This window comes from Marinobacter salarius, from assembly GCF_032922745.1.
GTDB lineage: Bacteria > Pseudomonadota > Gammaproteobacteria > Pseudomonadales > Oleiphilaceae > Marinobacter.
In genome coordinates, this window is record NZ_CP136693.1 from 3328072 (window position 1) to 3385742 (window position 57671).

Genomic DNA, 57671 nt, shown 5'->3' on the forward strand with positions numbered 1-57671 from the left:
GCGCTGCCGGGTTTCACGATCAATCTTGCGTATGGCGTTGTCCAGGGTTTCCAGCGCTTCCATCAGGTCTTCATGCTGACTGTCCAGATAAGTCTTGCGCTCGCTCTGAACCTGGTACTCCTCGATGGCCGCAAGGTTGATGGCACCCAGACGCTGAATCCGGGAGCCGATTTTTTCCAGGTCTTCGGCCCACACTTTCTCGCTGGCATCGTCAGGTAAGGTGGAGAGCACTTCCTGCAGGCGTACATCCAGTTCCTCGAGCTGTTCCAGGTGATTGCTGGCGCGAATCTCCAGCGCCTGGGATTCCATTTTCAGCTTCTCGAGGCTCGCGCGGACGTCCTGGATGGTGTGCTCTATGCGGCTGCGACTTTGCTCCCGATCGCGAACCTCCTGATCAATTTCTTCAAGCGCGTCTCGGGCGGCGCCCAACTTCTCCTCTTCAGCCAAACGCCTGTCCAGAAGGCCTTCCAACTGCATTTGTAAGTCTTCGATGGGCTCTTCGGCGTTTTCGCGGCTTTCACGGAGAATGTCGAGGCGCTCGTCCAGGCGTTCTTTCTGCAGCTGCATTCGGTCAATGGTCTGACGCAAGCCATCACGCTGGCTGTTCAGGGACTGAAGCTGGAGCTGTAGCTGGTGGGCATGGTCGCGATCGTGCCGAGCCTCCTGACGAAGCCGGTCAAGGTTTTCACGCAGCACGTCCCGACGTTCAAGCAGTCGTTCCTTCTCTTCATCACTGTCTTCCGTCGATGCCAGGGCCTGCTGCCACTCCTCCCGGGTTTCCAGCAGTTGCCCCTGCTGCTGCTCAAGATTCATGGACACGTCCGTGAGATCGTCACGAATGCGCTGCAGCCTTGCATCAATCTGTTCCGCACGCGCTTTCAGGCCGCTGATCTTGGACGACAGAGTAGCGAGTTGCCGATCGGCATCCGCCAGCCGGCCCTGGGCATCGTCCCTGGCGGCTTCCGCCCGTTCTGATTGTTCCAGCAATCGGTCAAGATTGTCGGTGGCGACGTCCAGCGAGGCTTCCGCCTGCTCCAGCTCTCCCGCCAATGCAGTGACTTTCTTCTGTCGCTCGATTACGCCAATCTGGGCCGCATCGGAATCGGGCATCAGCACCCAGTCAGCGGACAACCAGGCGCCCTCGGGGGTAATGACGCTTCTGCCCGGCGCCAAACCTTTCTGCCGTTCCAGCGCGTCCTCCATGGACTCCGCGACATCAACAAGCGCCAGTATGGATGCCATGCCCCCGGCGCCGGATACTTTGCTGCCAAGCCCCTCAGATGGGTTATTAGCGCTGGAATCACTATTCACCAGGGCCAAACCTCGGGGAGCACCAGCCATGTTGGAGTGCACAGCCCCCAGCCCCGGTACGCTCAGCCCCTGGCTGAAGCGCCCTATTACTTGCTCTACCGCAAATTCCCAGCCATCGTCGATACGAAGCTGTGTGGCCAGTCGTGGACTGTCGCTGAGGCGGTGTTCGTTGAGCCAGGCCTGCAAGGTGTCGTCCTGGCTGCCCATTTGTTCGCCCAACAGGGCCTGCTGGGATTCAAGCGATGCCCTCAGACTCTGGACCTGCTGGCGTGCGTCCGTGGCGGCCTGCTCTGCGTCCCGCTGATGATGACGTGCTTCCTGGAGTTCGTCCTGGACAACGTTGATTCGCTCCGCGGCTTCTTCCCTCTGCAGCTCCAGGGTTTCCTGCTGTTCCAGCAGGTCGTCCAGTTCCGCCCGATCAACCTGTCCTTCAAGCAGATCCTGTTCTTCTCGAAGCCGTTGTTGACGGGTGCGCAGTTGTTCAATGGCATTTTCCTGGGAACGGATACTGGACTGGGCCAGTTCCGCCTGCCGACGTGCATCCGCCGAACGGGAACTGAAGTCTTCCCAATTGTGCTGCCACTCGCTCATGGCATCCTCGGCACTCTGGAGCTTTTCTCCGGATTCCTCCGACTTCAGGACCAGCGCCTCCTGCTCCGGCTCCAGCATATCCAGTTCTTCCTGGATACCCGCCAGTTTCTCTTCATCCTGTTCCAGTTCCCGAGCCAGTTCGCGCTGATTGGCCATGGCCTGGTCCAGTTCCGCTGCCGTCTGGCGGCTGCGCTCTCGTTGGTGCTCAAGGCTCTGCTCAATGCGGGCGATGTCAGCGCCAGCTTCGTAGTAACGTGCCTGCGCCCGATTGAAATGTTCGTTACGTTCCTGATGGCCGTCCCGCAGGGATTCCAGTGCCGTTTCCAGGCTGACACGTTCAGACAGCTGCTTCTCGAGCTCGAGCTCGGACTCCCGGATGCGAGTGCGCCAGGTCTGAAGATCAGTGTCCAGGGACTGCCAGCGCAGCACCGTCAGCTCGGCCTTTTTCTGGCGCTCTTCCTGCTTGTAGGCCTTGTATTTTTCTGCAGACTGAGCCTGACGCTCAAGGTGTTGCAGCTGCCTGCCCAGCTCGTCCCTAAGATCCGTCAGGCGTTCCAGGTTCTCCTGAGTCCGGCGGATGCGGCTTTCGGTTTCCTTGCGACGCTCCTTATACTTGGAGATACCCGCCGCTTCCTCGATATACACCCGCAACTCTTCCGGCTTGGCCTCAATCAACCGCGAGATCATCCCCTGTTCGATGATGGCGTAGCTCCGGGGACCCAGCCCGGTCCCGAGGAAAAGGTCAGTAATGTCACGCCGCCGGCATTTGGAGCCGTTCAGGAAGTATTCCGACTGCCCCTCGCGTGACACACGGCGGCGTACCGAGATTTCGTTGAAACGCACGAACTCGCCGGGCGCTGAGCCGTCGCTGTTGTCGAACACCAGTTCTATGGAGGCCTGGCCGACGGGTTTGCGCGCACTGGAGCCATTGAAGATAACATCCGACATGGACTCGCCACGCAGATACTTGGCAGAACTTTCACCCATCACCCAGCGCACAGCATCGATGATATTGGACTTGCCACAGCCGTTGGGGCCCACGACCGCCGTCATGTTAGACGGAAACGGCACCGTGGTGGGGTCAACGAACGATTTGAAACCGGATAGTTTGATGGACTTCAGGCGCATATCAGGCGCTCACCTCTTCCCTGAGAATACTCAGTACCTGTTCACGCTGGTGTTCGCCAAACTCACAGATGGCGGTTTCAAGGCCGGCGGCGTCGTCACGCACCGCTGCATCCGCAAGTTGCCGGAAAAAGCGCCCGGTTTCTGCCAGCTCGTCACGAAAGTTTTCCAGGGCCACGAAATAAGTCCGGCTGATGGCGGGGCGGAAATTTTCCAGGGTTTCCTCGAGGAACGGATTCTCCACCAGCCCATAGGCGTAGCGCATTACCCCGAAACCGGCATCAATCACCTGCTCGGCGGCATCTCCGCCGGAGGAATTGAGCGCATCGATGACGGCCTGAAGCTCTCGCACCTGGCCCATCACGCCAGACAGTTCGCTGCCGGACCAGCGTTCCAGCACCTTACGCCCCAGCATGCACAACAAATCGATGTAGATATCGTAGAGGCTATTGACCAGTTCCGGAGTTAAACGGGAAACCACCGCACCACGGCGAGGAAAAATATCAATCAGATGGCGGCGCTGAAGAATCAACAGTGCCTCGCGCACGGAACCACGACTGACATTCAGTTCCCCGGCAACTTTCAGTTCCTGGATTCGCTCGCCCGGCCTCAGGTCGCCGGTCACAATGCGCTGCCCCAGGTGCTGGGCTATCTGTTCGGAAAGACTCTCGGGGGCCTGAAACCTCATAAAACTTGTCGCTCACTCGCTACTGGCAGCAAAGAATAAGCGCAGAAGTTTACCACAGGCACCCGTGAGCCCAATCCCCTTGTCGGACATTTTAACGATCCGGTCATGTCGGCAAACTTATGCCGGAAACTTGACTCACTCAGCGCCAAGGCTGTCCCACTCCCTGAAAAACTATGAGCATAGATGCCATATACAACTGTTATAGCTTGTTATTTCTTTTATTGGCTCAATATATGCTGAGTTAAGGAAAAACAACTTAACAGGCAGCTTTGAGTGAAACAGATTCCGTCAATCAACAAGTCCGGACCACAGCCTCAGAAACTCGCAGCCCTGCGACAAGCGCACCGCGACTGGAACGAATCCCCGGATGTGCTGACAAGGCTGACCCGAAGACTGTCCACGACACTCAGCCTGGAAACGCAACTGGCGATTCTGGCTGACGAGATCGCCAGCGTGGTTCCTTACGACTGTCTGACTTACCGGCACACCATAGCGTCACGGGACTTTGTCTACGTAACTGGTATGGGCGGTCCCCATCGCTGTGACTATCGACTCAATCTTGAAGGTGGCTTTTACGGCACGCTTTCTCTCAGCCGTCGACAGAAATTCACGGAACAGGAACTCGAAGGCATCGAGTTGATGCTTGCGGCCGCCATCTGCCCTGTTCGCAATGCCTGCCAGTTTATTGCCATCGAACAGGCGTCTCTGACGGATTGCCTGACAGGTGTTCCCAACAAGCGTGCTATGGTCGAAGCGCTGTCCCGTGCCAGCTGTCTTGGCGACAGGCATGGAGAGCAGCATTCACTGATCCTGTGCGATCTGGATCATTTCAAACAGGTGAATGACCAATACGGCCATGTCGTGGGGGATCACATACTGAAACTGGCGGCCGCAGAAATTGAAAAGGCCGTCAGGAATTCCGACAGCGTGTACCGCTTTGGTGGAGAAGAGTTTGCTATCCTGCTGGCCCATACCGACGAGGCAAACGCGCGTGACGTTGGCGACCGTATTCGCGAATTCATCAACACCATTGTGGTGAACTGCGGGGATACCAATGTCACGGTTACAGCGAGCTGCGGCGTAGCCATGAGACTGGCAGACGAGACCGCCGACCAGTGGCTCGCCCGCACCGACGAAGCGCTGTACCGGGCGAAAGCCCACGGTCGCAATTGCACACGGGTTTTCGCCGCTATCAGTAACTGATCAGCGTTTTCCAGATTTTGCTGGTGGTTTGCCTGATGATTTCCGGCCCGTCGAAGGGCCAGCACTGTCGACTTGCCATCGCGCGCCACCCGATTTGCGTGGCCCCGTCCCAGACTGTTTGCGGCGCTTACGATCAAGGGTCTTTTGCTCAGACGGCGTTTTCGCCGGAATCTCCACCGGCTTCAAATCCACGGCTTTGCTCAGCGAATCCACGGCCTTCTGGTCCAGCTCTTCCCATTTGCCAACGGTCAGACGGCTTGGCAGGAAAACTGGCCCATAACGCACTCGCTTCAACCGGCTGACCCTCACACCCTGAGACTCCCAAAGCCTACGCACTTCTCGGTTACGGCCTTCCAGTAGCGTCACATGGAACCATTGGTTGATCCCCTTGCCTCCGGCCTCGCTGATGTCCGAAAACTTTGCCATGCCGTCGTCGAGCAGCACCCCTTCAGACAGCCTTTTGATCATCGCTTCATCCACTTCGCCAAAAACCCTGACCGCGTATTCGCGATCAATCTGACGCGACGGGTGCATCAAACGGTTGGCAAGCTCGCCATCGGTGGTGAACAGCACCAGACCGGTGGTATTGATGTCCAGTCGCCCAATGGCGATCCAGCGGTGATCACGGAGCCGGGGAAGGCTGTCAAATACGGTCGGCCGACCTTCCGGGTCGCGGCGAGTGGTGACTTCGCCTTCCGGCTTGTTGTAAATGAGCACCCGCCTGACCACCTCAGCACCGGCTGTTATGTCCAGGCGTTTGCCATCCAGCTCAATGCGATCGTCGACTGTGGCTTTTTGTCCCGGCTCAACGGGTTTCCCATTGATGTTCAGGCGACCGGCCTCGATCCAGGACTCAACTTCCCGACGCGATCCCACGCCGGCACGGGCCAGTAACTTCTGTATGCGCTCCGGGCCGGAAACGGTGGTTTCATCCGCCTGCCGTTGTTCGGGTTTCTTGGGGCGATTGGCCGCCATGGATCTGTCCTTAACGAGTGGCTGACGCCGATGGCATCAGTGAAGTGTTTGTCCTGGCGCGTTGTCGGGATTGGAGTCTTCCCCATCGCCACCAGTGCTCCGGGCCGGAGATTCGAATTCGATCTCGGCCTGCATGTTTTTTTCGATTTCCCGACCGATTTCTTCCAGATCCCGGATTTCTGACAAGGGCGGCATCTGATCCAGACCCTCCAGATTGAAATAGTCCAGAAACTGACGGGTGGTTGCATACATGGCGGGCCTGCCGGGCACATCGCGGTGCCCCACGACCCTCACCCATTCCCGCTCCAGTAGCGTACGAACAATATTGCTGCTGACGGTGACACCCCGAATGTCCTCAATTTCACTACGGGTGATGGGCTGGCGATAGGCAATCAGTGCCAGCGTCTCCAGCAGCGCACGGGAGTACCTTTGGGGCTTTTCCTCAAACAAGCGCCCTACCCACGGAGCAAATTCTTCCCGCACCTGCAGCCGGTAACCACTGGCTATTTTCTTCAGCTCGAATCCCCGCCCCTGGCAAGACTGTTCCAGCAAGACCAGCACATGCTCCATTACCTGGCGAGCCGGGCGTTCACCTTCTTCAAATAGATCCCGCAATTGGTCGACCGATAAGGGTTTGCCGGCTACCAGTAACGCAGCTTCGGTTATCGCCTGTATTTTCCGGAGATGTTCCTCGTTCATACCGCTCTCGCCCTGACATGGATCGGGCCCAGCACCTCGGCCTGGACCACTTCGATCAGTTGCTCCTTGACCAGCTCCAAAGTCGCCAGAAAACTCACCACAACCCCCAATCGTCCCTCCTCCGGCGTAAACAGGCTTTCGAACGTCACGAACTGGTCATCCCGCAGGACCGACAATATTGACGACATGCGTTCACGGGTGGATAAACGCTCACGCTCCACATGGTGGCTGGTAAACAGGTCTGCGCGTTTGAGCACGCCCTGCAGCGCAAACAGAATTTCCCGCAAATCCACGTCGGGATGGGGCTGACTGGAAGGCATCCGGGGCAGCGCAGCAGAGGCAACAAAATTGTCCCGCTCAAGCCGCGGCATATCGTCGATATCCTCGGCAGCCTGCTTGAAGCGCTCATACTGCTGGAGCCTGCGTATCAGCTCCGCCCGTGGATCGATATCCTCTTCATCCTCGGATTCCTGCCTCGGCAGCAGCATCCTGGATTTTATCTCCGCCAGCGTCGCCGCCATAACCAGATACTCTGCCGCCAGTTCGAACCGCATGGCTTCAACGGCGCCAATATAGTCCATGTACTGCTTGGTGATCTCGCTGACATCGATGTTGAGGATGTCCATGTTTTGACGACGGATCAGATACAGCAACAAATCCAACGGCCCTTCAAAGGCCTCAAGGAATACCGCCAGGGCATCGGGGGGAATATACAGGTCACGCGGCAGATCAACCACCGGCTTACCCGAAACACGGGCAAGTGGCGCCTGCTCAGCGGGCGTCCCAGGTGCCTCAACACCCTCATCCGCCGTCGTACTGCCTGTGGTTTCCTCTGTCATGCTCTCTCCAGAGTCGTCAGCGCCAGGGCTCAGCGGTAGTTCAGGCCCATGGCTGTACGAACTTCCTCAAGGGTATCCCTCGCTGCATCCCTGGCTTGCTCGCAGCCCTCTTCAATAATGGCATGAACCAGATCAGGGTTGCCTTCATATTCGCGAGCACGCTCATGCAGAGGGCGCTGCTCTTCAATAATCGAGTCAATCAGCGGTTTCTTGCATTCCAGGCAACCAATGCCCGCCGAACGGCAGCCCGTTTGCACCCATTCCTGGGTATCCGCATCGGAATAAACCTGATGAAGCCCCCAAACTGGACACTTCTCCGGTTCGCCCGGATCGGTGCGACGTACCCGCTGGGGGTCGGTCTGCATGGTACGAATTTTCTGGGCGACGCTGTCAGGCTCTTCGCGCAAGCCGATGTAGTTGTTGTAAGACTTGGACATTTTCTGGCCGTCCAGTCCCGGCATCTTCGATTCCGGTGTCAGCAGGGGCTGGGGTTCAGGAAGGATCACCTTGCCACCACCTTCGATATAGCCGTACAGCCGCTCACGGTCGCCCAGGGAGATGTTCTGTTGCTCTTTGAGCAATGCTCGCGCCGTTTCCAGGGCTTCCATATCGCCTTCTTCCTGATAACGCTTCTTCAGGGTGCGATATAGCTTGGCGTTCTTCTTGCCCATCTTGATGATGGCACCCTCTGCCTGCTCTTCAAATCCCGGCTCACGGCCGTAGATGTGATTGAAGCGGCGAGCGACTTCACGCGTGATTTCCACGTGGGAGACCTGATCCGCACCCACGGGTACACGGCCGGCCCGATACATCAGAATGTCCGCGCTCTGCAACAGCGGATAGCCGAGAAAGCCGTAGGTAGCCAGGTCTTTCTCGCGAAGTTTTTCCTGCTGATCCTTGTAGGTAGGTACACGCTCAAGCCAACCCAATGGGGTAATCATCGACAACAGCAGATGAAGCTCCGCGTGTTCCGGCACCTTGGACTGAATGAACATGGTTGAGGACCCGGGATTGACGCCTGCTGCGAGCCAGTCGATCACCATATCCCAGACGCTATCCTCAATGCCGGTGGGGTCATCATAGTTGGTGGTCAGCGCGTGCCAGTCGGCAACGAAAAAGAAGCATTCGAATTCATGCTGGAGTTTGACCCAGTTCTTCAGAACACCATGATAATGGCCAAGGTGCAACTTGCCGGTGGGACGCATGCCGGACAAAATCCGTTGCTGGGAATCGACAGAACTCAAAGCATGAACTCCTTTTATTTATAGGGAACAGCCATCATATTGCAGGCTGACCGGGCATTATAGTCTTATGTGTGGCCCGCGTTAAGAAGGCATTGAAAAACCTGCGCTGTCGCCAGAAAACAAAAAGCCCCCGACAGTCCGCATGGCAGACCCGGGGGCTTTCCTTCACCGGCGGTATTTTACCAGCCAGTCACTTCCTTCAGCGCCTTGCCGATTTCAGCCAGGCTGCGCACGGTTTTGACACCGGCGTCGTTCAGCGCAGCGAATTTTTCATCCGCCGTGCCCTTACCACCGGAGATAATCGCACCGGCGTGACCCATACGCTTGCCAGGAGGCGCCGTTACACCCGCGATGTAAGACACCACCGGCTTGCTGACGTTGTCCTTGATGAACGCAGCGGCTTCTTCCTCAGCGGTTCCGCCGATTTCGCCGATCATCACAATGGCTTCTGTCTGCGGGTCGTCCTGCAGCAACTGCAGGATATCGATGAAGTTGGAACCCGGAATCGGGTCACCACCGATACCAACACAGGTAGACTGGCCGTAGCCGAAATCGGTGGTTTGCTTGACCGCTTCGTACGTCAGGGTACCTGAGCGGGACACAATGCCCACTTTGCCCGGCTTGTGAATATGGCCCGGCATGATACCGATCTTGCTCTCACCTGGCGTGATCACACCCGGGCAGTTCGGCCCGATCATGCGAACACCCTTGCGATCGACGTACTCTTTTGCGTAGAGCATGTCGATGGTCGGGATGCCTTCGGTAATGCAGACGATTAACTGGATGCCAGCATCCGCTGCTTCAACGATGGCGTCTTTACAGAATGGAGCCGGCACATAGATAACGGTGGCTTCCGCACCCGTCTTCTCTACAGCTTCCCGTACAGTATTGAACACAGGAAGACCCAGATGCTCTGTACCGCCCTTGCCGGGGCTTACGCCACCAACCATTTTGGTGCCGTACTCAATGGCTTGCTCAGAGTGGAACGTACCCTGTGCGCCGGTGAAGCCCTGGCAGATAACCTTGGTGTCTTTGGTGATCAGGATGCTCATTATTTACCCCCTGCGGCTTTAACGACTTGCTCTGCCGCATTCGACAGACTGGTGGCAGCAATGATGTTCAGGCCACTGTCGGCGAGGACCTTTGTGCCAGTTTCGGCGTTGTTGCCCTCAAGACGAACAACCACAGGCACCTTAACACCCACTTCCTTAACGGCACCGATGATGCCTTCTGCGATCATGTCGCAGCGCACAATGCCACCAAAGATGTTGACCAGTACGGCCTTTACGTTGGCATCGGACAGGATAATCTTGAAGGCCTCGGAAACCCGCTCCTTGGTAGCACCGCCACCAACGTCCAGGAAGTTCGCGGGTTGACCACCAGACAGCTTGATGATGTCCATGGTACCCATAGCCAGGCCAGCGCCGTTGACCATACAGCCGATGTTGCCTTCCAGCGCGACATAGTTCAGTTCCCACTTGGCAGCTTCGGCCTCACGGGAATCTTCCTGGGAAGGATCGTGCATTTCGTGGATTTTCTTCTGACGGTACAGCGCGTTGCCGTCTACACCAATCTTTGCGTCCAGACAGTGCAGGTCACCGGCCGGCGTGATAACCAGCGGGTTGATTTCCAGCAACGCCAGATCCCGGTCTTCAAACAGTTTCGCCAGACCCATGAAGATCTTGGTGAACTGACCGATCTGCTTGCCTTCGAGGCCCAATTTGAAAGCAAGCTCACGGCCTTGGTACGGCTGCGCGCCAACCAGCGGATCAACTTCGGCTTTCAGGATCTTTTCCGGCGTTTCTTCGGCAACCTGTTCGATCTCAACACCACCTTCGGTGGAGGCCATGAACACGATGCGGCGAGTACCGCGATCTACAACCGCACCCAGATAGAGTTCCTGGTCGATATCGGTAAGGGACTCAACAAGAATCTTGCTGACTGGCTGGCCGTTTTCATCGGTCTGGTACGTCACCAGGTTCTTGCCGAGCCAGTTTTCAGCAAAGGCACGGATTTCGTCTTTGCTCTTGACCAGCTTTACACCGCCAGCCTTACCGCGGCCACCAGCGTGTACCTGAGCTTTCACAACCCAGGCGTCGCCGCCAATTTCGTCAGCAGCAGCCACTGCTTCCTTGGGGGTATCGCAGGCAATGCCTTTGGATACTGGCAGGCCATATTCAGCGAATAGCTGTTTGCCCTGATATTCATGCAAATTCATAGTTAATGTCCCGCTTTCTGATGGAGGATAACCACATACGGAAATTGAACCCGCGCTGTGCGAATTCGGTTCGATGTGCCGGGGATCACCTCAGCACATCCTTAACGCGACCGAAAACCAGCCGTATTAATAGCAGCGGGGCGCCGTCATTGGCGCCCCCGTTTCCTGGCTCGCGTTACTTCTTTTTGCGACGGTTGGCGATGTGAATCGCTCCGCCGGCAACACCCAGAGCCGCTTCATGCACAGACTCGGACAGAGTCGGATGTGCAAAACAGGTCAGGGCGAGATCTTCGGCACTGGAACCAAACTCCATGGCAATAACGCCCTGGGCTACGATTTCAGAGGCCTGGGGACCCACCACATGGAAACCGACAATGCGGTCCGTTTTCGCGTCGGCGATGATCTTGACCATGCCGGTCGCCGCATTCGCTGCCATGGCTCGACCATTGGCGGCAAACGGGAAAGTACCCACATTGTACTCTTCACCTTCCGCTTTCATCTCCTGCTCGGTCTTACCGACCCAGGCAACTTCCGGCGAGGTATAAATCACGTTCGGGATGCAATCGTAGTTAACCTGAGGCTTGTGCCCGGCAATACGCTCGGCAACCATAACGCCTTCTTCGGACGCCTTGTGGGCCAGCATTGGGCCACGAACCACGTCACCCACCGCCCAGACACCAGGCGCTTCAGTTTTACAGTTATCATCCACGAAGATGAAACCGCGCTCGTCCATCTTTACACCGGAGTCTTCAGACAGCAGGTTATCGGTATATGGGCGACGGCCAACAGCGACGATCAGCTTGTCGAACTTGGCTTCCTGCTTACCCTTGGAATCCTCATAGGTCACGTTAACCAGTTTGCGCTTGACTTCCGCACCGGTCATACGCGCGCCCAGCACAATGTTAAGACCCTGTTTCTGGAACTGTTTCAACGCATCCTTGGCAACCTGCTGGTCAACGACTGGCAGGAAAGTATCAACAGCTTCAAGTACCGTCACCTCTGACCCCAGGCGAGCCCATACGCTGCCCAGTTCCAGGCCGATAACACCGGCACCAATCACGCCGAGACGCTTGGGAACTTCGGTGAACTCGAGAGCGCCCTCAGAGTCCACGATGTGCGTGCCATCGAACGGCGCAGGTGGAATCTGAACAGGACGTGAACCCGTGGCGATAATTACATTTTCCGCCTCGTAGGTTTTGGTCTTGCCATCCTTATCGGTCACTTCCACGTTGCGGTTGGCCAACAGCTTCCCGTGGCCATAGATCGGTGTAACGCCGTTGGACTTGAACAGGCCACCGATACCACCGGTCAGCTGGTCCACGATGCCTTCCTTGCGCTTCATCATCTTGGCGATGTCGAAGCCGACTTCCTTGGCGATAATGCCCTGCTCGGCAAAATCGTGGCTGGCCTCCTCATATTTGTGGGAAATCTCCAGCAACGCCTTGGAAGGAATGCAGCCCACATTCAGGCAGGTACCGCCAAGCCGGTTCTTGCCTTCCTTGTCGGTCCAGGACTCGATACACGCGGTTTTCAGGCCCAGCTGAGCCGCTTTGATGGCGGCAACATAGCCGCCCGGGCCAGCGCCAATGACGATTACGTCGTACTTGTCAGACATGTTTTATCCCGTTATCCAATTCGTTAAGTGTCAGCTCAGACGTCCAGCAGAATACGCGCCGGGTCTTCAAGCATTTCCTTGATAGCCACCAGGAACTGCACTGCTTCCTTGCCATCGATCATGCGGTGGTCGTAGGAAAGCGCCAGATACATCATCGGCTGAATCTCGACCTTGCCGTTCACAGCCATCGGACGCTCCTGAATCTTGTGCATACCCAGGATGGCGGTCTGTGGCGGGTTGAGGATCGGAGTGGATATCAGTGAACCAAAGATACCACCGTTGGTGATGGTAAAGGTGCCACCGGTCATATCCTCGATACCGAGCTTGCCGTCTTTGGCCTTGGTTCCGTACTCGACGATTTTCTTCTCAATGCCGGCCAGGCCGAGCGCATCAGTGTCACGAAGCACAGGCACAACCAGGCCGCGATCGCTTGAAACCGCGATACCGATATCCTGGTAACCATGGTAAACCATGTCGTTGCCGTCGATGGAGGCGTTGACCGCCGGGAATCGCTTCAGGGCTTCGGTCGCCGCCTTGGTAAAGAAGGACATGAAACCGAGCTTGACCCCATGACGCTTCTCGAAGCTTTCCTTGTACTGCTTGCGCAGCTCCATGACCGGCCCCATGTTCACTTCGTTGAACGTGGTAAGCATGGCAGCCGTCTGCTGGGCATTGACCAGTCGCTTGGCGATACTGGCGCGCAGACGAGTCATTGGAACGCGCTTCTCCGGACGCTCGCCGGAACCAACATCCACCTGCGGCATATCGCCGGCTGGCTTCGAAGCCGGGGCTGAAGTAGCACCTGAAGACTTTCCAGTATCTACATGATTCTGAACATCTTCCTTGGTAACTCGTCCGTCTTTGCCTGTGCCCTCTACGGCATCCGGATCAATGTTGTTCTCCTCCGCCAGCTTACGAGCCGCCGGGCTGAGGATGGCATCGCCAGAGCGCTTGGCCGGTGCTTCAGAGGGCTTTTCCGAAGCCTCTTCCGGCTTACTTTCCTCTTTCTTGCTGTCATCCTTGGCAGCAGGCTTGGATTCACCAGCCGCACCTTCCTTGAACTTACCTACGACTTCACCGCTTTCTACGGTGTCGCCTTCGCCCTTGAGTACTTCCTCGATAACACCATCCGCCGGAGCTACCACCTCGAGTACGACCTTGTCGGTTTCAATATCGACAATCAGTTCGTCACGTGAACAGGCTTCACCAGGCTGCTTGTGCCAGGTCGCGACTGTTCCCTCTGCGACCGACTCTGGGAATACGGGGGCTTTTATTTCAGTTGACATCTCGGATCCTTAGTTCGGTAACTCGTCAGATTTCAAACGCGTCGTTAACCAGTTTTTTCTGCTCTTCAATGTGAACCGACATATGGCCACACGCCGGCGCAGCAGAGGCGTCACGACCGGCATACTGAAGATACAGTTTGGGATTATGGCGATGCAGAGCATTACGCATATGATGCTGGCTGCAGTACCAGGCCCCCTGGTTCATGGGCTCTTCCTGGCACCAGACCACGTGCTTGAGTTTGCTGTGCTGGCTCAGGAGCTCGTCCAGATCGTCTCCCGGGAAAGGGTACAGCTGTTCGATACGAACAATCGCAACGTCATCCCGCTCGTCCGCTTTTTTGCGCTCCAACAGGTCGAAATAGACCTTACCGCTACACAGAATCAGACGAGTCACTTTCTTCGGGTCGGAAGGCTCTTTCTCCGGAAGGACCGTCTTGAAAGTCCCCGATGTCAGATCATCCAGGTCCGAGGTGGCTTCCTTATGACGCAACAGGCTTTTAGGCGTAATCGCGACAAGAGGCTTACGCAGCGGCCGCTTGACCTGACGACGCAGCATATGGAACACCTGTGACGGCGTGGTTGGCACGCAAACCTGAATGTTATGTTCCGCGGACAATTGCAGGAAGCGCTCCAGCCTCGCGGAGCTGTGCTCCGGGCCCTGCCCCTCGTATCCATGGGGCAGCAACAGGGTAAGACCGCAGAGGCGGCCCCACTTGTGCTCACCACTGGTCAGGAACTGGTCAATAACCACTTGAGCGCCATTCGCGAAGTCGCCAAACTGGGCTTCCCAGACCACAAGACCGTTGGGCGCCGTGGTGGAATAACCATACTCGAACGCCATCACCGCCTCTTCCGAGAGCAGGGAGTCGTAGATTTCAAACTTCGGCTGGTTCTCGGAAATGTGCTCCAGGGCAATATGATGGGCGCCGTCTTTCTGGTTGTGCAGCACCGCATGGCGATGAGAGAAGGTGCCACGACCAACATCCTGGCCGGTAATCCGGATGGGGTGTCCTTCGTTCAGAAGCGTGGCGTAGGCCATTACTTCACCGTAGCCCCAGTTGATCGGCAGCGCGCCGGCGGTCATTTTTTCCCGGTCGCTGACAATCTTGGACACCTGACGCTGAACACTGAAGCCTTCCGGCACGTGCGTCAGTTTCTTGCCCAGCTTCTGGATTGTCTTAAGGGCAACACTGGATTTGCACTTTGCAGTCCACTCATGGCCCAGATACGGCGTCCAGTCGACATACAGATCCTTGTTAGGCTCCTTGACCAGGGACTTGACCACGTGGTCGCCCTTATCCAGCTCGTCCCGGTAGTCGAGCTCGATCTGCTTGGCTTCTTCTTCACCGATCACACCGTCTGCAACCAGCTTTTCCGCATAGAGGTTGCGGGTGGTTGTCAGCTTGCGGATCTTTTCATACATCACCGGCTGGGTCGCGGCCGGCTCATCCGCTTCGTTGTGTCCGCGACGGCGATAGCACACCAGATCGATCACCACATCGTTCTTGAACTCGTGGCGGTAATCCATGGCCATCTGGGTCACGAACATGACCGCCTCGGGATCGTCCGCATTCACGTGCAGGATCGGGGCCTGGATCATCTTGGCCACATCGGTGCAGTATTCCGTTGAACGGGCGTCCTCCTGCTTGCTGGTGGTAAAACCGACCTGGTTGTTGATGACGATATGAATAGTACCGCCAACACCATAGCCCCGGGTCTGGGACATCTGGAAGGTTTCCATCACCACACCCTGCCCGGCGAACGCTGCGTCACCGTGCATGATGATGGGTACACACTGGGTGCCGTTCGGGTCTTTGCGCCGGGTCTGGCGGGCACGGACAGAGCCTTCAACCACCGGAGACACAATTTCCAGGTGCGACGGGTTAAACGCCAGCGCAAGGTGGATTTCGCCGCCCTCGGTCATGACGTTGGAGGAGAAACCCTGATGGTATTTGACATCACCGGAACCGGAATCCGCGAGTTTCTTGCCTTCGAACTCATCAAACAGTTCTTTCGGGTTCTTGCCGAGCGTATTAACCAGAACGTTCAATCTGCCCCGGTGGGCCATACCCAACACAATTTCCTTGGCGCCGTAACTGCCGGCTCGCTGGATCAGCTCATCCAGACAAGGAATCAGGGTCTCGGCGCCTTCAAGGCCAAATCGTTTCACGCCTGGGTAGCGGGAACCCAGATATTTTTCAAGGCCTTCGGCTGCGGTCAACCGTTCCAGCAAATGCTTGCGGGTTCCGGACTCGTAGTTGGGGCGCGAACGAACCGGTTCCATGCGTTGCTGGAACCAGCGTTTGATACGAGTGTCCACAACGTGCATGTATTCTGCACCAATGCTTTCACAATACGTCTGCCGAAGGCCACCAACGATGTCCCGAAGCTTCATCGTTTCAGAGCCGAAATTCAGTGAACCGGTCTGAAACTCCAGATCGTAGTCGGCTTCCGACAGCTCGTGAAAGGATGGATCAAGATCCTCAACCTGCGGGCGATTCCAGACGCCAAGTGGGTCCAGCTTTGCTTCCTGGTGGCCACGAAAACGGAAGGCGTTGATTAACTGGAGAACACGGATCTGCTTTTTGTCTGCATCAACCGTAGCACTGGCAGGTACACCGCTGCTGGTGAGGAAGCGCTGATTGCGGGATATGTGTTCGAATTGCTGGCGGATGGACGAATGGTCTATATCGCGACCTTTGTAGCCATCCACGCTGGGAAGTTTATCGAAATAGCTGCGCCACTCTTCGGGAACGGCATTGGGGTCTGTCAGGTAGGTTTCGAAAAGCTGTTCAACATAGGCGAGATTCCCCCCTTGTAGGTGGGAAGTCTGCCACAACTGCTCCATTATGCTTTCGTGCATTTTGAATAGCTCACCTTGGGCTGGTGCGGGGAGCTGGCTATGGTCGGCCAGGGGTATGTCTGAGTCAATACGGGTTTTTACGGGATCGACTGTGGCCACCACACCCAACATGGATGTTTTCCGTTCCCCGGTGGTTATTATACTCAGCAAACCGTCAGGAGCCTTTCAAGCTCCCGTCACGGCCTGCGTAGTGTGCACCCTGCTAAGACTTTTGACTATAAGCCTTTGGTTGAAGGGCCCGCATCGTTGCGAGCCCTTCCGGGTGCGAGCCTTGTCAGCACAGTATAGCGTCTGTTTCAGATTCTGCTTATGTAGCCCGCTGTAGCAGAAGGTTCCGAATGTGACCAATCGCCCGTGTCGGATTAAGGCCTTTTGGACAAACGCTGACACAGTTCATGATGCCCCGACAGCGGAATACGCTGAACGGATCATCCAGATTGGCAAGACGCTCCTCCTGTGCGGTATCCCGGCTGTCGGCCAGGAACCGGTAGGCTTGCAGCAATCCGGCCGGACCAACGAACTTGTCCGGATTCCACCAGAATGAGGGGCAGGCCGTGGAACAGCAGGCACAGAGAATACACTCGTACAGGCCGTCCAGCTTTTCCCGGTCTTCCGGTGACTGGTAACGCTCAATAGCAGGCGCCGGATTGTCGTTGACCAGATACGGCATAACCTTCTCGTACTGCTTGTAGAACAGGCTCATGTCTACAACCAGGTCACGAATCACGGGCAGGCCCGGCAGCGGACGAACAACCAGCTTGTTGTTCTTGAGCACTTCCGACAGCGGCGTGATACAGGCAAGACCGTTCTTGCCGTTCATGTTCATACCGTCCGATCCGCACACACCTTCACGGCAGGAGCGACGGTAGGCCATTGAGGGGTCTTGCTCCTTGACCAGGTTCAGAACATCCAGAACCATCAGGTCCTTTCCTTCCGGGACATCCAGCTCAACGTCCTGCATATAGGGCGCATTGTCGGTTTCCGGGTTGTAACGGTACAGGCTTACTAACATTGTTCAGTCTCCCTTAGTAAGTCCGGATCTTCGGCTGGAATGTATCCACCGTTTTCGGAGCGAAGTTTACATCACGCTTTCCAACACGCTTGTCCAGCGGGAAGTACAGCGAATGCTTCAGCCAGTTCTCATCATCGCGCTCGGTAAAGTCGTTACGGGCATGAGCACCACGGCTTTCCTTACGCTCATAGGCTGAAACAGCCGTTGCAAGGGCAACTTCATACAGGTTGTCGAGCTCAAGGGCTTCAATACGCGCTGTGTTGAAAGCATTGCTGGTATCCGCGAGCTTGGTATTGCGCACACGCTTGCCAATCGCCTCCAGCTTTTCAAGACCTTCTTCCATGCTCTTGCCGTCACGGAACACACCGAAATAAAGCTGCATGCAGTTCTGTAGATCCTTACGCACTTCGGCAACGCTCTCACCTTCCGATGCGCTGTTCAGACGGTCAAGGCGCGCCATGGCGTTCTTGATGTCTTCCTCACTGGCGCCATCGACTTCGAAGCCGCCGCGAAGCTGCTCTTCAATGTGCAGACCAGCAGCACGACCAAACACCACCAGATCCAACAACGAGTTGCCACCCAGGCGATTCGCCCCATGCACGGAAACACAAGCGGCTTCACCGCAGGCAAACAACCCGGGAATCGGCGTATCGTTGCCATTTTCATCCTGAGTCAGGGCCTGACCGCCTACGTTGGTCGGAATCCCGCCCATCATGTAGTGACAGGTCGGCACAACCGGTACAGGCTCTTTAACCGGGTCCACATGCGCAAAGGTACGTGAAAGTTCACAGATACCCGGCAGACGTAGGTTCAGCGTTTCTTCCCCGAGGTGGTCCAGCTTCAACAGAACGTGATCCTTCTCCGGGCCACAGCCACGGCCTTCAAGGATCTCAATAACCATTGAGCGGGCAACAACGTCACGTCCAGCCAGATCCTTGGCGTTCGGTGCGTAACGCTCCATGAAGCGCTCACCCTCGGCATTGATCAGGTAACCGCCCTCACCCCGGCAACCTTCGGTCACCAGAGTCCCGGCACCGTGGATGCCCGTAGGATGGAACTGCCACATCTCCATATCCTGCATCGGGAAACCAGCACGGAGCGCCATGCCAATACCGTCGCCGGTGTTGATCAGGGCGTTGGTGGTGGAGGCGTAGATGCGCCCTGCACCGCCGGTCGCCAGTACTGTTGCCTTGCACTTGATGTATGCCACTTCGCCGCTCTCGATTTCGATGGCGACAACACCGACCACTTCGTTTTTACTGTTCTTGACCAGGTCAACGGCGTACCACTCGTTCAGGAAGGTGGTTCCGCCTTTGAGATTGGCCTGATAAAGCGTGTGCAGGAGTGCGTGCCCGGTACGGTCTGCAGCGGCACACGTACGCGCCGCCTGAGCGGGATTGTCCGGCCCTTTGGACTGACCACCAAACGGACGCTGGTAAATACGGCCCTGCTCGGTACGGGAGAACGGCAGCCCCATATGCTCGAGCTCGAAAACCGCCTGGGGACCCACGGAACACATATACTCTATCGCGTCCTGGTCACCGATGTAGTCGGAACCCTTGACGGTGTCATACATGTGCCAGCGCCAGTCATCATTGGGATCAGCGCTGGCGATCGCGCAGGTAATACCACCTTGGGCAGACACCGTATGGGAACGGGTCGGAAATACCTTGGTGATACATGCGGTATTGACGCCAGATTCTGTCAGTTGCAGGGCGGCACGCATACCGGCACCGCCGCCACCGATAACAATCGCGTCATAAGACATGGTCTTGATGTTAGCCATTAATTAAAGCCCCCAAAGAATCTGAATGCCCCAGACCAAATACACAAACATGGCCAGGCCACACAGTGCCTGTACCAGGAAGCGCGGCAAGGTCGCCTTGATGTAATCCGTTGTCACTGTCCAGAGCCCCACCCAGGCGTGCGCGCCAATCGAGAGCAATGCAAGCAAGGTAAAGATACGGAACCAGGTCTGGTCGAAAAGCGCCGACCAGCTGTCGTAATTAACGTCAGTGGTCAGGATGAACCCGAAAAGAAAAACTGTATACAGAGCAAGTACGTAGGCGGTAACACGCTGGATCATCCAGTCGAAAACACCGCTGCGCCCGAGATTCGTTACGCTGTTCACCATACCCAGACTCCTGCCAGAAGGATGAGAATAACGGAGATCACGACTGTGGCCTTCGCCGCGAGCCGGCCACTTTCCAGCTCTTCGCCGATGCCCATGTCCATCAGCAGGTGCTTGATACCCGCAACCAGGTGGTACAGCAAGGCAGACAGAATGCCCCAGGTAATCAGCTTCGCAAGGAAGCTGTCCAGCAAGCCACTAACCCGACTGAAGCCCTCTTCCCCGGAAAGGGAAAGCTGAAGCCCGTACAACATGAAAGCAACACCCACAAATATGATGATGCCACTGACGCGATGCAGTATGGACGTGATGGCTGGCAGCGGAAAATGAAACTTGCCGAGATCGAGATTTACTGGTCGTTTGCTATTCACAGCGCTCTCACACTCTCTCTTGGTTCCGCGGGGCCGGAAAAACCGGATGCGGATGGTTGGTATGTAACGATCGGCATGCTGGACGGATCCGGCACACGATGTGTTCAGGAGGGAGAAAAACCGGCATGCGCTCTTCTAAGATCTGGCGCTGCGGCCTGTTATATCCCCGATTCCGGGCTACGGATTATAAGGAGTACCCCTTTCAATTACAAACGCGCAACTCTGCCAGAGCCCGTAAAATCAGGCTCCAGGACCCGCTATAAAGAGGATTGACAAATTCAATTCGACCTCGAAAGCGGCCGTATTCCGGATTTCCCTGATTTACAGGAACCGTCAAATAATGGGTTTTATTGCCTCCTCCATTGACAAAAAAAGCCAACGCCCTATATTTTGCCGCCAGTTTTGCGATAATACGCGCCTTCTAGCGCTTCCAAATGCTGATAAATAGGAGAGCACCATGACCGACAGGAAAGCCACGCTTTCGGTGGGTGACAAGTCCATTGAGCTACCGGTTTACTCAGGCACCGTCGGCCCTGACGTCATTGACGTGAGAAGCCTTGTCCAGGAAGGCGTCTTTACGTACGACCCTGGATTTGTTTCCACCGCAGCCTGCGAATCCCAGATCACCTACATCGACGGAGCCAAGGGCGTTCTCCTGCACCGGGGCTACCCTATAGAGGAGCTGGCAGAAAACTCGGACTACTTGGAGGTCTGCTACCTCCTGCTCAACGGCGAGCTGCCGACAGCGGAAGAGAATAAGCGCTTCCATGACACCATCAAAAACCACACGATGTTGCACGACCAGATGCGCAACTTCTTCCAGGGTTTTCGCCGTGATGCGCATCCGATGGCCATCATGTGTGGTGTCGTTGGAGCCCTGTCGGCCTTTTATCACGACCAGATGGACGTCACCAACGTCGAGCAGCGGGAAATCACCGCCCACCGCCTGATTGCGAAAATGCCGACCATTGCAGCCTGGTGTTACAAGTACAGCATCGGCCAGCCGTTCATGTACCCTCGCAACGACCTGACCTACTCTGAGAACTTCCTGCAGATGATGTTTGGTGTTCCCTGCGAGGAATACAAGCCGAACCCGATCCTGGCCAAGGCGATGGACAAGATTTTCATCCTGCACGCCGATCACGAACAGAACGCGTCGACCTCAACCGTACGCCTCGCCGGCTCTACCGGCGCCAACCCCTACGCGTGTATCGCCTCCGGTATCGCGGCACTGTGGGGCCCTGCACACGGCGGTGCCAACGAAGCTGTTCTGGACATGCTTGCGGAAATCGGGGACGAGTCCAACATCGAGAAATTCATTGCCAAGGCGAAGGACAAGGACGACCCGTTCCGGCTGATGGGCTTTGGTCACCGGGTCTACAAGAACTTCGACCCGCGCGCCAAAGTAATGGCTGAAACCGCGCACGAAGTCCTGACTGAGCTTGGTCTGGAGAATGATCCTCTCCTGAAGATTGCACAACGTCTCGAGAAGATTGCCCTTGAAGACGAGTATTTCGTCCAGCGCAAACTTTACCCGAACGTAGACTTCTACTCCGGCCTGATTCTCAAGGCCATTGGCATTCCGACGTCCATGTTTACCGTCATATTCGCACTTTCGCGGACTATTGGCTGGTTCTCACACTGGAATGAAATGGTCAGCGGTGATTATCGCATTGGCCGGCCTCGCCAGCTGTACACCGGCTCCGAGGCAAGGGATTATCCCAAGAAATAACTGACGGATCGCAGAAATTGAAAGGCCGCTATACCAGCGGCCTTTTTTGTGCCCTCACATTCTGCAATGATTGATGTTTTCTTTACGCAAACAACAACCACGTCCGGAGAAACAGTGATGAACGTAACGGCAGCATTTATCGGTCTCGGCGTAATGGGCTACCCAATGGCGGGCCACCTGGCAAATGCGGGCTTTTCAGTCCAGGTATGGAACCGAACACATGGCAAAGCAGAGACTTGGGCCAGCCAATACAACGGAACGGCCTGCGACTCCATAGCGGCCGCCGTTGGTGAAGCAGACTTCGTGTTTACCTGCGTGGGTGCCGATGTTGACCTGAAAAAAGTCTATGAAGGCCCGGAGGGCATCATTGCCAACGCCAAGCCCGGCGCCGTGTTAGTCGACCACACAACGGCCTCTGCAGGCATTGCGGAGCAATTGGGTCAGCTCGCCAGCGCCCGCAACCTTGAGTTTGTTGACGCGCCGGTATCCGGTGGCCAACAAGGTGCGGAAAACGGCCAGCTTACCATCATGTGTGGCGGGGAGGCCGACGCTTTTTCGCAAGCGAAACCACTGATGGAACGTTACGCCAAAGCCCTGAACCATATGGGCCCGATCGGCAGCGGACAGAAAACCAAAATGGTAAATCAGATTGCCATCGCTGGCCTGGTTCAGGGGCTGTCGGAAGCCCTTCACTTTGCCGAACAGGCAGAGCTGGATGTGCGCAAGGTCGTCGACGTTATCTCCAAGGGAGCCGCGCAGTCATGGCAGATGGAAAACCGCTCAGGCACCATGATTGATGGTGAGTTCGAACACGGTTTCGCTGTTGACTGGATGCGCAAGGACCTGGCGATCTGCCTCGAAGAGGCACGAAAGAATGGCTCGAGGATTCCGGTCGCCGCACTCGTTGACCAGTTCTATGGAGATGTTCAGCAGATGGGGGGAAGCCGCTGGGATACGTCTTCACTGATACAACGGCTACGCAAGAAATCCTGACGTTCGTTTTCAAACAACCAGCAGGATGGGTATCAAACCCATCCTGCCATGAAGCAGCTCCTCACTTCTCTTTCGGCTGCCACTTGCCGCTCACAAACCACGCTGACCACCCTGTCGCTTTGCCGTCTTTTTCCGACATCACGTACTGCTCCTTGCTCTTCCGGCTATAACGGATAACCGTCGGATTTCCTTCCGGGTCACGTTCCGGGGCGTCCATCAGGTAATCGTACTTCGGATCAATTTCCTTGCGATGCGGCTTGATCTCCATCACCAGCGGCGGACGCGTTTCCCGGTTCTTGGGGAACTTGCTGGCAGCCAGGAACAAGCCGGAAGCGCCATCACGGAGCACGTAGGTGTCTTCCACCTTCTGGCACTGCAGTTCAGGCATCGGCACCGGATCCATCTTGGGCGGCGCAGGCTCGCCGCTTTTCAACAGTTTGCGGGTATTCTTGCATTCGGTGTTGGTGCAGCCGAAATATTTACCGAAACGCCCGGTCTTGAGCTGCATTTCAGAGCCGCATTTGTCGCACTCCAGGGTCGGACCTTCATAACCCTTGATACGGAACGTACCCTTCTCCACTTCATAGCCGGAACAATCGGGGTTGTTACCGCACACATGGAGCTTTCGGCCTTCGTCCACCAGGTAACTGTCCATGGCAGTTCCGCATTTCGGGCACCGCCGTTTCTTGCGCAAAAGACGGGTTTCACCTTCACCGTCGACGTCTTCGTCGGCGCTGACGACTTCGTCACCGGAAACCAGGTTGATGGTCGTTTTGCAACGTTCTTTGGGTGGCAGGGAGTAACCTGAACATCCCAGAAAGACACCGGTACTGGCCACCCGGATCTGCATCGGGCGACTGCACGTGGGACATGGAATGTCGGTCTCGGTCGGGGTATTTGCCCGCATGCTTCCGTCTTCGCCGCTCTCGGCGGTTTCGAGTTGCAGGCGGAAACGACCGTAAAAGTCGTTGAGAACCTTTTTCCAGTCCACCTCGCCACCAGCGATTTCGTCCAGCTCATCTTCCATTTTGGCGGTGAAGTCAAAATCCATCAGGTTCGGAAAGGATTCCGACAACCGCTCGGTGACGATCTCGCCCATTTTTTCAGCGTAGAAGCGACGGTTCTGCAAACGGACGTAGCCACGATCCTGGATGGTGGAGATAATCGAAGCGTAGGTGGATGGTCGCCCGATCCCCTGCTTCTCCAGCTCCTTGACCAGGCTCGCCTCGGTATAGCGCGGTGACGGCTTGGTGAAGTGCTGGCTTGGGTCCAGCTTCTTCAGCGTCAGGGTTTCGTCGACCTTGATATCCGGAAGCGCGATGTCTTCGTCTTTCTTGGCGGACTGCGGCGCCACTTTGAGGAAACCCTCAAATTTGATGATCCGACCCCGTGTACGGAGCTCGTAGTCGCCATTGGCAACCACGATGGACGTGCTCAGGAACTCGGCGTCGGCCATCTGACAGGCAATAAACTGGCGCCAGATCAGGTCGTAGAGCTTCTCAGCGTCTTTCTCCAGACCGCTTATATCGGCAGGCCTACGACTCACATCGGTCGGACGGATGGCCTCGTGAGCCTCCTGGGCACCCTCTTTGCTGCCGTATACCCTTGGTTTCTCCGGCAGGAATTTATCGCCGAACTGCTTTTTGACGAACTCACGGCAACTGGTCACGGCGTCCTGGCTCAGATTGGTCGAGTCGGTACGCATGTAGGTGATGAAGCCGGCTTCATAGAGGCGCTGGGCCAACATCATGGTTTTCTTGACGCTGAACCCCATCCGGTTGCTGGCCGCCTGCTGCAGCGTGGACGTAATAAAGGGGGCGGAGGGACGCGAGCGTGTCGGCTTGTCCTCTCGTTTGGCCACCTTGAACGTGCCATCTTTCAGGCGGTCAACATGTTCGACACTCTGTTTCTCACTGACTGGACGGTAGGCCTTATCGTCATACCGGGTCACTTCAAAACGAACAGCCTGCTCCGCCTGCTTCGAAGCCAGGTCAGCATGCAACTGCCAGAACTCTTCGGGAATGAACTTGCGGATTTCCCGTTCGCGTTCGACGATAAGCCGAACTGCAACCGACTGAACCCGACCGGCCGAAAGGCCGCGTGCAATCTTGGCCCACAGCAATGGCGATACCATATAGCCGACGACCCGGTCGAGGAATCGACGCGCCTGCTGTGCGTTAACGCGGTTGTTATCGAGATTCCCCGGATCCTTGAAGGCTTCCTGGATGGCACGCTTGGTTATCTCATTGAACACCACGCGGCGATATTTTTCGGGTTCGCCCCCAATGGTCTGCTGGAGGTGCCAGGCGATCGCCTCCCCCTCACGGTCCAAATCCGTCGCGAGATAGATATGATCGGCGGACTTTGCCAACCGCTTGAGTTCGCTGACAACCTTTTCCTTGCCGGGCAGTATCTCGTATCGGGCGCTCCAGTCCTGGTCAGGATCTACCCCCATGCGGGCAACCAGTTGCTCCCTGGACTTCCGTTTCTTGTGAACCACCTTCTCTTCCGGGCTCATCTTGCGGGTCAACGCGGCCTGCCTGGCACGTTCTTTCGGATCTGACGTTGAGCCGCTACCGCTGACCGGAAGGTCGCGAATGTGCCCGACGCTGGACTTCACAATGAAGTCGGACCCCAGGTATTTGTTGATGGTCTTCGCTTTCGCTGGCGACTCGACAATAACGAGGCTTTTACCCATATCGGAGATCTGTGTCCTTGGCGATAATCGGTTAAAAAATCAGCAAACCGGAAACTCGCTGTAAAATCAGTCGGCTAGAAAACAGTCCATAGCCGCCACAAGTGTATAGGTGCATTGTTTTACAGGGTCAAGAAAAGCAAGACAACCCATTCTTTTATTTCCAGGCGCCTTTTTCTCCAGTCAGAGACAGGAAAGCCCGGCGTTTGCCGGGCCTCCTGAGACAGCGTTACTGATTCTGCTCAATGAATCAGAGACGCTCCCATACCGTTGCAATGCCCTGCCCCAGGCCGATACACATGGTGGAAACACCAAGCTTACCGCCTTTGGCCTGCATGACATTCAGCAGGGTTGTGGAGATACGTGCACCGGAACAACCCAGCGGATGCCCAAGGGCAATCGCGCCACCGTTCAGGTTTACTTTCTCTTCCATTACACCCAACAGCTTCAGGTCTTTCAGGACCGGCAGGGACTGACCCGCAAAGGCTTCGTTCAGTTCCCAGAAGTCGATATCTTCGACTTTCAGGCCTGCGCGCTTCAACGCCTTCTTGGTGGCCGGAACCGGGCCGTAACCCATGATCGCGGGATCACAACCGGCAACAGCCATGCTGCGAATCCTGGCAACCGGCTTCAGGCCCAGAGCTTCAGCACGCTCTGCGGACATCAGCACCATGGCTGCGGCACCGTCAGTCAGCTGCGAGGACGTACCTGCAGTCACTGTACCGTTTTTCGGATCGAACGCTGGCTTCAGCTGACCCAGCGATTCAGCGGTGGTTTCGGGACGAATGGTCTCGTCTTCCTCGATCAGCACTTTAAAGCCGTTCTCGTCATGGCCTTCAATCGGAACGATTTCGTTCTTGAAGCGGCCTTCCTGAGTGGCTTCATGCGCCAGGCGATGTGAACGTGCGCCAAACTCGTCCTGCTGCTCACGGGTGATGCCGTGCATCTTGGCGAGCATTTCTGCGGTCAGGCCCATCATATTGGATGCTTTGGCAGAGTACTTGGACGCAGCCGGGTTGTGGTCAAAACCGTCGGTCATGGGAATGTGCCCCATGTGCTCAACACCACCCACGAAGAACACATCGCCGTTGCCAGTCTGGATCGCCTGGGCGGCGGTGTGGATCGCGCTCATGGCAGAACCACACAGACGGTTCACGGTCTGGGCAGCAGACTCATGAGGGATGCGGGTCAGCAATGAAATCTGACGCGCCACGTTGAAGCCCTGCTCCTTGGTCTGATTTACACAGCCCCAGATCACATCTTCAACTTCTTTCGGGTCGAGCTTCGGGTTGCGCTCAAACAGTGCTTCGATCAGCGCAGCCGACAGGGTTTCCGCACGAACATTGCGGAAGCAGCCGTTTTTGGCACGCCCCATCGGAGTCCGCACGCAATCGACGACGACAACGTCTCTCGGATTAAGGCTCATAGATCTTTCTCCGTTCGGAAATCTCGTTCAGGGTTAGCCAAAGAACTTTTCGCCAGTCTTGGCCATTTCACGCAGCTTCTCGGTCGGATGGTACAGGGGACCAAGATCTGCAAACTTGTCTGCCAGCTCGACGAACTTGTCGACACCCATGTCGTCGATATAACGCAGGGCACCACCACGGAACGGCGGGAAGCCGATACCGAAAATCAGGCCCATATCGGCGTCTGCCGGGTCTTCAACAATGCCGTCTTCCAGGCAGCGAACGGTTTCGAGGCACAGAGGCAGCATCATACGTGCGATGATGTCCTCGTCGCTGAAATCGTTCTTACCCTGAACAACCGGCTCAAGCAGCTTGTAGGTTTCTTCGTCGACAACCTTCTTCTGCTTGCCTTTGCGGTCCAGTTCGTACTTATAGAAGCCCTTGTCGTTCTTCTGTCCGTAACGGTTGTTATCGAACATCACGTCAATGGCGGTAGTACCTTCGTGCTTCATGCGGTCCGGGAAGCCGTCAGCCATGACTTCGCCAGCGTGCTTGCCGGTGTCCATGCCAACGACGTCCAGCAGATAGGCAGGGCCCATCGGCCAACCGAACTTCTCCATGACCTTGTCGACGTGCTGGAAATCCGCGCCGTCACGTACCAGGTTCACAAAGCCACCGAAGTATGGGAACAGCACACGGTTGACCAGGAAGCCCGGGCAGTCGTTGACCACAATCGGGGTCTTACCCATGGCCTTGGCGTAGGCCACGGTGGTGGCGATAGCCTTGTCACTGGTCTTCTCACCGCGGATAACCTCAACCAACGGCATCATGTGCACCGGGTTGAAGAAGTGCATGCCGCAGAAGTTTTCCGGGCGCTTCAGGTTCTTGGCCAGAAGATCGATGGAAATGGTGGAGGTGTTGGACGTCAGGATGGCGTCTTCACGAACATTATCCTCGGTCTCACGAAGAACAGCGTCTTTAACCTTCGGGTTTTCAACAACGGCCTCAACAACCAGGTCAACGTTCTTGAAGTCGCCGTAGTTGAGTGTCGGCGTGATGCTGTTCAGAACGTCAGCCATCTTGCTGGTGTCCATCTTACCCTTGTCAACACGCTTGGAAAGAAGCTTCTTCGCCTCTTTAAGACCCAGAGCAATACCTTCCTGGGCGATGTCCTTCATGATGATGGGCGTACCCTTCAATGCGGACTGGTAGGCCACACCGCCACCCATGATGCCAGCGCCCAGAACGGCCGCCAGTTTCACGTCATTGGCTTCCTTTTCCCAGGCCTTGGCCTTTTTCTTCAGCTCCTGATCGTTCAGGAACAGGCCAACCAGGCAGGCTGCCACGTTGGTTTTGGCCATCTTGGCGAAGCCTTTGGCCTCAACCTCGATCGCTTTGTCACGGGTAAGGCCGGCATGCTTCTGCATGACCTTGATTGCCTCGACCGGGGCCGGATAGTTCTTGCCAGCCTGGCCGGCAACGTACGCCTTGGAGATCTCGAAAGCCATCATGCTTTCCATGGCGTTCAGTTTGATCTTGCCCTTCTTCTCTTCACGACGCGCCTGGTAATCCAGCTTGCCGTCGTTGCACTGGTTGATAATGCTGATGGCTGCCTCTACCAGCTTCTCACCCTCAAGTACGGCATCAACTGCACCAACTTTAAGGGCTTTGTCGGCACGGTTCTCAGTGCCGCCGCAGATCCATTCAACCGCGTAGTCAACACCGACCAGACGGGACAGACGAACAGTGCCGCCAAAACCTGGAAAAATACCCAGCTTTACTTCCGGAAGACCTACTTTGGCCTTCTTGTCCATCACCCGGTAATCCGTGGCAAGACACATTTCGAAGCCGCCACCCAACGCCATACCGTTGATCGCCGTTACGGTGGGGAAAGGCAGATCTTCAATCGCGCTGAACACCTCATTGGCCTTGAGGTTGTTGGCAACGAGGTCTTCTTCCGGCCCGGCAAACAGGTCGGTGAATTCCGTAATGTCGGCGCCAACAATAAAGCTGTCCTTGGAACTGGTCACGACAAGGCCTTTCAGGCCCTTCTGCGCTTCCAGTTTGTCAGTCGCGGCGCGGAGCTCTTCAATCGTGAGACGGTTGAACTTGTTCACTGACTCGCCCTGCAAGTCAAAGTTCAACTGAGCGATCCCGCCTTCGATCTCTTTAACCGTGATGGCTTTACCTTCGTAAATCATCAACTGATCTCCAGTCTGTGTTTGGAACTGCTGAAACAGCCGCACAAGCGTTTCGCAAGACGACCGCTGATGCAGCGAGATTTCGGTCACTGTTTTCAATCAATACCCGATCAAGCGATCCAAGAATTCATACAGTCGTTTGAATCGTGGTGTGACACGATGAAAAAAAACGGCTCGTTTGTCAATTTGTTTCTGGATGAATCAACCCGACCAGCCTCGAAATGGACAGCCGAATGGCATCAGGAGGCGAATGGAATTGTTGTTTATCAAGCATGTAGTTCGAGGTATTGATGCGAAACGGCAGGTTTATCACGTAAATTTTAAATTTGTTTACATTTACTCCCGTAGCGCCCCCTAAAACAACTTGATTGGTCGGCGGAGTTACTTTACCTTCAGCCTAAGACTTTAGTCCACAATAATAAAACAGCCTTAACGGAGACCCATCCGATGAAAGACGCTCGCTTGCGGGTACGTTCCCTGGTAACGGCGCTCGTGCTGTTGCTGATTACTTCCTTTACGGTCCGCGCCCAGGAAGGCGACGGCTTTCTTTCGGACCTGCATAATTTCCGGGTCAATAACTACATGGCACTGGACGCCTACTATCGGTTCAGCGCAAGCGGCGATACCGAAACCCTGAACGAGATTGTTGCCAGTATCAATGCCGCCAACGAATCCATGAATTCGGTCGCGGATAGCAATGCCAGCGTATTGTCCGGAGCACAGGTAGAAAGCCTCAATGTGGAATTTGACAAGTTCAAGGATCTGATGCGAAGCAATATCAACGACGTACGCAACACCGGCTACCCTGATCTGCGCCTGATGTCCGATATGGCGAACCAGGCGTTAATGATGAACGAGGTGGCTTCGGAAATGTATGCGGTTGCCCGTGAAAGCACCGAAATTGCGACTTCCCAGAGAGTTGAAGCCGCACGTTCAGCAGCAGTCACTATGGCACAGATGATGGCCAAGTACTCTGCCCGCACCCACTCGTCAGTGGCGCAGACCTTCCAGGGCTCCTCGAACGACATCCCTCTTGACGAGCAGGCAAGGCAGTTCGACACATTGCTCTCCCAGATCACCGAAGGCGGCGTCCAGGGCCCACTAAAAACGGCTCTGGACGACCTGACCTCCAAGTGGCAGTTTATCCGCAACTCCTACATCAATTACAACGACAACAACGTTGCTTTTGTGATCGACCGCTATTCCAAAGGCATTCTCCGTGGCCTGGAGACAACCATTGGCCTGCTCCGCGAAAACGCCTGACATCCCTGCTGGCTGGGGCGGCCTGTTCCCCCAGCCAATGCACTCTCTGTCCTTTCCAGTCAGTCATTGATACCTGTCAGTATTGGTTTACACTTTTAGTATAAGGTGTTGCTTTGGTGCACAAAGAGCTTGACCCATCCGCTAAGGAGCGATGCGATGTCGATCTATAAGAAGATACTGGTGGCAATCGATCTGACCGAAGAAGCCCCCCAGGTACTCAACAAGGCCATCGAAATAAGCAAGGCCCACAGTGCCGAACTGATGTTGGTACACGTGGTCGAACCTGTTGGCTACGCCTATGGGGGCGACATTCCAATGGATCTGACGGAACTTCAGGACCAACTGGACAAGGCCGCGAAGGAACAGCTCGCCGGATATGGTGAAAAGTACGACGTAGGGACAGACAATCAAATCGTAACCGTGGGACGCCCGGAATCCGAAATCCATCGGCTGTCGGAGGAACAGAGCGTGGACTTGGTGATTGTCGGAAGCCACGGCCGCAAAGGGTTCCAGCTGCTTCTGGGATCAACCGCTAACGGTGTGTTGCACGGCACCGTCTGCGATGTCCTTGCGGTTCGTATCCAGTAGCCGGACTGTGGTCGCGGCGCCTCAAACGGCGCCGTCGCCTTTCATTTTTGCTTCCAGTTTACGAAGCTGACTCTCCAGGGAAAAACTCACACTTGAGGCCATTGAGAAGAAGTTCAGCAATGCCTTCAGGTTACTGTCCCCCTTGCATACCGAATGGATGCGCTGCCATAACGCCTGGTTCACCAACTGCAGACGTTGATTTCTCTCAACCAGTCCTTTCAGGTCCCAGTCTGGCTCTTGATGGTTGCGTTTTGCCAGGTACTGCTGCAGAAGGTAGTGAGACACACTCCTCATGATGAACTCATCGTTGCTGGCAAACGGTAAGTGATGCACGGCCATCGATTTCAATTCGGACAGCACCGGACACCCGCTTGTCGCCATTTTCAGTCCCAGCAATGACCTCAGGGCTTCCTCAAGTGTGGTGTCCTTGGAATAACTCCTACGGTCGTCGGTCACCTCTACATTCACCCTCTGATAGGCATCTTCTGCCTGAAAGGCGTTGACAACCGGAAGTATTTCAACCGCGGCGGGACATCGCGGCGACTCTGACGGTTTCAGCGGGCAGTTGGAGCATTGGCAGTGCTCCAACTTTGTCCAGCTCGGCAGATTGCCCGTCGAGTCGGCCGGTCGATCGGTTACTTTAAAAGTTTCTGAACGTTTGTCTTCAAGCTTGAAGTGATACGTTACATTCATTGATTCGCCTGTTCTTCCAGCTCCATCCAGCGCTCGATGACCTTCTCCAGGTGGGCTTCCTTGTCCCCGAGGTCCGCCAGGGTCGTGGAGACGCTCTCAGCGGGCCCGGAGTAGAATTCCGGATCGGAAATTTGTGCCCGAAGCTTTTCCAGTTCCGCCTCCAGCTCTTCAATCTGGGCCGGAAGTTTTTCCAGTTCAAGCTTCAGTTTGTAGCTGAGTTTTACGGGTTTTGTTTTCTTGGTGTCCGCCACGGTGGGTGCTTCCGGCCTTTTTTCCGGTGCCGGGTTCTGATTCTTGGGCGGTTTGGTGGCCTTCCGGCTTACCCCCTCGGAAGGAAACCGACCACCCTGCCTTCGCCAGTCGGTATAACCGCCGACGAACTCCGCGACTCTGCCAGAGCCGTCGAGGAATACCGTATCAGTGGCAACGTTATCCAGGAACTCCCGGTCGTGGCTGATAACGATCACAGTGCCGGCAAATTCCACCAGCCGGGATTCGAGTAACTCCAGAGTTTCCACGTCCAGATCGTTGGTTGGCTCATCCAGCACCAGGATATTGGCCGGCTTGCTGAAGAGCTTGGCAAGAAGCAGGCGCGCACGCTCGCCACCAGAAAATACACGGACAGGAGAACGCGCCCGTTCGGGGCTGAACAGGAATTCCTGCAGATAACCTAGTACGTGCTTGCTCTGGCCATTGATTTCGATGAACTCCCGGCCCTCTGAAAGGTTATCCAGTGCGTTGCGTTCCAAGTCGAGCTCACCGCGAAGTTGGTCGAAGTAAGCAATCTGCAAATTGGTGCCGAGGCGGATCCTGCCATCCGTGGGCTTCAGGTCTCCCAGCATCAGACGGACCAAGGTAGTCTTCCCGGTGCCGTTCTCACCAACGAGACCAATCTTGTCGCCTCGGAGCACGGTCATGTTCATGTCGCGAATAACCGCAGTACCGTCAGGATAGGCAAAGCCGGCATCACTGGCTTCCACCACCAGTTTCCCGGAACGGGCAGCGTCTTCCACCGAAAAGCTCGCAGTTCCACCGCGTTCGCGACGTTGCTGGCGTTCTTCACGCATGGCCTTTAGCGCCCTCACCCGGCCCATATTGCGGGTCCTACGAGCCTTGATCCCCTGACGAATCCACGCCTCTTCCTGCTTTAGCCGCTTGTCGAACAACGCATTCTGGCGATCTTCCTCCTCCAGAGCCTTTTCCTTGAGGTCCAGGTAACGGTCGTACGTAGCCGCGAAACTCACCAGATGCCCGCGGTCCAGTTCCACGATCCGCGTGGCCATGCGGCGTATAAACGCGCGGTCGTGGCTGACAAACAGAATCGCGCCACGGAATTGACCAAGGGCCTCTTCCAGCCAGGCAATGGCGGGCACATCCAGGTGGTTGGTAGGCTCATCCAGCAACAGAATATCCGGCTCGGTCACCAGGGCACGCGCCAACAGGACACGTCGCTGCCAACCGCCGGAAAGCGTGTTCAGACGCTGCTCCGGGTCGATGCCATATTGCTCGAGGATGGCGCCGACTTTCTGGTCCAGACGCCAGCCATCCAGCGCCTCAAGGCGCTCCTGTACTTTCATCAGCCGGTCCAGGCTGGCTTCATCCGCAGTCTGGGACAACCGATGAAATTCCGCGAGCAATTCCCCGGTCTCCGGGAAAGCACCGGAAACGGCCTCATACGCGGTTCGAGTATCATTGACGGGGAGATTCTGGGGCAGCACTGACAACACCGCACCGTCGTCCAGCCGGACAACACCGCCGTCCGCCGTTACCTCACCGCTGACGATCTTCAGTAGTGTGGATTTTCCCTCGCCATTCCTGCCAAGAAGACACAAACGTTCACCTGCCTCGATGGTCATAGAGGCTTGGTCGAGCAATGGCTGCATGCCAAAAGCAAGGGATACGGCATCCAGCGTTAACAATGGCACGTTACTGATTCTCCGTTGTGGCAGTCGTTTGCAGAGTAATCGGATCACCGACCCGGATGGTCCCGTCCGATTCATGAATGGCGTTCATTCCGAAAATGACGCCGTCAGAGGTTCGCCGATAGGTTCCAAGCATCCTTAAAGGCTGCAGATCTACGGACTTTACGCCTTGGTCCGGATCCACGGTGGTCATAACACAGCGGGAACAGGGCTTTACCAGCGTGAATGCCGTTTCCCCGATGCGTGCAGATGTCCAGTTGTCCTCATCCCAGGCCCCCGCGCCCTCAACAACAATGTTCGGCCGGAACCTTCGCATATCGATGGCCGAATCAAGGCGCGTGTTCAGCTCTTCAAGGGACGCAAGGTTGGTGATCAGGAATGGAAAACCATCGGCAAAGCTGACCCGACGATACTCGGTAACCCGGCTCGCATCAACGCGGCGGAAGGTTTCCTCGGGCATATACACAAAGCGAAATGTCTGGCCACAGTAGCGGGACAGCGCAGCAGATGCCTTGTCCTCTCCGTACACCGCTTTCGCCCAGTCCCGCCAGACCCTGACACGACACTCCTCAGTGTCCGGCAACAATGGAAACTCGCCCTCCCCCGGTATATCGACAAAGACCTGACCTGAGTCCAACCGGGCTTTGATCATGGCGAGTTCCGGATTGCTTCGCTGGGTAACGAACTCGCGCTCGGAATCAACGATCATCCAGCGACGGTCATCGGCCGGACCGAACTCGTCCAGAAGGAATGAAGAAACCTGGATTCCGGCCAGGGACTTGACCGGATAGACATACAACGAATGTACCTGCATGGGCGCTCCCGAAACACTGACGACAAGGCATCCAATATGACCTGGCAGTATAACCGAGAACAGGGTGTGAAGACTGTGGCTTGCAGGCTAAAAATGAAAAACCCGGCCTTTCCTTTCGAAAAGACCGGGTTTTTGGAATCTGGAGCGGGAAACGAGATTCGAACTCGCGACCCCAACCTTGGCAAGGTTGTGCTCTACCAGCTGAGCTATTCCCGCTTGATCAACGGACGCGTATTCTACGGATTCATCCTGGTTCGTCAACTCTTTTTTCAGGACCTTTTTCATCCCCATATTCAGACCGGTACGATCTCCTGTTCGCCTAACGCCAACCCGATCACGCGCGCAACGGTCTCAGACAGTGCAGCGTAATCCACACGCTGATCGTTGAGTAAAGAATCGTATCCCATACCCAGAGTGACATTCACCAGCAGCGTTGCGTCTCTCTCCGGTGATGGCGAATCCAGCCGCTTCAGTATCTGCCGCAGGCCTGCGGTCCAGGCTTCACGATAGCTTCTTGCCAGGCCCGCAAGACGGTCATCCCTTAGCGCTTCCATAAGGAACACCTGCTCCGCCAGCATCTGCTGCCTTCGCTTTGTAAACTGCTCATGGAGGTAGGCCGTCGATATTACCGACAAACGCGCAGCCAATTCCTTGCGTTGGGGACCATTGCGCCGAAGGGTTTCTGCAGGGGTGGTATCCAGCACCAGATTGATGGTGTCATAAAAGCCATCAAGATTGTCCCGGGCTTTTTCAGCGAAAAGCATGAATGAGTCACTGATCAATTCATGAATATCGCGAAAGTAATAGGTGGTGGCGGCCAGAGGCACTTTCGCTTCCCTCGCAACAGCTCGATGCTTGATGCCTCGCAAACCGTCACGAGCTGCAATTCGAAGGGTCGCCTCCAGGATTTTAAGACGCCGTAGCTCGCTTTTTACACGTAAGGTCTTGCGCCCCCTGTAGCGAATCGACTGCCGAAGTAATCGGTTCTCCGGCAGTTCACTGTTCGCCTGGAGTGCGGGGTTCTGTAACTGCCCCATGGCTGGTTTTCCTTGTTTCGATCGCCGGCCGCCTGCAATGGCCCTGAGACCTGTGCAGCGAAGCCTGATTCTTGTTAGTTTTTGTAAATTCTGCCGCATAAGGCGCCATGAAACCTTGATGGGCTTGGCAGTTCCGGCCTGTTGAACGGATTTGAAGGCATTTATTGGCCGAAGCGCTTACCGTTGGTCAGGTAGGCTTGCTCCTCCGGGCTCGAGGAGCGTTTCAGTGCCTGGTTGCGGTGTGGAAAACGGCCGAATTGGTGGATGATATCCCGATGGTCACGGGCGGATTGTAGAAAACTCTCCATAAAATCTCCGACAATGCCATCGGTAGCGGCGGCCAATTGCGAGTAACACTCCACAGACAGATCCTGATCCTCACGTTTTTCCGAGTGCTGCAGCGGCATATAGAGGAAGCCCCGCTTTACCGGGGGCAATTCCATGTCCTGTCCATCACGCATCGCTGCCTTACAGAGCTGTACAGACAACCGGTCATTGGAAAACGCCAGCGCTCCGCCCCGATGTATATTCCGTGTGAACTGATCCAGCAGGATGATCTCTGCAAGAGCCCCACCGGCCGTCTTGCGCCAGTGCCGCAGACCGTCCTCTGACGCAAAAAGGACCATCGACAGGAAGCGTCGCCGGATTTCCTGGTCGAAGGCACGCGTGGAACGGAACCAGCGATTCCTGTGAAAGCTGTCCGGCAGGCCGTGCTCATCAAGTTCACCAAACCAGAAATCCAGAATCTCTTTCCAATCGAACATATACCCATCCTATCGTCATCGAGCAGCACAGTGGCAGGCCTGCGGCTGCTACACTTTAGATTACTATCCCAGCTTTTATTCATACCAGGAGATACTATGAACGGAGAAGCTCCCCGAATAATCCTACTTGCCCATGGAAGCAGCGATGAGCGCTGGTGCCGGACGTTCGAAGCATTGGCAACCCCGACACTTGAATCTGTACCCGGGTCCCGCATTGCCTATATGGAACTGGCAGAGCCCTCCCTAGATACGGTTATCAGCGAGGGAGCAAGTGAAGGCGTCCGACAGTATACCGTCGTGCCGCTATTCCTGGCGGCGGGCCGTCATCTCAGAAAAGACGTTCCCGCGATGATCGAGGGGCTACAAAGCCAACACGAGGTCAGCATTACGCTTGCACCACCCATCGGTGAGAATCCCGAACTGGGGAAAGCCATTCGTGACGTTGTGATCCACGAACTCGACAGCCACAAACAGCCGGCATAACCCATCACCGACAACTATCAATAGCCGACCATTAACCGACCCAGGAGCGAGCAGCAATGGATAATCGGATTCTGATCACCGGAGGCACCGGATTCATCGGCCAATCATTGTGCCAACAACTGATCAGCAAAGGCTACGCCCCAACCGTCTTCAGCAGACAGTCCACAGCAAACGTTCAGGCTCTTTGTGGACGTGTAGAGGCGTTGGGAGATCTCGAGCTGCTACGAGGCCACCCGGGGTTCGGCGCGGTTATCAACCTGGCTGGCGAAGGCATCGCCGATAAACGGTGGTCCGATCGCCGCAAACAGGAACTGCGGGACAGCCGTATCGGCCTTACTAGCCTCCTGGCGAACGTGATAAGGAGCTGGGAATCACTCCCGCGCGTGCTGGTGTCCGGTTCTGCGGTGGGTTTCTACGGCGACCAGGGCCGTGAACGCGTGACTGAGCAAACGTTGCCCCATGACGAATTCACTCATCGCATGTGCCGTGACTGGGAACAGGAAGCTCTGAGCCTGGAGGCTGACGGCGTTCGCGTATGCCTGTCGCGGACGGGGATTGTTGCCGGCCCCGGTGGCGGTTTCCTGCAGCGCATGCTTCTACCCTTCCGCCTGGGTCTTGGGGGACGACTTGGCGACGGCGAACAGTTCATGCCATGGGTTCACCGGGACGACGTGGTCGCAGCGCTTGTCTGGATGCTCGAATCCGACAAGGCCAACGGCCCCTACAACGTCGTGAGCCCCAACCCGGTCACCAACCGGCAGTTTACAAAGTGTCTTGCCGGCGTTTTGGGCCGGCCGGCCATTTTCCCGGCACCAAGTCCGGTCCTTAAGTTGGCGCTGGGCGAAATGTCCCGGTTGTTACTGACCGGCCAAATGGCCATACCCGAAAGACTCGAAGCCGAAGGGTTCCATTTCCAGTATCCTGAATTGGGCCCAGCCCTGGCGGATTCGGTAAGGTACTGAGGCGGTCCTCGGAAAGGCTCAGGGCAGCTTCCTCGACCAACCTGCTGTGCTCGCGAAAGCTATTATTTTTTTTAAAAACCGTTTGACAGCTCGTATCGCCTTACTTAATATACGCGCCACCTCGACGAGGCAAGCTTTTGAAGCGATGCGTCCCCTTCGTCTAGTGGCCTAGGACTCCGCCCTTTCACGGCGGCAACAGGGGTTCGAACCCCCTAGGGGACGCCATTTTTTCAGCTTCTTTTTCTTTGCAGGTCCACTCTGCACTCCCAATCGATCAGCCCTGCATGCGCAGGCGTCCAACACCCCCGATCACCGCCCGCTCCCAAGACATTAACAAATCCTGAACAGTGACACATTTCTCCCGATTTTTCCTGTATTTGCGAGGCATTTGCAAGAAACTGCTGCTATAGTCCTGAGAACACCGTCTGACCATGCTCATTGAAACCTGCCAGGGTGGCCGAAGTATAGGACATGCAAAAACTGTTGACTCGCCTGCAACGATTTCGAACCGGGTCTCCCCTGTCCTTCAGGCTGCTCGCATACATCCTGTTGTTCAGCTCGTTGTTCACGCTCATCTCTTCAGCTATCCAGATATACTCGGATTACCGGAAGGACCTGTCGCAGATCGACAGGCGCATGATGGTTGTCGAAACCGGCTATACCTCCAGTCTGGCCCGCAGCCTATGGGCGCTGGATCAGAAACTCCTACAGACCCAGCTCGAAGGCATACTCAGCCTGCCAGACATCGTTCACCTACGCCTCAAAATTGAACCGGATTCCGAACTGGTCATGGGCGAAATCCCTCGCAACGCCCAGACAATCAGCCATACGTTCAAGCTCACCCACCAGGGTGATGAAATGTTCAGTTTGGGTCAGTTGACCATCACCGCCGATCTGAAGCGGGTGTTCTCGGACATGCGCCAAAAAGTCGTAGTGGTGCTGACCACCCAGTTCCTGAAGACCTTTTTCGTTTCGATCCTGATCATCTGGATTTTCCAGCACTTCATTGCGCGGCACCTGACCACCATGGCCAACTACGCCCGCAATTTCTCACTCAACAACCTGTCAGACCCGCTTGAACTGGACCGACCGGATACCCAACTGAATCGAAATGACGAACTGGCCCAGGTCACCGTTGCCATCAACCAGATGCGGGAACGTCTCAACGATGACCTCGAGCGACAGGAGCGCGATGCCCAGGAAATCCGAAAATTCTCCAAGGCGATTGAGCAAAGCCCGTCATCGGTGCTGATTTGTGATCGCCAGTGGCGTATCGAATACGCCAACCAGAAATTCAGCCAGCTCACCGGCTACGACGCTGCCACCATCGCCGGAAAACACCCGGGCGTGCTATCCGAGGATGCGCAGGCCCATCGAGAAAACCGCCAACTGTGGCAATCCATCCGACTTCAGGTCCAACGCGTGGGGGTCTGGCAGGGGGAAATCAACAGCGTTCGCAAGAACGGTGAGCGCTTCTGGGAACAACTGATCGTAACCCCCATCAAGAATTCCAAGGGCGAAGCCACCGGCTACCTGATTCTTGGCGAAGATATCAGTATCCGCAAGCGCTACGAGCAACAACTGCTCAGACAGGCTAACTACGACATCCTGACCGGGCTTCCCAACCGGATGCTCGCCCTGGATCGCCTGAAACTGGCCCTGGCCCAGGCAAGACGCGAAAGCTCCCTGGTTGGCGTGATGTTTCTCGACCTGGACAACTTCAAGCACATCAACGATACCCTTGGGCACGACGCCGGCGATAACCTCCTGATAGAGGCCGCACGACGGATTTCCAGCTGCCTTCGGGGTACCAGCACCGTCGCCAGGCTTGGTGGTGATGAGTTTCTGGTAATATTGCCCGGCCTGACGGGCCCCGAGGCGACGTCACAGGTCGCAGAGCGTATCCTCAAGACCTTTGCCCCTCCTTACCTGCTGAATGGCCAGGAAGTGTTCGTAACCACCAGTATCGGTATCTCCGTTTTCCCGAACGACTCCGATAACAGCGGCACCCTGCTTCAGCACGCCGATGCCGCCATGTACCAGGCCAAACACAAGGGTAAAAGTGCCTATGCTCTCTTTGCTCCGGAAATGACGGAAGTCTCCCATGAACGGCTGCAGATGGAATCGCTGATGCGCCGGGCCCTGGAGCAAAAAGAGTTTGAGCTCTACTACCAGCCCATTGTTCGCACTGAGTCCGGACAACTGTGCTCTGCCGAAGCCCTGCTGCGCTGGAATAACCCCGGTATGGGTATGGTCATGCCCGACCGGTTTATACCCCTGGCGGAAGAAACCGGCCTGATAACGCCGATTGGTGAATGGGTGTTACGGGAAGCCTGCCTGGCGGCCATACGCTGGAAAGAGTCCACTGGTACGGACATCGGCATTTCAGTCAACGTATCTCCCAGGCAATTCAGGGATCCGGGCTTTGTCGACACCGTCATGAATGCTCTCAAAGCCAGCGGTTTGCCCCCCCAGCAACTGGAACTGGAAATCACTGAGCGACTGATCCTTGATAACACCATAGAAACCGCCGATATCCTGCGGCAACTCGATCAATCCGGCATTCGCCTGTCAGTTGATGACTTCGGTACCGGCTATTCGGCGCTCAGCTACCTCAAGAGCTACCCTTTCGATACCCTGAAAATCGACAAATCCTTTGTCCAGGACGTGATGAAGGAGCGGGAGGACGCCTCGCTGGTGAAGGCCATCATCAACATGGCCCACAGTCTTGGCTTGAGTGTAATTGCAGAAGGCGTGGAAGAAGAAGCCCAGACACACTTCCTGCAACAGGAAGGCTGTGACTATTCACAAGGCTATTTCTACAGCAGGCCGATGCCCGAAAACGAGTTTCAGGAGTGGCTAAAGACCAACCATCGCGCCCTTTGATGCAGCACCGACTGCCTGGCGCTGCCCCGACGGTCGGATCGTTTCAGCGTTTCTTGCTCTTCATTCGCGCTTTCTTCCGTACCGGCCGCCCTTTCTTCAGGTCATTGTCCTGTTTGACCTTCTGACGCGGCGTAAGCCGGCTAACCTTATTAGCGAACGGGTTTTCACTGGAACGGAACTCGAAGCGAATGGGAGAACCATTGACCTTCAGCACTTTACGGAAGGTATTCTCCAGATAGCGTTTGTAAGCCCCTGGCAACGCGTCAGTCTGATTGCCATGCACCACAATCACTGGAGGGTTGGACCCACCCTGGTGGGCGTATCGCAGTTTGATTCGGCGCCCCTGTACCAGTGGCGGCTGGTGTTGTGCGGTAGCGTCCTGGAGGATGGCCGTCAGACGATTGGTGGGCCACTTGGCCATCGCTGACTCATAGCAGTCATGAACCGAATCGTACATTACGCCCACACCGGAACCGTGAAGGGCTGAAATGTAATGCTTGTCGGCATAGTCAAGAAAGTCCAGGCGGCGCTGGACCTGCTCCTTTACCTTGGCGCGGTCGTCCGGGTCCATGCCATCCCATTTGTTGACCGCAATCACCAGGGAACGGCCGGCATCCAGAACAAAACCAATCAGATGCAGGTCCTGATCCACCAGCCCTTCCCTGGCGTCGATAACCAGGATGACCACATGGGCATCGTCAATGGCCTGAAGGGTTTTAATGATGGAAAACTTCTCTACCACTTCACTGACGTTTTTGCGACGGCGCACACCCGCTGTATCGATCAGCGTGTACTGGTTATCCATGCGTTCGAACGGGATATAAACGCTGTCTCGGGTGGTACCGGGCATGTCATAGACAATCACCCGGTCTTCCCCGAGCATACGATTAACCAGTGTGGACTTGCCCACGTTCGGCCGCCCGACAATGCCAATGCGTATGCCTGGATAGCGATCAGCACGATCTTGCGCTTCACGCTCTTCCTCGGACGGCAGCAACTCTTCCAGCATGGAGCGAATGCCACGGTTATGGGAAGCTGCTATCAGATAGGTGGACTCGAAGCCCAGACCGTAGAAATCGGAAGCGGCAATATCGGGGTCCTGGCCATCGGTTTTATTGACCACCAGGTGTGCCCGCTTGCCAGTCTTGCGCAGATGGGCCGCGATCAATTCATCGCCACCATTGAGTCCCGCCTTGCCATCTACCAGAAACAGGACAATGTCTGCTTCCTCGACAGCCTGCATGGACTGGCGCGCCATTTCGGCGTCCAGGCCTTTTTCGTCCCCGGTCAGGCCACCGGTATCAATCACGATAAAGCGCTGCCCTTCGTAATTGCCCTCACCGTATTTACGATCACGGGTTAAGCCGGGGAAATCCGCTACAAGCGCATCCCGGGACCGCGTCATTTGATTAAACAGTGTCGATTTGCCCACGTTGGGGCGCCCGACAAGAGCAATTACAGGGGTCATAGTCTTTCGCTACACATTAAACAGGGCCCGCGCTTCACAGCGATAGGGCCGGAAAGGAGCACTCAGTCGAGCGTCCGGAGTTTCAATACCGACAGTTTACCGCTATTGCCATACACAAGAAGGTTACCGTTCTGCAGGCGCTGGAAAGGCACCCGCAGGCCCTCGTCGTCAAATTCAAGCTGACCCACCAGGCTGCCGTCTTCCAACGACAACATATGAATGTAGCCCTCGAAATCACCTATCAACAGGTAATCCTCATAGACAACCGGCTGCGTTGGCTGCCGCCAGGATAACCGGTCCTGAACCCACAGCTCGCGACGGTCGGAACCGCGGTAGGCCGTGATATCGCCGTTGGCACCCGCGACAAAAATATTACCGTTGCCGATCATTGGTGACTGCAGGCTGGAGGCGGGACGACTCCAGATTTCCTGTCCGGTTTGCAGGTCAACCAGCGCAAGCTTGCCCTGATAGCCCACAATCATCGCTGCGCTCTCCAGAATCAGCGGCTCACCGGCCACATCAACAAGCCGTTCAAGCTCGGTACGGCCCTGCGGCTGGCCGACTTCATACTGCCAAACGGGCTGGCCGGTCTCAGTGGAGATCGCCATGAGCTTGCCGTTGGCCAGTGAAGCCAGCACAAGGTCTGCCCCGACAAGCGGCGACGCCGCTGCACGTATTGACAGGACCGGGACATCACTGTCGTATTGCCATGCCTGCTCCCCGGAGGCGGTATCAAACGCCAGCACCTTGCCATCAATGGTCTGTGTCACCACCAGGCGCCCGTTGGACTGGGGGGATGCCAACACTTCGTTGGGCAATGGCTGCCGCCAAAGCGCAGAACCATCTTCGCGCGACAGGGCCATCAGCTCAGCATCACGGGTGACCAGGTACAGGTTTCCCTGATCGCCACCAACGCCGGCACTGATTTCCTCGTCAAGATCCCGGAACCAGAATACCTCGCCGTTTTCGGAGCCGACGGCATAAACCTCGCCATCGGCTGATGCCGCATACAAACGGTCTCCGGTGTTCAGAGGGGCGAGGTACAGGAAGTTGTCATCATGCCCGTCCCCAACACCCATACTCCAGACAGGCTCAAGCCCGACACTGGATGAAATCTCCGGAACCGGTGCAGGTTGCTCAAAGGTGTCGCTGGTACTACATCCTGCAAGGACAGCCAGTGTCAGCATACCCGCAAGCGAAAAGAGTCTGGTATGCCCGTTAACCAACCAGGGCATCAGGCTCCCTCCTCAACACCAAGGTCGGATAGCTTGAGCTCAAGAATGCCGCTACGACCCTGCTGGTTCATTTCACGGGCCGCCAGATACGCTTCACGAGCCCCCTCACGATTACCCTGGGCTAGCAGGATATCGCCTTTAAGCTCGGTAAAAATAGCGCCGAAACTGCCGGTATTGTCCGTACCCTCAATGGTTGCCAAAGCCTCTTCGTACTGCTCCGCCGCGAACTGGGCGCGGGCCAGGCGGTTGCGAATAACCATTGCCAACGCTCCGCTTTCGCCGGCTTTTTCCTGCGCCCAGGTCAGGGACTCGATCGCCCCTTCCGGATCGCCCTGGTCCATAACCTGTTGGCGAGCAAGCATCAACATGCCATAAACAGCGAAGGCGCTGTCGCTGTATTCTTCTCGCAGGTTCTCGGCCACGTAGGCAACGGTATCTGCGCGATTTTCATCTGTCTCATCGCTATAGGCATTGATCAGCTCGGCAAACTGGGAAGCCGCTTCCGTACGCTGCTGCATTTGATGGTTCTGCCAGGCCTGCCACCCGAAAACAATCGCCAGCGCCGCACCGACGCCAATCAGGAGCGAGCTGCCATTCTTCTTCCACCAGTCCTTGATTGCCTGGACCGTTTCTTCCTCAGTACGCATTTCAGCCATGATGACTCCTGCAATAGATGATTATTATGCTGTAACTCGTCGGCGCGCCATCAGCGGCCAAGCAATTCTTCAAGCGTCGCGGCCAGATCACCCTGAGCAACGTCTAGTTGCCCCTCGTCTGACCGTAACGGCTTAAGGCCGACCGTCCCGTTGGCAACCTCATTCTCACCCAGAATGACCGCGTAACGGGCGCCACTGCGATCAGCCTTTTTCATCTGACTCTTGAAACTGCCGCCGCCACAGTGCCCCATAACCGTTACGCCCGGCAAAGCGTTGCGAAGGGATTCACCCAGCGCCAACGCGGGTGCCACGGTGGATTCACCCATAGCCGCAACATACACATCGACATTGCCATTGGCACTGTCTGGCACAAGGTTAAGCGTTTCCAGCAGCAGGATCAGTCGTTCGAGCCCCATGGCGAAACCGACCGCAACCGTGGGCTTGCCTCCCAATTGCTCCACCAGCCCATCATAGCGACCACCGGCGCATATCGTCCCCTGGGCACCCAGGCTGTCGGTAATCCACTCGAATACAGTTTTGCCATAATAGTCGAGCCCGCGAACCAGCTTTGGATTCACCGTATACTCAATGCCAGCCGCGTCCAGCAACGAGCGCAGTTGCCGAAAATGATCCCGAGACTCGTCGTCGAGGTAATCATCCAGACGAGGCGCGTCCACCAGAAGTCTCTGGGTATCCGGGTTCTTGCTGTCCAGAATGCGTAGCGGGTTCGAGCCAAGACGCCGTTGGCTGTCTTCGTCCAACTGCTCCCGGTAATCCGAGAGGTACGCGACCAGCGCCTCGCGGTATTCCCGACGGGCAGCAGACGTACCTATGGAATTGATTTCCAGGCGGGTGTGTTCACTCAGTCCTAGCGCGCGCCAGAGCCTGGCCGTCAACACGAGGAGCTCAGCATCAATATCCGGGCCGGTCATGCCAAAACATTCCACGCCGATCTGGTGGAACTGACGGTAACGGCCTTTTTGGGGGCGCTCATGACGAAACATGGGGCCGGTGTACCAAAGCCGGCGGGTCTGATTAAAAAGCAGACCGTGTTCTTCGGCGGCACGCACGCAGCCGGCCGTACCTTCGGGGCGCAGGGTCAGGCTGTCACCGTTGCGATCCTCAAAGGTGTACATCTCTTTCTCAACGATATCTGTCACTTCGCCAATAGAGCGCTTGAACAGGTCCGTCTGCTCAACCACCGGCATGCGAATTTCCTGATAACCGTACTGGGAAAGCACTTTCCTGACCGTGTCTTCCACAAACTGCCACACCGGCGTCTGCTCTGGCAGGATATCGTTCATCCCGCGGATTGCCTGGATCTTAGCCAAGTTACTACCTTATCTGTGTCGGTGATTTGACGATCTGCTCTCAGTCGGCCGAGCGGGTAATGATCGCTTCTTCCTTTTCCTTGCGACGCGCCACTTCCTCACGGATCAGCCGTTCCAGGTCGTCGGTCAGGTTGGCATTGTCGAGCTTCTGATTGGGCTTGCCCGACGCGTAGAACAGGTTCTTGGGGCTACCGCCGGTCAAGCCCAGGTCAGCAACCTTGGCCTCGCCCGGCCCGTTTACAATACAGCCAATGATGGCAACATCCAGGGACTCGTTGACATCTTCCAGACGAGCCTCAAGGTCATTCATGGTCTGGATGACATCGAAATTCTGGCGTGAGCAGCTTGGGCACGCGACGAAGTTGATACCCCGGCTGCGCAGGCGCAAGCTTTTGAGAATATCGTAGCCGACCTTGATCTCCTGCACCGGGTCTGCCGCGAGCGATACTCTGATGGTATCCCCAATGCCGTCCATCAGCAGCATGCCCAGGCCAACAGAGGACTTCACTGTCCCGGAGCGAAAGCCACCAGCCTCGGTAATGCCCAAATGCAGGGGTTGTTCTATCTGTGCAGCAATCTGACGATATGCCGCCACCGTCATGAAGACCTCTGAGGCCTTCAGGCTCACCTTGAAGTCCTGAAAATCATGACGGTCGAGAATGTCGATATGGCGCATGGCCGACTCAACCAGAGCCTCGGGTGTCGGTTCCCCGTACTTACGTTGCAGTGCCTTTTCCAGCGAGCCTGCGTTGACGCCAATACGAATCGGGATATTGCCATCCCGCGCGGCGCTGATCACGGCGCTGACACGGTCATCCCGACCGATATTACCCGGGTTGATACGAAGACAATCAACACCCAGTTCCGCCACCCGCAGAGCAATTCGGTGATCGAAATGGATGTCAGCCACCAATGGTACTGACACCATTGAGCGAATCTTGCCGAACGCTTCCGCAGCATCCATTGTAGGCACGGATACCCGCACAATGTCCGCTCCAGCCTCCTGCAGGGCGCGGATCTGGCCAACGGTTGCATCCACGTCACAGGTGTTGGTGTTGGTCATGCTCTGGACAGCAATAGGCGCATCGCCACCCACAGGAACATCGCCTACCATTATCTGGCGTGATTTGCGTCTTTTGATCGGAGATTCGTGATTCATATAGCCTGCTAACCGCAAAAGAGGGTTCGAAACGTTCAGATATCCAGCGAGAATTCTGCTCGGTTGTTGACGACCCGATAACCGGAAAGGTCAATCGGTTGGCCATCAAATCTTATAGATTCGATGGCATCGACTGCGCCGACAACAACGTCGATGGGCAGCCTGCCTGATACATTAATCCTGTCACCATCCCGTTGCAGGGATCCCACCAGGCGATTGCCCGCCGAATCGGTTACCTGAACCCAGCACTCATCGCTGAATGTCATTTCCAGGCGAGCGCTGCCGACGGCAGCCGTTGGCTGGGCGCTCTCCTGAAACGCTGGCTCCGGCTCACTGGTCACCACCGGAACCTGGCTCTCATCAATCTCATCGACAGCAGGTTGCGCAGCCGGAGCGGAATCGTCTTCTACCGTCGGGGCCGGAGAGCCAGAGACCTGCTCATTAACCTGAGGGTCCTCAGGCAGCTCTGCCAACTCGCTATTGTCCTCAACGATCGACGCTTCATCAACCGGCGCGGATAGCCTATCGGCCTCTTCCTCGGTTCCAGGCTCGGCTAACTCGGTATCGACAGTGTCGTCCACCGACACCGTCTCTTCGGACGGTTCAGGCTGCGCGGGAGCAGCCGTTTCCGAGGACACAGCCGGTTCCGTCGTGTCGCCTGTTATACCGTCCAATTCGCCCATAAAGCGCAATGCGAGAAAGGCAATTACTGCTATGACCAACAGGAGAAGCAGCAATTTCGCAACGCGGCGTTTCCGACGTCTGCGACGTTCGATATCAATCAGCGGATTGGCTTCTTCTGCCTGCTCTTTTCGCTGTCGCAGTGGCTCCAGTTCCTCATCCAGCGTCGCGATCACCGCATCTGGATCAAGGTCAACCTGCCGCGCGTAGGTTCTGACATAGCCTTTGAGGAACAGTTCACTGTCGATCTGTTCATAATGCCCGTCTTCTATCGCCTGTATCACGGCCGGGCGAAGATGCTGGGCATCGGCCACGGCGGAAATACTGAGCCCCTTCTGCTCACGCGCACGCTTGAGCAATTGACCCGTAGGCTCACTCAGGCCCGACGGTTGTTGTGCGTCATCACTGTCCATTGGATGTCATCACCCTGTATTGTTGGTATTCGACAGAGTTTGGAAAATTGTTTTTCAGCAGAAGTCCGAGGCTCGATTCCCGGTTCCTGTCGCCCAAATGCCGGGCGATGCGAATACCTGTGTAGAGGCTTTCCGGAGAATGGCGGAGATTCTGATTCCGTTGCATCAGCGTCATCAGGCGGCTGTAGTGACGAGAGGCGGCCTGATGCTCCCCAGATTCGACCAGCGTCCGTGACAGCGCAAGCAGCGACTTTGCATCACCACGGGATAATTCAACAGCGCGCCGATACGCCGTAGTAGCACCCTCAAGGTTGCCAATCCTTTCTTCCGTCAATCCGAGGTTGAAGAACACGGACGCCCTGTCGTTGTAGGACGTGTCCCTGGATGCCGCAAGGAACTGTTCGCGGGAATCCTCAAACCGACCCGCGCCGTACAGGAAAGCCCCGTAATAAACGCGCCCACGGGTATAGCCCTGATCACTGTCGAGCGATTCCCTGAACGATCTCTCAGCCAGTTCCGGCTCACCCTCGGCGTTATAGATCAGCCCCATGGCCGCCAACGCCCCGGGGTCATCAGGGGCCAACTCAAGCGCCCTTTCAAGGTGGTGTCGGGCTCTTTCCAGATTATCTTGGCCGATGTAGGCGGTTCCCAACTGGACATAATTCCTGACAGCCTTGTCGCGGTCTGCCTCACGAGCAAAGCGGCTATCGGTATTGGTCACACACCCTGCGACAAACATCGCCAGCAATACCACGACAAGCGCGGCTCGCATCCTCTTCACTGGAATAAATGTCACAGTCGGTAATTCCTCTTGAATTGCAAGGTGCATATCGGCACCGGGTTTACGGACTGACCTGCTGCACCTGGATATAACGCTGACTACGCTTGGTGCGGTCTTCCACCATCCCTACCAGCTGACCACAGGCTGCGTCGATATCGTCACCGCGAGTCGTTCTCACCGTGGCGATAAAGCCGGCCTCGTTCAGGACTGCCTGGAAACGGCGGGTCGCGTTGTTACTGGGACGGCGAAAATCGCTCTCGGGAAACGGATTGAACGGGATCAGGTTAATCTTGCACGGCAGGCCGCGAAGAACAACGGCGAGTTCCCTGGCGTGCTCAGGCTGATCATTAACGCCTTCAATCACCGTGTACTCAATGGTTGCCTTCCGCTTGTCAGGCAGGCGTGCAAGATAACGACGCGTCGCTGCCAGCAACTCCGCAATAGGGTACTTTTTATTCAACGGCACCAACTGGTTACGCAACTCATCATTGGGCGCATGGAGCGAAATGGCCAGTGAAACATCGGTAACTTCACCCAATTTGTCCAGTGCCGGAACCACCCCAGAGGTGCTGACGGTGACACGTCGCTTGGAAATGCCGTACGCCAGGTCCTCCATCATCAGGTTCATGGCATCGACAACGTTGTCGAAGTTCAGCAACGGTTCACCCATCCCCATCATTACCACATTGGTAATCGGGCGGTCCGGGCCGGGTTCAAATGGCATGAACGCCTTACGCGCAACCCAGACCTGCCCGATGATTTCGGCAGCAGTAAGATTGCGGTTAAATCCACGCTTGCCCGTCGAACAAAACGTGCAATCGAGGCTGCAGCCAATCTGCGACGATACGCACAGCGTGCCGCGCTCGCCGTCAGGTATGAGCACGGTTTCAACACTGTTGCCGTTGTCCATGCGCATGACCCATTTGCGGGTACCGTCTTTGGAGGACTCGTCGTACACCACCTCCGGCCCACGAATTTCCGCAACGGCCTTCAGCTTTTCCCGCAGCACCCGACTCATATTGGTCATTTGATCGAAGTCATCGGCCCCGCGCTGGTGAATCCATTGCAGCACCTGTGTTGCGCGGAAACGCTTCTCCCCCAGGGACTCAAAAAAGGCCTCCATTTTGGCCTTGGGCATTCCCAGAAGGTTGGTTTTCTCAGCAACAGCTGTCATTTCATAACCTCAATCAAATAACCAATACGGGCCGGACGTATGTCCGGCCCGATACAGCCTGATCAGCCGCGCGGGCAGATCTCACTGTCATTAAAGAAATACGCAATTTCGCGCTCAGCTGACGCGGCGGAATCTGAACCATGAACAGCGTTTGCATCAATTGAAGATGCAAAGTCGGCACGAATGGTGCCTGCTTCCGCTTCCTTGGGGTTGGTTGCTCCCATCAGGTCACGATTCTTCAGGATAGCACCATTGCCTTCCAGAACCTGAACAACCACAGGGCCGGAGGTCATGAACGCAACCAGATCATTAAAAAACGGGCGCTCCTTGTGCTCGGCGTAGAACCCTTCTGCCTGCTCCTGGGTCAGGTGCATCATTTTCGCAGCGACGATGGTCAGGTCCGCTTTTTCGAAGCGTGTGTAGATTTCGCCGATCACATTTTTTGCGACTGCATCGGGCTTGATAATCGAGAGCGTGCGCTCATTTGACATGATCTATCTCCATTCAGGTTCAGAAAAATTTCAGGGTTGGGATTATACGCAGTCCGGAGGCAACTGCCTACCGCACTGAACGGAGACGGGTAACAACGTCAACGATTTGCGCCGCTGCGAAGTCTGCCTCCTCTTCCGTCGAAAAGCGTCCAAAGGAAAACCGGAGAGCTCGATGCGCCTGCTCATCATCCAGCCCAATGCCCTTGAGTACAAACGAAGGCTCAATAGTGGCCGAAGAACAGGCCGAACCAGACGAAACCGCCAATTCACGCAATCCCAGCATCAGGGATTCCGCATCGACCCCGGCAAACGAGAGGTTGATGATACCCGGCACCCGATGTTCGGCACTGCCGTTAAGCGTCACGCCCTCAAGACCTTCAAGGCCCGACATGAACCGCTTCCGCAGGGATTCCAGCCGCGCCTTCTCCTGCTCGAGTTTTTCGCCGGCCAGATCAAAGGCTTTGCCCATGCCGACGATTTGGTGCGTAGGCAGTGTGCCGGAACGCATGCCCCGCTCATGACCACCGCCATGAATCTGCGATTCAATTCGCACGTCCGGAGAACGCCGCACATAGAGGGCGCCAATACCCTTGGGCCCGTATACCTTGTGCCCCGACAAGGACAACAGATCCACTGGCATAGCTCCCACATCCACCTCGGTCTTGCCAGCCGCCTGCGCCGCGTCCACATGAAACAGCACACCGCGTTCGCGAAGCATGGTACCGATGGCGGCGATATCCGTTTGGCTACCCAGTTCATTGTTGACCATCATCAGGCTGACCAAAGCGGTATTGTCCCGGAGCGCATCTTCAACCTGTTGACAGGACACCCGCCCGTCCGCGCCCGGTTTGAGCCAGGTCACCTCAACACCCTGCCCTTCAAGCCACTTGCAGGTATCAAGCACCGCCTTGTGTTCAATCATCGATGTCACAATGTGCGGATTGTTCTTGCCTGTAACAGCACCCTTGATGGCGAGGTTGTCGGACTCGGTAGCGCCGGACGTCCACACAATCTCACGTGGGTCTGCATGTATCAGGCTTGCCACCTGCCGGCGGGCACCTTCAACGGCAGCTTCGGCCTGCCAGCCAAAGCCATGGGAGCGTGAGGCAGGGTTGCCAAACACACCATCAGGTGTCAGGTATTTGACCATTTCTTCGGCAACGACAGGGTCTACGGGCGTGGTGGCCGCATAATCCAGATAGACGGGCTTTTTCATAGAAGTTTCAGGATAGTCGTTCAGGCCGGCGCCTGATCCGTAAGGCGCTCGGTGTTAATCGTCTGTGAGTCGCCGTCTGAATGGCGCCTGTTCTGCCGATCGGCAACCACCTGAATCTCCCGTTTGCGCATCAGGTCCCCAAGACTGATATCACTGAGGAACTGATGAATCTGATCACTGAGATCAGACCACAGGTGGTGGGTCAGGCATTTCTCGCCATTCTGGCAATCACCCTTGTTGCCGCAACGGGTGGTATCCAGGGATTCGCTGACCGCGTCGACAACTTCCGCAATAAAGACGGAGTCTGCCTCACGGCTCAGGCGATAACCACCGCCAGGGCCCCGGATACTCGTCACCAGTTTGTGACGGCGAAGGCGGGAAAATAACTGCTCGAGATACGAGAGGGAAATCTCCTGCCGGGCAGATATGTCAGCCAGACTCACCGGCCCCTGATCCCCATGAAGGGCGAGATCCAGCATTGCCGTCACCGCATAGCGGCCTTTGGTGGTCAGTCTCATAACGTCAGCCCCGGTCAGGGATTGATTCGGCTTTAACAACGCCGAGTATGAATTGACCTACCAAAACAGTCAAGTATTCACCGTTGCGACGGCTCGTCGTCCCGCACGCAGTCAAAATCCTCCTCCTGCAGCGGCGGCAACTCGCCGTTCTGGTATTCACTGTTCACCTTGCGAAGCGCTTTGCACATATTCTCAATGCGGTCATCCACAGCATGCATATGATCCAGCAGGCTGCGCATGGCCCGGGCTACCGGGTCCGGCATTTCCTCGGTCACACCATAGGCATCGAAGCCCATGCGTTCTTCCATTTCCTTGCGCCGGGCGTCATCTTCCCCTTTGCGCTTCACCACAACCCGACCAGGAATACCGACAACCGTCGCGCCAGGCGGAACCTCTTTGGTCACCACGGAGTTGGAGCCAATCTTGGCGCCCTCGCCCACCGTAAACGGCCCGAGGATCTTGGCACCGGCACCCACCACAACACCGTCACCCAGCGTCGGATGGCGCTTACCCTTGTTCCAACTGGTCCCTCCCAGGGTAACGCCCTGATAAAGCGTGACGTCGTCACCGATCACCGTGGTCTCACCAATGACAACACCCATGCCGTGATCGATAAAGAAACGCCGCCCGATCGTGGCACCTGGATGAATTTCGATGCCAGTCAGCCAACGGGCGATCGAAGAAAACGTTCGTGCAATCCACTTCAGGCCAAGACCCCAAAGCCAATGGGAGAACCGGTGGCACAGGAGCGCGTGCAAACCCGGGTAATTGGTCAGCACTTCGAAAGTATTGCGAGCGGCGGGATCACGATGAAACACGCTGTTCACATCTTCCCTTAGACGTTCAAACATAACCCTATTCCTGTTCACCGGCCGTTGAACCAGCCTTTGACGTATTTTTTGCGGTATCCGCAGCACCAGCCGATTTCTGTACGGCAGTCAGTATTCCCCGAAGAATATTGATCTCCATCTGATCCAGCCCGGCACGCTGGAACAGCCGCCGCAGCCGCGTCATCAACTGACGGGGATTGTCCCGGCGGTGAAAGTCGACATCCACAAGCACCTGTTCAAGATGACTGAAAAAACCCTCAACATCGCGGACGGGCGCGGGCGGCACATCCCAACCTTCATCCCCAGGCGCCATCATAGGCCTGAGATATGGGCTGCCGTCGCCACCTTCAAGTCCTTTCAGATAATGCATACGCAATTCATAGCACATTACCTGAACCGCCATGGCCAGATTCAGGGAGCTGTAATCCGGATTTGAGGGAATATGAATGTGGAAATGACAGCGCTGCAACTCCTCATTGCTCAGCCCATGGTTCTCACGTCCGAAGACCAATGCCACCTGCCCCGCTTCCGACTGCTGGGAAGCCTTGGCCGCCGCGCCTGGTGGAGCAATGACCGGCCACGGGACCTTTCGCCCCCGGGCGCTGGTTCCCATGACGCAAACACAGTCGGCAATGGCGTCATCCAGAGTAGACACAACCGTGGCTTTGTCGAGTATATCGGAGGCGCCCGCTGCGCGGGCGTAGGAGGCCTCATCGGGAAAAGACACAGGATTCACCAGCCACAAATTTCCGAGCCCCATGTTTTTCATGGCCCTGGCGACCGCACCGATGTTTCCAGAGTGGGACGTCTCAACCAGGACAATCCGGATCTGGTCGTTGTAGGTGTCAGGGCCCTCCAGGGGCTTTGCGGGCTTGTGCATGGCGGTAGAATCTCTGTAAAAACGGGAAAGCGCGCATGATAGCAGATCCGCCCCCTTCCCCGCCTCTCCGGATATGCCCTGATACAGCGCCATCCGTGACATTGCGGAGCGGAAAAACATACAAGGTGGGTCAGTTTTTGATATGCTATGCGGCCTTCACACACCCGGATAATGAACACTCAGATGCAACCAGCAATCAAAATGGCCCTGCGCGTCGCGCGTCAGGGGTCCGACTATCTGAAAGCACACTTCGAACGCCAGGAACCCAACGGCGACAGCGAAGACCGCCGCAAGCAACTGGAGCGGGTCGAACAGTCCATTTACGACAACTTTTCCGAACAGCTTGATAAAGCCTACAAGGACCACGCCATCGCTCCGTTGAATGAAGCGGACGCCGACGGCAACGACAAGAGCTGGCACATTTTCCCTGTGCTCGGGCGTGAGAATTTTCTGCGCGGCATTCCTGACTTCGCCGTTGCGTTGCTGCAAAAGAAGAACAACCGCACCGAGAACCTGCTGCTGATCAATCCGGTCACCGGTGAGGAATACTCTGCCAGCCGCGGCCACGGTGCCGCACTCAACAGTCGGCGGGTGCGTACCAGCGACGTCAAGCATGCAGACCGAGCAGCCGTGGTCAGCAACCTTCTCGACCAGACCCGCTCTTCTGACGACCCCCTGATGTGGGGCGAGATGGCATCCCTACTGGCACGTGACAGCAGCATGTTCCGAACCGCTGGTTGCGTGGCCCTTGATATCGCCCGGGTGGCTTCCGGTCACCTCGACGCCGCTGTCATTTTCCGTCCGGAGCCGGCTGACCTGGCCATCGGCGTCACGCTGGCACTGGAGTCCGGCGCTCTGACCGGCGACTTCTCCGGCAACCCTTCAACAGAGAAGGCAAAGCAGTTGATCGTGGCGAACCCCAAGCTGTTCCGGGAAGTGCTGAAAACACTTCACCCGTTCCGGGGCCGGCTTCCTCGCTAGGGGTTACAGTCAACGACCGGGCACAAAAAAGCCGCAACACCAAACGGGATTGCGGCTTTTTTGTGGTTGACCGGTTTACATCCGGTTCAACCACTCGGGCGGCTGCTCTTCTTCCTCTTCCTGCCCTGCAAGACCTTCCTTCGGTGGAACGACCAGGTCTTCTCTGGCAACACCGAGGGCGACCAGCAGGTTAGCGGATACGTAGATAAACGAGTAAGTACCCACCACCACGCCAATAATCAGGGCAAGCGCGAAGTTATTGATAGCTTCACCGCCCAGGAAATACAGGGCGAACAGCACCACCAACGTCGTACCAGACGTGTTAATGGTCCGGCTGATGGTCTGGTGAATGGACTCGTTGATGATGTGCTCGGAGCCCCCTTCACGCATCTTGCGGAAGTTCTCGCGAATCCGGTCCGCCACCACGATGGTATCGTTGAGGGAATAACCGATAACCGCAAGCAGCGCCGCCAGAACGCTGAGGTCGAACGTCCACTGGAACAGCGCGAACACACCCAGAACGATGATGACGTCGTGGGCCAGTGGCACAACAGAGGCAATGCCGAACTTGAATTGGAATCGCATGCCAACGTAGATCAGCACCACCGCCAGCGCGATGAGCATCCCCAGGCCACTGTCTTCTTTGAGCTCGTCGCCAACCTGCGAGCCGACAAACTCGGAGCTCACCAGTTCAAGCTGATTACCTCCAGCCGACAGCGCGGCCGTGACTTCAGCGGCCAACTTGTCGTTCTCGGACTCTGCCATTCGCACCAACACCGTGGTATCCGAACCGAAGTTCTGGACCACAAACTGCTCATATCCCGCGCCTTCCAACGTCTGGCGGACATTGTCCAAAGCGGGAGCCTGTTGGTATTCCAACTCCACGGAGGTACCACCGGTAAAATCCAGCCCGAGGTTCAGGCCGCGCACTGCCAGCAACGCAATGGAAACGACAACCAGCGCAATGGACACAACGGAAGCAATCTTCCGAAAGCCCATAAAATCGATAGGTTTCTTCTCAACTTCAGACATTGGCCAGTTTCCCCCCAATCGACAGCTTTTCAACCTGTCGACCGCCGTATACAAGATTTACGATGCTGCGACTGACCATCAGCCCGGAGAACATCGACGTAAGAATACCGATCGACAGTGTCACCGCGAACCCTTTCACCGGGCCGGACCCCATGGCGAACAGGATCACCGCCACCAACAGGGTGGTGATATTGGCATCAAAAATCGAAACGAAGGCCCGGGAATAACCGGAGTTTATCGCCGACTGTGGCGGTATGCCCGATTTCAACTCTTCCTTTATACGCTCGAAGATAAGCACGTTGGCGTCAACCGCCATACCCACCGTCAGCACGATACCGGCAATACCCGGCAGCGTCAGGGTTGCTGAGAGAATCGACATGCAGGCGATCAGCAGCATCAGGTTAAGCGTCAACGCAATGTTGGCGATCACACCAAAGCCACGGTAGTACACCACCATGTAGCAGAGAACCAACACAAAGCCGAGCAGGACCGACATCATGCCGGCATCAATGTTCTTCTGCCCAAGGCTGGGACCAATCGTCCGCTCTTGAACAAAGTACATTGGCGCAGCCAACGAACCGGCTCGCAGCAGCAATGCCAACTCCGCCGCTTCCGGGATGGAATCCAGCCCGGTAATCCGGAAACTGCTTCCCAGCGCTGACTGGATCGTCGCCAGGCTGATGATGCCCTTCTCGACAACGCGGTTGTCGACCGTGCGGGTTTCACCATCCACAACCACTTCTTCCGTCTCTGTCCGGTATTCGATAAACAGGACCGCCATGCGACGCCCAATGGCGTTGCGGGTTGCACGGTTCATCAGATCGCCGCCCACCGAGTCCATGGTGATGTTGACCTGTGGCTGGCCGTTCTCGTCGAAGGCCTGCTGTGCGTTAGAGACATTGTCACCGGTGACGATCACTTCCCGCTCAAGACGGGCTTCACGGTTAGGGTTGTCACGGAACGGGAACGTCTCGATATCAGCTGATGACGCATCCTGGCGGGCCTCAAGACGGAACTCCAGATTGGCCGTAGCACCCAGTACACGCTTTGCCGCAGCGGTATCCTGCACACCAGGCAATTCCACAATGATGCGGTCCGCACCCTGGCGCTGCACCAGAGGCTCCGCCACGCCAAGTTCGTTGACCCGGTTACGGATGGTGGTCAGGTTCTGCTCCAGTGCGTAGTCCTGTATGGACTTCACTTCGGCTTCCGACATGGACAGCACCAGCAGGTACTCACCTTCCTCTGTCTGCTCATCGAGCAGGAACTGGTTGTACTGGTCACGAATCAGGTCAAATGCTTCGCTGCGGGAACTTTCGTCGCGGAAGCTCAGAACAATGGAACGGTTGCCTTCCACATCGCCACCGCGGTAGCGCACACGCTCTTCACGCAATTCGCGCTTGATCTGACCAGACATGGCTTCGAGGCGCTGGTCGACGGCGGTTTCCATATCCACTTCCAACAGGAAGTGAACACCACCCCGCAGGTCGAGGCCGAGCTTCATCGGGCCCGCACCCAGGCTTTCCAGCCATCCCGGTGTTGACGGCGCCATATTCAGGGCTACCAGATAATCCCTTCCAAGCGCCTCCTGCACCACCGGCCGAGCCCTCAGCTGGGATTCGGCGTCGTTCAGGCGAATCAGGGCGTCGCGCTCCTGCAACTCGGATTCCTTGACCTGGATCCCCTTGGCTTCGAGTGCATCAACAGCCCTGTCGAGAATCCGCTGATCGACTTCGGTACTGCTCCGGGCACCGGTGATCTGTACGGCAAAGTCGTCAGGAAAGACGTTAGGCAAGGCATAGACGAACCCGATCACCAGCGCGATCACGATAACCAGGTTTTTCCAGAGCGGATACTTGTTCAGCATGGGGTCCCTTTAAGTCGGCCAGTCGGCCGGCTGTGATGTTTCAGCTTGGCAAATTCAGACCTGAGTCGAAAACCGGTCGATCAGATGTCCTTCAGAGTTCCTTTCGGAAGTGCCGCTGCAACAGCAACTTTCTGAACCTTGATCTCAACGTTGTCAGCGATTTCAACCACGATAAAGTCATCGGAAACCTTGGTGATCTTGCCGGCCACACCGCCGGAGGTAACCACTTCATCGCCTTTGTTCAGGCCAGCCATCAGCGCCTTGTGCTCTTTCGCACGCTTGGACTGGGGACGCCAGATCAGGAAATAGAAAATCAGGATAAAGCCGGCAAAGAAGATCACCTGCCCC

At 56.3% G+C, this 57671-nt stretch carries 48 protein-coding genes and 2 tRNA genes (2 of these 50 only partly in view); 10 read left to right on the plus strand and 40 right to left on the minus strand.

Going from position 1 to position 57671, the window contains the following annotated elements; translation table 11 throughout:
• Window positions 1-3030: the 5' portion of a chromosome segregation protein SMC gene (gene smc, locus R1T46_RS15380; protein ID WP_317306041.1), read on the minus strand. The gene continues 465 nt to the left of window position 1, outside the view; the window shows 3030 of its 3495 coding nt (coding positions 1-3030); it begins with the start codon at window positions 3028-3030; its stop codon lies off the left edge, out of view.
• A gap of 1 nt (window position 3031) precedes the next feature.
• On the minus strand, window positions 3032-3715 hold the full coding sequence (locus R1T46_RS15385; RefSeq protein WP_317306042.1) for a GntR family transcriptional regulator: 684 nt from the start codon (window positions 3713-3715) through the stop codon (window positions 3032-3034).
• Between the two features lie 273 nt (window positions 3716-3988).
• Here R1T46_RS15385 and R1T46_RS15390 point away from each other — a divergent pair, with 273 nt between their 5' ends.
• Window positions 3989-4918 (plus strand): GGDEF domain-containing protein, encoded by a 930-nt coding sequence (locus tag R1T46_RS15390; protein WP_317306043.1) that lies wholly within the window; start codon window positions 3989-3991, stop codon window positions 4916-4918.
• Here R1T46_RS15390 and rluB read toward each other — a convergent pair whose 3' ends face one another.
• From rluB to sdhC, 13 genes are all read right to left on the minus strand, one after another.
• Window positions 4919-5893 carry a 23S rRNA pseudouridine(2605) synthase RluB gene (gene rluB / locus R1T46_RS15395; protein ID WP_317306045.1) on the minus strand — a complete coding sequence of 325 codons (975 nt, stop codon included), beginning with the start codon at window positions 5891-5893 and terminating at the stop codon, window positions 4919-4921.
• Between the two features lie 36 nt (window positions 5894-5929).
• Window positions 5930-6592 (minus strand): SMC-Scp complex subunit ScpB, encoded by a 663-nt coding sequence (gene scpB, locus R1T46_RS15400; RefSeq protein ID WP_317306046.1) that lies wholly within the window; start codon window positions 6590-6592, stop codon window positions 5930-5932.
• A complete protein-coding gene (locus R1T46_RS15405) occupies window positions 6589-7431 on the minus strand; it encodes a ScpA family protein (RefSeq protein ID WP_317306047.1) in 843 nt (280 codons plus the stop codon). The genes scpB and R1T46_RS15405 overlap by 4 nt, the downstream gene beginning before the upstream one ends.
• A 29-nt stretch (window positions 7432-7460) precedes the next feature.
• A complete protein-coding gene (locus R1T46_RS15410) occupies window positions 7461-8675 on the minus strand; it encodes a tryptophan--tRNA ligase (protein WP_317306048.1) in 1215 nt (404 codons plus the stop codon).
• 179 nt (window positions 8676-8854) lie between these two features.
• Entirely contained in the window at window positions 8855-9727 is an 873-nt protein-coding gene (sucD, locus tag R1T46_RS15415) for a succinate--CoA ligase subunit alpha (RefSeq protein ID WP_317306049.1), read from the minus strand.
• A complete protein-coding gene (sucC, locus tag R1T46_RS15420; RefSeq protein WP_317306050.1) occupies window positions 9727-10893 on the minus strand; it encodes an ADP-forming succinate--CoA ligase subunit beta in 1167 nt (388 codons plus the stop codon). Before sucC ends, sucD begins: the two co-directional genes overlap by 1 nt.
• A 175-nt stretch (window positions 10894-11068) precedes the next feature.
• Window positions 11069-12508 (minus strand): dihydrolipoyl dehydrogenase, encoded by a 1440-nt coding sequence (lpdA, locus tag R1T46_RS15425; protein ID WP_317306052.1) that lies wholly within the window; start codon window positions 12506-12508, stop codon window positions 11069-11071.
• Between the two features lie 35 nt (window positions 12509-12543).
• Complete coding sequence (odhB, locus tag R1T46_RS15430) at window positions 12544-13794, minus strand: 2-oxoglutarate dehydrogenase complex dihydrolipoyllysine-residue succinyltransferase (protein ID WP_317306053.1); 1251 nt, start codon at window positions 13792-13794, stop codon at window positions 12544-12546.
• Between the two features lie 25 nt (window positions 13795-13819).
• Window positions 13820-16657, minus strand: coding sequence for a 2-oxoglutarate dehydrogenase E1 component (locus R1T46_RS15435; protein ID WP_317306054.1), 2838 nt, complete (start codon window positions 16655-16657; stop codon window positions 13820-13822).
• A 307-nt stretch (window positions 16658-16964) separates the two neighbouring features.
• Complete coding sequence (locus R1T46_RS15440) at window positions 16965-17669, minus strand: succinate dehydrogenase iron-sulfur subunit (protein WP_317306056.1); 705 nt, start codon at window positions 17667-17669, stop codon at window positions 16965-16967.
• Between the two features lie 13 nt (window positions 17670-17682).
• On the minus strand, window positions 17683-19455 hold the full coding sequence (gene sdhA / locus R1T46_RS15445; RefSeq protein WP_317306058.1) for a succinate dehydrogenase flavoprotein subunit: 1773 nt from the start codon (window positions 19453-19455) through the stop codon (window positions 17683-17685).
• Between the two features lie 3 nt (window positions 19456-19458).
• Window positions 19459-19803, minus strand: coding sequence for a succinate dehydrogenase, hydrophobic membrane anchor protein (sdhD, locus tag R1T46_RS15450; RefSeq protein ID WP_036208073.1), 345 nt, complete (start codon window positions 19801-19803; stop codon window positions 19459-19461).
• Entirely contained in the window at window positions 19797-20171 is a 375-nt protein-coding gene (sdhC, locus tag R1T46_RS15455; protein ID WP_036208076.1) for a succinate dehydrogenase, cytochrome b556 subunit, read from the minus strand. The genes sdhD and sdhC overlap by 7 nt, the downstream gene beginning before the upstream one ends.
• Before the next feature lie 457 nt (window positions 20172-20628).
• Between sdhC and gltA the strand changes: the two genes are divergently transcribed.
• Both gltA and R1T46_RS15465 read left to right on the plus strand, forming a co-directional pair.
• Window positions 20629-21903: a citrate synthase gene (gltA, locus tag R1T46_RS15460; protein WP_317306059.1), complete on the plus strand. Its 1275-nt coding sequence runs from the start codon at window positions 20629-20631 to the stop codon at window positions 21901-21903.
• Between the two features lie 66 nt (window positions 21904-21969).
• Entirely contained in the window at window positions 21970-22896 is a 927-nt protein-coding gene (locus R1T46_RS15465; RefSeq protein ID WP_348121490.1) for an NAD(P)-dependent oxidoreductase, read from the plus strand.
• A gap of 61 nt (window positions 22897-22957) precedes the next feature.
• Here R1T46_RS15465 and topA read toward each other — a convergent pair whose 3' ends face one another.
• The 3 genes from topA to fadB all read right to left on the minus strand — a co-directional run bounded on the left by topA (window position 22958) and on the right by fadB (window position 29198).
• On the minus strand, window positions 22958-25594 hold the full coding sequence (gene topA / locus R1T46_RS15470) for a type I DNA topoisomerase (protein ID WP_317306061.1): 2637 nt from the start codon (window positions 25592-25594) through the stop codon (window positions 22958-22960).
• A gap of 247 nt (window positions 25595-25841) precedes the next feature.
• The gene (gene fadA, locus R1T46_RS15475; protein WP_036208088.1) at window positions 25842-27017 is read right to left on the minus strand and encodes an acetyl-CoA C-acyltransferase FadA; all 1176 of its coding nucleotides are present in this window, start codon (window positions 27015-27017) and stop codon (window positions 25842-25844) included.
• A 33-nt stretch (window positions 27018-27050) separates the two neighbouring features.
• Window positions 27051-29198 (minus strand): fatty acid oxidation complex subunit alpha FadB, encoded by a 2148-nt coding sequence (fadB, locus tag R1T46_RS15480; protein WP_091642044.1) that lies wholly within the window; start codon window positions 29196-29198, stop codon window positions 27051-27053.
• Between the two features lie 447 nt (window positions 29199-29645).
• Here fadB and R1T46_RS15485 point away from each other — a divergent pair, with 447 nt between their 5' ends.
• Both R1T46_RS15485 and R1T46_RS15490 read left to right on the plus strand, forming a co-directional pair.
• A complete protein-coding gene (locus tag R1T46_RS15485) occupies window positions 29646-30461 on the plus strand; it encodes a hypothetical protein (RefSeq protein ID WP_317306064.1) in 816 nt (271 codons plus the stop codon).
• A 156-nt stretch (window positions 30462-30617) separates the two neighbouring features.
• On the plus strand, window positions 30618-31049 hold the full coding sequence (locus R1T46_RS15490; protein WP_317306065.1) for a universal stress protein: 432 nt from the start codon (window positions 30618-30620) through the stop codon (window positions 31047-31049).
• Between the two features lie 21 nt (window positions 31050-31070).
• On the opposite strand, the gene R1T46_RS15495 is transcribed toward R1T46_RS15490, so the two are convergent.
• From R1T46_RS15495 to R1T46_RS15520, 6 genes are all read right to left on the minus strand, one after another.
• Window positions 31071-31742, minus strand: coding sequence for a DUF6901 family protein (locus tag R1T46_RS15495; RefSeq protein ID WP_317306067.1), 672 nt, complete (start codon window positions 31740-31742; stop codon window positions 31071-31073).
• Complete coding sequence (locus R1T46_RS15500; RefSeq protein WP_317306068.1) at window positions 31739-33667, minus strand: ATP-binding cassette domain-containing protein; 1929 nt, start codon at window positions 33665-33667, stop codon at window positions 31739-31741. The genes R1T46_RS15495 and R1T46_RS15500 overlap by 4 nt, the downstream gene beginning before the upstream one ends.
• 1 nt (window position 33668) lies before the next feature.
• Entirely contained in the window at window positions 33669-34478 is an 810-nt protein-coding gene (locus R1T46_RS15505; protein ID WP_278367221.1) for an MOSC domain-containing protein, read from the minus strand.
• A gap of 140 nt (window positions 34479-34618) precedes the next feature.
• Window positions 34619-34694: transfer RNA gene (locus R1T46_RS15510), tRNA-Gly, on the minus strand.
• 77 nt (window positions 34695-34771) lie between these two features.
• A complete protein-coding gene (locus R1T46_RS15515) occupies window positions 34772-35515 on the minus strand; it encodes a TetR/AcrR family transcriptional regulator (protein WP_051946981.1) in 744 nt (247 codons plus the stop codon).
• A gap of 161 nt (window positions 35516-35676) precedes the next feature.
• On the minus strand, window positions 35677-36279 hold the full coding sequence (locus tag R1T46_RS15520) for a DUF924 family protein (RefSeq protein ID WP_041333206.1): 603 nt from the start codon (window positions 36277-36279) through the stop codon (window positions 35677-35679).
• Window positions 36280-36375: 96 nt separating this feature from the next.
• On the opposite strand from R1T46_RS15520, the gene R1T46_RS15525 reads away from it, so the two are divergent.
• The 4 genes from R1T46_RS15525 to R1T46_RS15540 all read left to right on the plus strand — a co-directional run bounded on the left by R1T46_RS15525 (window position 36376) and on the right by R1T46_RS15540 (window position 40610).
• Window positions 36376-36762, plus strand: a complete 387-nt coding sequence (locus tag R1T46_RS15525) for a sirohydrochlorin chelatase (protein WP_036208116.1) — start codon at window positions 36376-36378, stop codon at window positions 36760-36762.
• Between the two features lie 56 nt (window positions 36763-36818).
• Complete coding sequence (locus tag R1T46_RS15530; RefSeq protein ID WP_041333204.1) at window positions 36819-37724, plus strand: TIGR01777 family oxidoreductase; 906 nt, start codon at window positions 36819-36821, stop codon at window positions 37722-37724.
• 149 nt (window positions 37725-37873) lie between these two features.
• Window positions 37874-37949: transfer RNA gene (locus R1T46_RS15535), tRNA-Glu, on the plus strand.
• A 246-nt stretch (window positions 37950-38195) separates the two neighbouring features.
• Window positions 38196-40610, plus strand: a complete 2415-nt coding sequence (locus tag R1T46_RS15540; protein WP_036208121.1) for an EAL domain-containing protein — start codon at window positions 38196-38198, stop codon at window positions 40608-40610.
• A gap of 43 nt (window positions 40611-40653) precedes the next feature.
• Here the strand turns inward: R1T46_RS15540 and der are convergent, their stop codons facing one another.
• The 13 genes from der to trmJ form a co-directional block, all read right to left on the minus strand.
• On the minus strand, window positions 40654-42078 hold the full coding sequence (gene der / locus R1T46_RS15545; protein ID WP_292050360.1) for a ribosome biogenesis GTPase Der: 1425 nt from the start codon (window positions 42076-42078) through the stop codon (window positions 40654-40656).
• A gap of 62 nt (window positions 42079-42140) precedes the next feature.
• On the minus strand, window positions 42141-43313 hold the full coding sequence (gene bamB, locus R1T46_RS15550) for an outer membrane protein assembly factor BamB (protein ID WP_036208135.1): 1173 nt from the start codon (window positions 43311-43313) through the stop codon (window positions 42141-42143).
• The gene (locus tag R1T46_RS15555; RefSeq protein ID WP_036208138.1) at window positions 43313-43969 is read right to left on the minus strand and encodes a YfgM family protein; all 657 of its coding nucleotides are present in this window, start codon (window positions 43967-43969) and stop codon (window positions 43313-43315) included. The genes bamB and R1T46_RS15555 overlap by 1 nt, the downstream gene beginning before the upstream one ends.
• A gap of 50 nt (window positions 43970-44019) precedes the next feature.
• A complete protein-coding gene (hisS, locus tag R1T46_RS15560) occupies window positions 44020-45300 on the minus strand; it encodes a histidine--tRNA ligase (RefSeq protein WP_082040513.1) in 1281 nt (426 codons plus the stop codon).
• Between the two features lie 40 nt (window positions 45301-45340).
• Entirely contained in the window at window positions 45341-46459 is a 1119-nt protein-coding gene (gene ispG / locus R1T46_RS15565; RefSeq protein ID WP_036208144.1) for a flavodoxin-dependent (E)-4-hydroxy-3-methylbut-2-enyl-diphosphate synthase, read from the minus strand.
• Window positions 46460-46494: 35 nt separating this feature from the next.
• Window positions 46495-47553 carry a RodZ domain-containing protein gene (locus tag R1T46_RS15570; protein WP_317306073.1) on the minus strand — a complete coding sequence of 353 codons (1059 nt, stop codon included), beginning with the start codon at window positions 47551-47553 and terminating at the stop codon, window positions 46495-46497.
• Entirely contained in the window at window positions 47543-48325 is a 783-nt protein-coding gene (gene pilW, locus R1T46_RS15575; RefSeq protein WP_317308321.1) for a type IV pilus biogenesis/stability protein PilW, read from the minus strand. The genes R1T46_RS15570 and pilW overlap by 11 nt, the downstream gene beginning before the upstream one ends.
• 70 nt (window positions 48326-48395) lie before the next feature.
• Entirely contained in the window at window positions 48396-49508 is a 1113-nt protein-coding gene (gene rlmN / locus R1T46_RS15580; protein ID WP_036208154.1) for a 23S rRNA (adenine(2503)-C(2))-methyltransferase RlmN, read from the minus strand.
• A 62-nt stretch (window positions 49509-49570) separates the two neighbouring features.
• A complete protein-coding gene (gene ndk / locus R1T46_RS15585) occupies window positions 49571-49999 on the minus strand; it encodes a nucleoside-diphosphate kinase (RefSeq protein WP_007152369.1) in 429 nt (142 codons plus the stop codon).
• Window positions 50000-50066: 67 nt separating this feature from the next.
• A complete protein-coding gene (locus tag R1T46_RS15590; RefSeq protein ID WP_151982028.1) occupies window positions 50067-51215 on the minus strand; it encodes an IscS subfamily cysteine desulfurase in 1149 nt (382 codons plus the stop codon).
• Window positions 51216-51235: 20 nt separating this feature from the next.
• On the minus strand, window positions 51236-51733 hold the full coding sequence (gene iscR / locus R1T46_RS15595) for a Fe-S cluster assembly transcriptional regulator IscR (protein ID WP_036208160.1): 498 nt from the start codon (window positions 51731-51733) through the stop codon (window positions 51236-51238).
• Window positions 51734-51810: 77 nt separating this feature from the next.
• Window positions 51811-52584, minus strand: coding sequence for a serine O-acetyltransferase (cysE, locus tag R1T46_RS15600; protein ID WP_041333191.1), 774 nt, complete (start codon window positions 52582-52584; stop codon window positions 51811-51813).
• A gap of 4 nt (window positions 52585-52588) precedes the next feature.
• Entirely contained in the window at window positions 52589-53443 is an 855-nt protein-coding gene (gene trmJ / locus R1T46_RS15605; RefSeq protein WP_317306077.1) for a tRNA (cytosine(32)/uridine(32)-2'-O)-methyltransferase TrmJ, read from the minus strand.
• Window positions 53444-53626: 183 nt separating this feature from the next.
• Between trmJ and R1T46_RS15610 the strand changes: the two genes are divergently transcribed.
• Window positions 53627-54424 carry an inositol monophosphatase family protein gene (locus tag R1T46_RS15610; protein WP_036208165.1) on the plus strand — a complete coding sequence of 266 codons (798 nt, stop codon included), beginning with the start codon at window positions 53627-53629 and terminating at the stop codon, window positions 54422-54424.
• Window positions 54425-54499: 75 nt separating this feature from the next.
• On the opposite strand, the gene secF is transcribed toward R1T46_RS15610, so the two are convergent.
• The 3 genes from secF to yajC form a co-directional block, all read right to left on the minus strand.
• Window positions 54500-55456, minus strand: a complete 957-nt coding sequence (gene secF, locus R1T46_RS15615) for a protein translocase subunit SecF (protein WP_317306079.1) — start codon at window positions 55454-55456, stop codon at window positions 54500-54502.
• Window positions 55449-57323 carry a protein translocase subunit SecD gene (gene secD / locus R1T46_RS15620; protein ID WP_085680861.1) on the minus strand — a complete coding sequence of 625 codons (1875 nt, stop codon included), beginning with the start codon at window positions 57321-57323 and terminating at the stop codon, window positions 55449-55451. Before secD ends, secF begins: the two co-directional genes overlap by 8 nt.
• Window positions 57324-57403: 80 nt before the next feature.
• Window positions 57404-57671 carry the 3' portion of a preprotein translocase subunit YajC gene (gene yajC, locus R1T46_RS15625; RefSeq protein ID WP_036208174.1) on the minus strand. It continues 95 nt past the right edge of the window, so 268 of the gene's 363 nt are visible here — the last part of the coding sequence; its start codon lies beyond the right edge, outside the window; its stop codon occupies window positions 57404-57406.

What these genes read in the sequence shown, in the direction of transcription:
- R1T46_RS15385 (WP_317306042.1), bottom strand. Translation starts at nt 3,715, where the DNA reads ATGAGGTTTCAGGCCCCCGAGAGTCTTTCCGAACAGATAGCCCAGCAC.
- rluB (WP_317306045.1), bottom strand. Translation starts at nt 5,893, where the DNA reads ATGGCGGCCAATCGCCCCAAGAAACCCGAACAACGGCAGGCGGATGAA.
- scpB (WP_317306046.1), bottom strand. Translation starts at nt 6,592, where the DNA reads ATGAACGAGGAACATCTCCGGAAAATACAGGCGATAACCGAAGCTGCG.
- R1T46_RS15405 (WP_317306047.1), bottom strand. Translation starts at nt 7,431, where the DNA reads ATGACAGAGGAAACCACAGGCAGTACGACGGCGGATGAGGGTGTTGAG.
- sucD (WP_317306049.1), bottom strand. Translation starts at nt 9,727, where the DNA reads ATGAGCATCCTGATCACCAAAGACACCAAGGTTATCTGCCAGGGCTTC.
- sucC (WP_317306050.1), bottom strand. Translation starts at nt 10,893, where the DNA reads ATGAATTTGCATGAATATCAGGGCAAACAGCTATTCGCTGAATATGGC.
- lpdA (WP_317306052.1), bottom strand. Translation starts at nt 12,508, where the DNA reads ATGTCTGACAAGTACGACGTAATCGTCATTGGCGCTGGCCCGGGCGGC.
- odhB (WP_317306053.1), bottom strand. Translation starts at nt 13,794, where the DNA reads ATGTCAACTGAAATAAAAGCCCCCGTATTCCCAGAGTCGGTCGCAGAG.
- R1T46_RS15435 (WP_317306054.1), bottom strand. Translation starts at nt 16,657, where the DNA reads ATGCACGAAAGCATAATGGAGCAGTTGTGGCAGACTTCCCACCTACAA.
- R1T46_RS15440 (WP_317306056.1), bottom strand. Translation starts at nt 17,669, where the DNA reads ATGTTAGTAAGCCTGTACCGTTACAACCCGGAAACCGACAATGCGCCC.
- sdhA (WP_317306058.1), bottom strand. Translation starts at nt 19,455, where the DNA reads ATGGCTAACATCAAGACCATGTCTTATGACGCGATTGTTATCGGTGGC.
- sdhD (WP_036208073.1), bottom strand. Translation starts at nt 19,803, where the DNA reads ATGGTGAACAGCGTAACGAATCTCGGGCGCAGCGGTGTTTTCGACTGG.
- gltA (WP_317306059.1), top strand. Translation starts at nt 20,629, where the DNA reads ATGACCGACAGGAAAGCCACGCTTTCGGTGGGTGACAAGTCCATTGAG.
- R1T46_RS15465 (WP_348121490.1), top strand. Translation starts at nt 21,970, where the DNA reads ATGATTGATGTTTTCTTTACGCAAACAACAACCACGTCCGGAGAAACA.
- topA (WP_317306061.1), bottom strand. Translation starts at nt 25,594, where the DNA reads ATGGGTAAAAGCCTCGTTATTGTCGAGTCGCCAGCGAAAGCGAAGACC.
- fadA (WP_036208088.1), bottom strand. Translation starts at nt 27,017, where the DNA reads ATGAGCCTTAATCCGAGAGACGTTGTCGTCGTCGATTGCGTGCGGACT.
- fadB (WP_091642044.1), bottom strand. Translation starts at nt 29,198, where the DNA reads ATGATTTACGAAGGTAAAGCCATCACGGTTAAAGAGATCGAAGGCGGG.
- R1T46_RS15485 (WP_317306064.1), top strand. Translation starts at nt 29,646, where the DNA reads ATGAAAGACGCTCGCTTGCGGGTACGTTCCCTGGTAACGGCGCTCGTG.
- R1T46_RS15490 (WP_317306065.1), top strand. Translation starts at nt 30,618, where the DNA reads ATGTCGATCTATAAGAAGATACTGGTGGCAATCGATCTGACCGAAGAA.
- R1T46_RS15495 (WP_317306067.1), bottom strand. Translation starts at nt 31,742, where the DNA reads ATGAATGTAACGTATCACTTCAAGCTTGAAGACAAACGTTCAGAAACT.
- R1T46_RS15505 (WP_278367221.1), bottom strand. Translation starts at nt 34,478, where the DNA reads ATGCAGGTACATTCGTTGTATGTCTATCCGGTCAAGTCCCTGGCCGGA.
- R1T46_RS15515 (WP_051946981.1), bottom strand. Translation starts at nt 35,515, where the DNA reads ATGGGGCAGTTACAGAACCCCGCACTCCAGGCGAACAGTGAACTGCCG.
- R1T46_RS15520 (WP_041333206.1), bottom strand. Translation starts at nt 36,279, where the DNA reads ATGTTCGATTGGAAAGAGATTCTGGATTTCTGGTTTGGTGAACTTGAT.
- R1T46_RS15525 (WP_036208116.1), top strand. Translation starts at nt 36,376, where the DNA reads ATGAACGGAGAAGCTCCCCGAATAATCCTACTTGCCCATGGAAGCAGC.
- R1T46_RS15530 (WP_041333204.1), top strand. Translation starts at nt 36,819, where the DNA reads ATGGATAATCGGATTCTGATCACCGGAGGCACCGGATTCATCGGCCAA.
- R1T46_RS15540 (WP_036208121.1), top strand. Translation starts at nt 38,196, where the DNA reads ATGCAAAAACTGTTGACTCGCCTGCAACGATTTCGAACCGGGTCTCCC.
- der (WP_292050360.1), bottom strand. Translation starts at nt 42,078, where the DNA reads ATGACCCCTGTAATTGCTCTTGTCGGGCGCCCCAACGTGGGCAAATCG.
- bamB (WP_036208135.1), bottom strand. Translation starts at nt 43,313, where the DNA reads ATGCCCTGGTTGGTTAACGGGCATACCAGACTCTTTTCGCTTGCGGGT.
- R1T46_RS15555 (WP_036208138.1), bottom strand. Translation starts at nt 43,969, where the DNA reads ATGGCTGAAATGCGTACTGAGGAAGAAACGGTCCAGGCAATCAAGGAC.
- ispG (WP_036208144.1), bottom strand. Translation starts at nt 46,459, where the DNA reads ATGAATCACGAATCTCCGATCAAAAGACGCAAATCACGCCAGATAATG.
- R1T46_RS15570 (WP_317306073.1), bottom strand. Translation starts at nt 47,553, where the DNA reads ATGGACAGTGATGACGCACAACAACCGTCGGGCCTGAGTGAGCCTACG.
- pilW (WP_317308321.1), bottom strand. Translation starts at nt 48,325, where the DNA reads ATGCGAGCCGCGCTTGTCGTGGTATTGCTGGCGATGTTTGTCGCAGGG.
- rlmN (WP_036208154.1), bottom strand. Translation starts at nt 49,508, where the DNA reads ATGACAGCTGTTGCTGAGAAAACCAACCTTCTGGGAATGCCCAAGGCC.
- ndk (WP_007152369.1), bottom strand. Translation starts at nt 49,999, where the DNA reads ATGTCAAATGAGCGCACGCTCTCGATTATCAAGCCCGATGCAGTCGCA.
- R1T46_RS15590 (WP_151982028.1), bottom strand. Translation starts at nt 51,215, where the DNA reads ATGAAAAAGCCCGTCTATCTGGATTATGCGGCCACCACGCCCGTAGAC.
- iscR (WP_036208160.1), bottom strand. Translation starts at nt 51,733, where the DNA reads ATGAGACTGACCACCAAAGGCCGCTATGCGGTGACGGCAATGCTGGAT.
- cysE (WP_041333191.1), bottom strand. Translation starts at nt 52,584, where the DNA reads ATGTTTGAACGTCTAAGGGAAGATGTGAACAGCGTGTTTCATCGTGAT.
- trmJ (WP_317306077.1), bottom strand. Translation starts at nt 53,443, where the DNA reads ATGCACAAGCCCGCAAAGCCCCTGGAGGGCCCTGACACCTACAACGAC.
- R1T46_RS15610 (WP_036208165.1), top strand. Translation starts at nt 53,627, where the DNA reads ATGCAACCAGCAATCAAAATGGCCCTGCGCGTCGCGCGTCAGGGGTCC.
- secF (WP_317306079.1), bottom strand. Translation starts at nt 55,456, where the DNA reads ATGTCTGAAGTTGAGAAGAAACCTATCGATTTTATGGGCTTTCGGAAG.
- secD (WP_085680861.1), bottom strand. Translation starts at nt 57,323, where the DNA reads ATGCTGAACAAGTATCCGCTCTGGAAAAACCTGGTTATCGTGATCGCG.